We start from the raw sequence: 49,609 nt of genomic DNA, 5'->3' as shown, positions 1-49,609 counted from the left end.
GGCCCCGCACCTTTTCTTCAAAAGGTGCGGGGCCGCCGTCGTACTTGGCGCGAACGGACACTTAAGCCCCCGGGGCTTAAATGTCCGTTCGCGCTTCTCCGCCTAGGAGGCCAGCCAGATGTCAGGACCGAAGACCTCGTAGTGGATCCGTGTTGCCGGGATGCCGGCCTCGATGGCTTCGTTGCGGATCTTCTTCATGAAGGGAAGCGGCCCGCAGAGGTACAGGGAGGCGTCGGCGGGGAGGTCCACCTCGCGCAGGGACATGAAGCCGGCCTTCGTGCCCGCCTGCGGCTCCTCGAGCCAGACTTCAAGGTCCGCCCCGTTCAGGCGCTCCACGTCGGCGGTCATCTGCCCGCGCAACGCCCAGCTTTCCATGCTGCTTTCGGCGTGCAGAACCAGGACCTGGCGTTCGGACCCGGCCTCGGCGAGGGAACGCAGGATCGATGCGGTGGGCGTGCAGCCGATGCCGGCAGACGCGAGGACCACGGGACCGTTGGCATCCTTGAGGGTGATTTCGCCGTACGGGTTGGAGATTTCCAGGACATCGCCCACGGACACGCTGCGGTGCAGGACCGGGGAAACCTCGCCGCCGTCGTCGAGTTTGGCGGTGAAGGTGCGGCTTGTCCCGGCCTCGTCGGACAGGGAGTACTGCCGGACCTGGCGGATGCCGTCGGGCAGCTGGACCTTCACGCTGATGTACTGGCCCGGCAGCGCAGGCGTGACGGGGGTGTCATCCGCCGGGGCCAGGATGAATGTCATGGCGCCGGTTCCTGCCGGGGTCTTCTCGACGACGGTCCAGGGCATCCACATTTTGGTGTTGGACTGTGTTGCGTACAGGTCCTTTTCCAGCTTGATCAGGGCGTCTGCCATGAGCCAGTAAACCTCGGTCCAGGCTTCGGCGATTTCCGGCGTGATCACATCGGCCAGGTCCTCGGCGATGGCGGCGAACAGGTGCTCGTAGACCACCTGGTACTCCGGCTCGGTAATGCCCAGGGAGGCGTGCTTGTGGGCGATCCGGGAGAGGACGGCTTCCGGCAGTGTGCCCGGGTTGTTCACCAGATGTGTGGCGAAGGCGGCGATGCTGCCGGCCAGGGCCTGCTGTTGGTTGCCGGAGCGCTGGTTGGAGCGGCTGAACAGCCCGTCCAGGAGTTCCGGGTGCGCAGCGAAGAGCCGGGCATAGAACTTGGGGGTGATCTCGCCGATTCGTGAACCGACCAGGGGAAGGGTGGCTTCGATGACAGGACGGGCTTTGTCCGAGAGCATTGACACTCCTGAGCTAGTGGTCCGGGGTCTTTGGCCGGACCGGAACTGCAGATACTGGTATGTTGAATACGAGTTTCTGGTGACTCATTTCTACACCCTGTAGAAGGAATTTTTCAAAATGGAGAAGCCGGCGGCTGACGGGGCATCGAGGCGCCCGGTGGCCGGGCCGGATAGGCGCCCCCCTCGACGCCGGGTGCGGGTCAGCCGGGACGGGGGAGCCCGGTTCTCTGTCAGGCGCCGGGGCGCAGCCCGATCGCCCCGAAAACGGGCGTCATCTGGCGGGAGGTTGGCAATTCGGCCACCACGATGTCGTCGAGCTCGCGGTAAAAAGCCTCGCGCGCCCGGGCCAGGGCGCCACGGAGCCGGCATTCATTGATGAGGGGGCAGCTGCCGGCCGGGCCGATGCACTCGGCGGCGTCCTCGCGGGTGTCTAGCTCCCGCAGAACCTGGCCCACCGTGACGCGGCGGCCGGCGGCACTGAGCCGCGAGCCACCGTTGCGGCCACGCTCAACGTCAATCAGACCCATCATGCGCAGCTTCGCCACGGCCTTGCTGACGTGGTTGTAGGGCGTTCCGACGGCGTCCGCGATGTTCTGGGTGGTAAGCAGGCCGCCCTCGGGTGCGGCAGCGAGCACCATGAGGGCGCGCAGGCTGACGTCCGCGAAGGCGTTGATTTTCATGCTTATAGCCTAATGGCCTGCGCAAATCGCCGGTCCGTCCGGTGCGCGGCAGGATCTGCCCGCCACCGGACGGGCCGGGTCAAAGTGCTTTTTGGCTCCGGTCTAGTCAGTCCAGATGACGGGCTCGTTGGAGTCGGCGGCAAGGTCGCCGAACTCCCACTCACTGCCCCCGTTGCTGGGGGAGTATGGCAGGACGGCGGCGAAATCCGCCCCGTCCCGGTGCTCGGTGGCCACGTGGATGGCGTCCGAGTCCTCCTCGACCAGGGTGATGTCGCAGACGATGGCGGCGGCCCGGAACTCGTCCCGGTGCTGGCGCAACAGTTCCGTGATGTCGGAGATCATCCCGTCTGCGTCGAATTCGCTGTCCGGGCCGGTATCCGGATCTGCCGGCGAGACAGCCACGAGGCGGACGTCGCCGTCGTTCTCCACCACGAGGGCGAACGGCAGGAACCCGCCGCTGCGCTCAAGCTGTTCCTGGGCTGCCGCCATTCCGGTGCCTAGAAGGTTTTCCAGATCCGTGGCCGTGGACTCCGGAACGGATGCGCGCCACGAGGAGTGGGCAGGGGTCGAGTCGGGTGATGCCACGGGGCTGTCCTAGCTGCGGACCAGGGCCAGCACGCGGTCGCGGACGCGCTCCATCGTGGCCCGGTCCGTGGCTTCGGCGTTCAGCCGCAGGTACGGTTCGGTGTTGGAGGGGCGAAGGTTGAACCAGAAACTGCCGTCGGCGGCGGTGAAGGTGCTGCCATCCAGATGGTCCACCGCCACGTCCTCGGTCGCGAAATCGGCCCGGACGCGCTCCACGGCGGCGGCCTTGTCCTCGATTTCCGAGTTAATTTCGCCCGAAGAAATGTACGGTTCGTATTCCCGGCCGAGCTCCGACAGCGGGCCGTCCTGTTCGCCGAGGGCGGCCAGCACGTGCATGGCAGCCAACATCCCGGTGTCCGCGTTCCAGAAGTCACGGAAGTAGAAGTGGGCGGAGTGCTCCCCGCCGAAGATTGCGCCTTCCTCTGCCATAACGGCCTTGATGAAGGAGTGACCCACCCGGGTGCGCACGGCCCGGCCGCCGTCTTCGGCGACGAGTTCCGGCACTGCGCGGGAGGTCAGGAGGTTGTGGATGATGGTCGGCTTTGCCTCGCCCTGGGCCTTCGCGCGGGCGATTTCGCGGCGGGCCACCATGCCCGTGATGGCCGACGGCGACACCGCCTCGCCCTTTTCGTCGATGACGAAGCAGCGGTCGGCGTCGCCGTCGAAGGCCAGGCCGATGTCCGCGCCGTGTTCGACGACGGCGGCCTGCAGGTCGCGCAGGTTTTCCGGCTCCAGGGGGTTGGCCGGGTGGTTCGGGAAGGAGCCGTCCAGTTCGAAGTAGAGCGGAACGATGTCGAAGGGCAGTTTCGGCAGCAGCGTGTCACCCAGGACGGCCGGGGTGGTCAGCCCGGCCATGCCGTTGCCGGCGTCCACCACGACCTTGAGGGGGCGTGAGCCGGAGAGGTCAACGAGCGTGCGCAGGTACTCGGCGTAGTCCTTCAGCACGTCCCGGACGCCGATCTGGCCCTGCGTTTCGGCAGCGGGGATCGAGCCCGTGTTCAGGTACTGCTCGGCGAGGGCCTGGATCTCCTTGAGGCCGGTCTCGGAGGAAATGGGCACGGCGCCGGCCTTGGCCATCTTGATGCCGTTGTACTCGGCGGGGTTGTGGCTCGCGGTGAACGTGGCGCCTGCGGCGTTCAGGGCTCCGCACGCGTAGTACAGCTCGTCTGTGGAGATCAGGTCCAGGAGTTGGACGTTGGCTCCCCGGGTGGCGGCGCCCCTGGCGAACGCCTTGCTGAATTCGGGGGAGGACGGGCGCATGTCACCGCCGACCAGGACTGTCTGTCCCTCAAGGCCAAGCACGTCAACGAACGCTGCGCCTACGGCTTCGACGATTTCAGCGGTGATGGATTCGCCCACGATGCCACGGACGTCATACGCCTTGAACGAGGCCGAAAGGTCAAAAGTACGGGTCTGGTCGCTAGTCACGGCACTTATCTTACGGGCAGGCGCGCGGAGGCCTGTGAAGGGGAAGTCACAGAAGCGCGCGCCGGCTGTTGTCCACATGTCGGGGTCCCGGGGTTTGGTGTGTCAGAGGCGGCTGGGATACTGAATCAATGGCAAATAACCAGCACGCTCCTGTCCTTGCTTCTGCCCCCGGCTCCTCCGGTTCCGGCGCCGGAAGGGAGCAGGGAGTGGCCACCGGGACCCGGGACCAGGCCCTGTCCGTGCTGCGCGAGCTGGTGGGCCGGCCTGATGCCGACTTCCACGACGGCCAGTTCGAGGCCATCGAGGCCCTGGTCGACGGCGGCCGCCGCACGCTCGTGGTGCAGCGGACCGGCTGGGGAAAATCCGCCGTTTACTTCGTGGCGTCCCTGCTGCTCCGGCGGCGCGGGGCAGGGCCCACGCTCATCGTTTCGCCGCTGCTGGCCCTGATGCGGGACCAGGTGGCGGCGGCAGCCCGGGCAGGTGTACGGGCCGTGGCCATCAACTCGGCCAACCAGCTGGAGTGGGACACGGTGCGGGAGCAGCTGGCCGCCGACCAGGTGGATGTCCTGCTGGTTTCCCCCGAGCGGCTCACCAATCCTTCGTTCCGCGAAAACCAGCTGCCGGAACTCATCCGGCGCACGGGGCTGCTGGTTATCGACGAGGCCCACTGCATCTCCGACTGGGGCCACGATTTCCGGCCAGACTACCGTCGCATTGCGGACCTCATCACGCAGCTGCCGGACACCGTGCCCGTCTTGGCCACCACGGCCACGGCCAACTCCCGGGTGGTCCACGACATCGAGGAACAGCTCGGCGAGGGCGTGCTGACCATCCGCGGCGCGCTGGGCCGGGAGTCGCTGCGGCTCGGGGTCCTGGCGCTGCCCGACTCGCGTCAGCGTCTGGGCTGGCTTCTCACCCACCTCGCGGATCTGCAGGGCAGCGGAATCATCTACACCCTGACGGTCTCCGCCGCCGAGGACACCGCAAGGCTGCTTGCGGAGGCAGGCCACGAGGTATTGGCGTATACCGGCCGTACCGACCCCGCTGACCGCGAGAGGGCGGAGCAGCTCCTCAAGGACAACCAGGTCAAGGCGCTGGTGGCCACCTCCGCGCTGGGGATGGGCTTCGACAAGCCGGACCTCGGTTTCGTGGTGCACCTCGGCGCCCCGTCGTCACCGGTTGCTTACTACCAGCAGGTGGGCAGGGCCGGCCGTGGCGCCGCCAACGCTGACGTCCTGCTCCTGCCCGGGTCCGAGGACCGCGAGATCTGGCAGTACTTTGCCACCGCCTCCATGCCCTCCGAGGAGAAGGCCGCGGCTGTGCTGACCGCGCTGGCGGAGGCCGGCTCGGCGGTATCCACCGTGGCTCTGGAGGCCCGGGTGGACCTTCGCCGGACACCCCTGGAACTCCTGCTGAAGGTGCTCTCCGTGGACGGCGCGGTGGAACGGGTAGGCGGCGGCTGGCGCTCCACCGGAATGCCCTGGACGTACGACGCCGAACGGTACCGCCGCATCGCGGAGGCCCGGGTGGACGAGCAGGACTCCATGGTCATCTACCAGGACACAGCCGGGTGCCGGATGGAGTACATCACGTCCGTCCTGGATGATGAGACCGCAGCCGCCTGCGGCCGTTGCGACAACTGCGCCGGCAGATGGTTCCCCGCGGAGGTCGCGCCGACGGCCACGGAAGCTGCCGGGCAGACTCTCAGCCGCGCGGGCATCGTGCTGGAGTCCAGGCTTCAGTGGCCCAGCGGAATGGACCGCCTCGGCGTGCCCGTGAAGGGCAAGATCAAACCCGACGAGAACACGGCGGACGGCCGGGTCCTTGCCAGGCTGACGGACCTCGGCTGGGGCGGGGCGCTGCGCGAACTTTTCGCGGCCGGTGCTCCGGACCGCGCTGTCGATCCCGCCATGCTGCAGGCCTGTGTCCAGGTGCTGCGTGAATGGGGCACCGGTGATTCCCGGATTCCCGGATGGAGCGGCGTGGGCCGGCCGGCAGCGATAGTCAGCCTGCCCTCGCGCAGCAGGCCCGAACTCGTGGACTCGCTGGCCCGGGGCATCTCCCAGATCGGCCGCATCCCGTACATCGGCCAGCTGCAGCTTGAACACGGCGGGCCCAGCGGCGGCCGCGGCGGCAACAGCGCCTACCGGCTGGCCGGGGTGTGGGACCGGCTTGTGGTGGGGGAGTCATTGGCGGCAGAACTCGCCGGGCTGGGCGGCGGCAGCGTGATGCTCATCGACGACCTCGTGGACAGCCGGTGGACGGTTACCGTCGCGGGACGCGCCCTCAGGCGGGCCGGTGCGGGCGCGGTGCTTCCGCTGGCGCTGGCCCAGGCCGGCTGACCGCTGCCCCCGCATGCCGGTGCAGCGTAAGGCTGTCGAGGGTGCTGAGGAGCATCAGCACCGCAATCGACAGGAAGGCGCCGCGGTAGGCGGCCACACCGCTGCCGTCCGGTCCGGCTGACAGGATGCCGCCGAATCCGGAGGAGAGCAGGGAATCCGACTCGAAGAGTCGCAGCAGCAGGGCGCCCACCGCGATTCCGGCGCCGGTGGCCAGCTGAACGATAGTGGCCGACACGGCGTTGGCGGACGTCAGCTGCGCGGGCTGGATGTCGGCGTACTGGACCGACGCGTACGCGGAGAAGCCAATGGACCGGAACGCCCCGCTGCACACGAGCAGCGCGAAAACCAGCGGTTCCGGCGTGGCCGGGGTCAGCATCGCGCAGAGGGCGAAGGTGGCAGCCGACGTCAGCGACGCGAACACCAGCACGGGCTTGAAACCGAAGCGCCTGATCAGCGGGGTCGTGGCGGGTTTGATGCCGATGTTGCCGATGAACACGCCGGCCACCATGATGCCCGCATGCAGGGGGCTCCAGCCGAAGCCGTTCTGGAACATCAGCGGCAACAGGAACGGCACGGCACTGATGGTCAGCCGGTAGATGAAGCCGCCCGAGTTGGTGGCCCGGAAGGTGCGGGTGCCGAACACGCTCAGATCAAACAACGGGTGGGCCGCGCGACGCATCCAGAAGACCGCAGCGCCCAGCGCGAGAACCCCGGCCAGAATGCTCGGCCAGGTCCACAGTCCGCCAGGGTGGCCGCTGGCCAGTTCAAGGCCCGCCACCAGCGCTCCCACGCCGGCCGTGGTGAGGGCAAGTCCGAGCCAGTCCAGCCGGCGGTTGCGGTCGCCGGGAACGGCCGGGACCAGGCGCAGGGCCGCGAGGAAGGCTGCGGCGCCGAGCGGCAGGTTGATCAGGAAGATCCAGTGCCAGGACAGGTATGTGGTCAGGGCGCCGCCCACGAGAGGCGCCAGGACCGGAGCCAGCAGCCCGGGCCAGACGAGATAGGCCGTGGCACGCAGCAGCTCGGACTTTGGCGTCCCGCGAAGCACCAGCAGCGTACCGACCGGCACCATCATCGCCCCGCCCAGGCCCTGCAGGACGCGGCTGACGCTCAGCACCGTGAGGTCCTGGCTGGCGGCGCACAGCAGCGACGCCACGGTAAAGACGGCGATGGCCAGGCAAAAAATCCGCCGGGCCCCGAGCCGCTCCGCCAGCCAGCCGCTCAGGGGGATGCCCATGGCCACCGTCATCAGGTAGGCGGTCATGGTGATGTTCACGCTGGCCGACGGCACCCCGAAATCCGCGGCGATGCTCGGGATGGCGGTTGTCAGGACCGTCCCGTCGAGGAACTCCATGAAAAACGTGGCCGCCACCAGCAGGGCCAGCCGGGGGCTCCACGCCTCGTTGGCAGAAGGCTGGTTCATGCAATCATCCTGCCACCGGAAAGCGCTTTATCGCCTTGAGCGTCCGGCACGCGGACGGCAGCGGCCGGCGAGGCGCCGGAGCGCGGGAACGCAAAAGGCCCCGGTCGGGGACCGGGGCCAAACGCGGAGACGGGGGGATTTGAACCCCCGGTCGAGTTTAACCCCGACCCTTCATTAGCAGTGAAGTCCATTCGGCCGCTCTGGCACGTCTCCAATTGCTATTCCTAGCCCACCAAGGATACGCAGAACCGGCCATCCAGTGCAAAACGGCGTCAGGCCGTGCCTTCCGCCAGTGCCTTCCACAGGAAGTGCTGGCTGCGGCCCTGGAGCGCGGCGGCCTGCCGGTTGTCCGAGGCGCCGGCGTGCCCGCCCTCCAGCGCTTCATGGAACCAGACGTTAGGGATGCCCATGGCCAGCATGCGCGCTGCCATCTTCCGGGCCTGGACAGGACCCACGCGGTCATCGGACGTTGCGGTCCAGATGAAGGTCTCCGGATACTCCACGCCGTCCCTCAGCTGATGGTAGGGAGAGAAGGTCTTAATGAATTCCCAGTGCTCGGGCAGATCAGGGTCGCCGTACTCGGCAATCCACGAGTGTCCTGCCGACAGCTTCGTGTACCGGCGCATGTCCAGCAGCGGAACCCCGCAGGACACGGCACCGAACAGTTCGGGGTACCGCGTGAGCATGTTGCCCACGAGCAGGCCACCGTTGGAACCGCCGACGCAGCCGAGCCGCTCCCTGCTGGTGACACCCCGCGAGATCAGGTCCCTGGCCACCGCCGCAAAGTCCTCGTAGGCGCGGTGCCGGTTTTCCTGCAGCGCTGCCCGGTGCCAGGACGGGCCGTATTCCCCGCCACCACGGATATTGGCCACGACGTAAACGCCGCCCCGGCTGTGTCCCTCCGCAAGGCCGTCGCCTGGAACCGCGGCAGTGCGCCGCTCCAGCCATGCCCGGCCGATGGTGCCGCTGTACGCCGGCGTGCGCGAAACCTCGAAGCCGCCGTAGCCGGAGAGCTGCGTGGGGTTCTGCCCGTCGAGGACCAGGCCCCGCGCGGCCACCTGGAAGTACGGCACCTTCGTGCCGTCTGCGGAGACGGCGAAGTGCTGCTGCACTTCGTAGTCCGCTTCATTGAAGAACGACGGCGACGCCTTGACCTCCGCATGGCTGCTCACCACGCCCGGCGCGGCAGTTCCGTCAGAAGCGACGCCGTCGGCGGTTCCCCGGGTCAGCGTCCCGCGCGTCAGCGTGCTCGGCGTCGTGAAGCCGGTGGCAACCAGCCAGAAGTCGTCCCCGGCCCCGCTTTCCGCCTCGTCCTCGTCGTCCACGGCGAAGGCATTTACATCGTGCAGCGGCGGGCAGGCGTCCAGCAGCGAGGACTGCCATGCAGCGGAAGGATCCAGGACCCGGATTTCCGAGGACACGTCCTTCAGCAGGTTCAGCAGCAGGAAGTTCCGCGTCCAGCTCCAGGACTGCAGGGAGGTATGCGCGTCCGGGGCGAAGAGAACCGTCAGTTCGCGCTCGCCGGCGAGGTAAGCCTGGAAATCGGCGGCGAGCAGCGAGCCGGCCGCGTAGGTGGGGCCGTTCACCGTCCAGTCGCGCTGCGGCCTGAACAGCAGCCATTCCCTGTGGACGCCGGTGTTCACGTCGGTGGGCACATCCACCGGCACCCAGCCACCGTCCTGGAGCACGGACGTGCGGCGGTTAAAGAAGTCGATCCAGTCCACCGCGAACGTCCGCTCAAAGCCGGGCGTGGAGTCGTGGGCCACGATCGCCATCATGTGGTCCTCGGGAATCTCGAAGATCCGCGGCGCATCTTTCAGGGACTGGCCACGACGCAGCCGCACGGCGGTGCGCGCGTACGACGACGCAGTGCGGGGGAGATCCTCTGCCGTACTGGCGACCAGCAGCGTGTCCGCATCGAGCCACGAGACGTTCCCCTTCGCCGTCGGGAGATCAAAACCGCCGGCGGCGGGATCAACGAAGGCGCGGGTCTCGACGTCGAACTCCCGGTAGCGGTTGGCATCGCCGCCGTCGGGGGAGAGCGCCACCAGCGCGCGCCGGTACGGCTGCCCGGGTTCGGGCCGGAGCAGGTTCGCTCCGTGGAAGACCCACTCCACGCCGTCGGCGGCCGCCAGGGCGTCCACGTCGAGCAGCACGTCCCACTCCGGGGCGTCGCTGCAGTAGCTGTCCCAGCTGGTCCGGCGCCACAGGCCCTTCGGGTTCTGCCGGTCCTTCCAGAAGTTGTAGTACCACTCGCCGTGCTTGCTCACCATGGCGATTTTGTCCGTCGAGTCCAGCACCTCGAGGATCCCGCCCTCGAGCCGGGCATAGTCGGCGTCCTCCAGCAGGTCCTCCGTGCGGGCATTCTGCTCGCGCACCCAGGCCAGCTGCTCCTCGCCGTAGATGTCCTCCAGCCAGATGTTCTCGTCGGTGGGCGCGGGCGCGGTCTCGGTGGGAGCGGCGCCGGACGCGGGGGCAGAATCAGCTGCAGTGGTGGTCATGCGCCCATCCAAACAACATCCCCGCTCAGCTAGCAAGTCACATGCCGATACTCTGGAAGGCGTGGTTATTTCGCAGAGCATCCGGACGGCGCTGATTGGCGCCGGTCCGCGGGGTACCAGCGTGCTGGAGCGGCTGCTCGCCAACTGGTCGGCGGCCCGTCCCGCCGGAGCCCGCCTGCACATCGATGTCATCGATCCGTTTCCCGCCGGTCCGGGGCACGTCTGGCAGCCCGGACAGTCGCGCCTCTACCTGATGAACACGCAGGCGTTCTATCCCACGCTGGTTCCTGAGGACACGGGGCTGGCCGCGCCGGTGGCGGGCACCACCTTCGACCGCTGGCGCACAGCCCAGCAGCACAGCCCCCTGCCGGAGCTTTCCGACGACGAGCGGGCAGAGCTCGCCGTGCTGGGATCCGGTGACTTCCCCAGCCGGGCCATCTACGGCCTTTACCTGCGGTCCACCCTGGAGGAGCTGCTCGCCGCGCTGCCCGACGGCGTCACAGTCGAGATGCACCAGGCGACGGCCACCGCTGCGCGCCGGCAGCCGGACGGCACGTTCGCCGTCGAACTGAATGGGGACGGACTGAACAGGGATGGACTGAACGACCACGAACGGAAGGAGGGCGGTCAGAACGACGGCGTGACCCTCACCGTCGATTCCGTCGTCCTTGCGCTCGGCCACCTCGCGTCCCGCCTCAGCCCGGAACAGCGCGAACTGCAGGCTGCCGCCGCCCAATTCGGCCTGCGTTACTTCCCGCCCGCCGTCCCTGCCGACGTCGACTGGAGCGCGATTCCTGCCCGGGAGCCAGTACTGGTCCGCGGGATGGGCCTGAACTTCTTCGACGTGATGGGCCAGCTCACGGAGGGCAGGGGAGGGAAGTTCGTGGAGTCCGGGGACGGGCTCGAGTACCTGCCTTCGGGCCAGGAACCCATCATCTTCGCCGCGTCCCGCCGCGGAACGCCGTACCGGTCCAAGGCCACCCTCTCCGGCTACTACCCGTCGTCGGTCACGCTCCGCTACTTCACCGGGAAGGCACTGCAGCGGTTTACGGCGGCCGGAATTGTTCCGGCGTTCGATCACGACCTCTGGCCGCTCCTGCACCGGGACGCGCTCTGGGCCTATTACACAACCCTGCTGCGCTCGCAGCCCGATGCCGTTCAGGACCATGCCTCGTTCCGCAAAGAGCTGGACGAGGCGCTGCACCCGCATGCCCACAGCACCGGCCGGTGGGAAGAGGACTTCAACGCCGTCGTGGGCCGCCATGTCCAACCGGGCAGCAGGCTGGACCTGCGGGGCCTTGCCGCCCCGCTGTCCGGGCGGACGTTCGCTTCGCGGGCCGAACTGGATGCCGCCGTCGTCGACTACCTCGACGACGATGCGCGCCGCTCCGCGCTCGGCGAGGACGACCCCGTCAAGATGGCCATCGGGGCGCTGCACCACGGCCGAGCCGTGCTGAAAACGGTGGTGGCCGACGGCGGGATCACCGATGAGTCCTGGGTCGCCGGCCTGCGGGGCTGGTTTGAGTCGCTGGTGGAGGGCCTCGCCAGCGGCCCTCCGGCGCTGCGGTCCGAGCAGCTGGCGGCACTGGCACGCGCCGGAATTGTCAGCTTTGTGGGTCCGGATCCCAAGTTCGGCGTGGCCCGCGGGAAGCGCGCCTTCACCGCCGCCTCGCCGTGGGTGCAGGGCGGTGCCGCGGAAGCGCACACGCTGGTGGAGGCGCTGGCGCCAGCCAACCGGGTGGCCCTCAACGAGTCCCCGCTGCTGGAGCAGCTTCTCGCCGACGGGCTCGTGCGGCCACGGACCATGATGACGGTGGAAGGCACGCCGGTGCAGTCCTCCGGCCTCGACGTCCGCCCGCACCCGTACCGGCCGGTTGCGGCCAACGGCCAGGTCACCGACGGGATGTACGTGCTGGGGCTTCAGCTTTCGGCTGCCCAGTGGGGAACGGCCATCGCCGCCGAAGCGGCCCAGCAGTCCGGTCCGGTGTACCCCAGCGGGCAGCGCACCCTCCGCGACGCCGACGAGATCGCCCGCGCCATCCTCGGCCTTCCCCCAAACGTTTCTTCAGGTCCCGCTGCCTGAACCGCGACAACGCGGCTATAGGGCGCCCTGTCCGCCGGTCTCGACGCCCGCCTCGCCCTGGCCAGTGTCGGCGATGAGTTTGAACCGGGCCCCGGTGGGGTCCGTCAGCGTCGCCAGCCGGCCGAAGGGGGTGTCATCCGGCCCGTCGACGAGGGTCGCCCCCAGGCTGACAGCTTTGTCGATGGCGGCGTCAGCGTCCTCGACGGCGAAGTAGATGACCCAGTTGGAGGGGACTTCGCCGGGAAGGTCGGCTGTGGCGTCGTAGATGCCGGCCTTCGCGTCCCGGCCTGAGCCCAGGGTGGTGTAGCGGAACTCCGGGGTGTCGCTCATGACGTCGGTGTTCCAGCCGAACACGTCCTGGTAGAACTTCACCGCAGCGGCGTAGTCCTTCGTGTGGAGCTCATGCCAGGCCGACGCGCCCGGCTCGGCAACAAGGTCGAAGCCGCGCATTTCACGGGGCTGCCACGCGCCGATGGTGGCCCCTGAGACGTCGCCGAAGAAGGCCATGTGGCCCTGTTCCGGGACATCCATGGGCTCCATGTAGACCTGGCCGCCGTTGGCCGTGACCGCCGCGGCCGTTGCGGCGACGTCGTCGGTGCGCAGGTACACGGACCATGTGTCCGGCATGGTGGCCTGGTCCTCCTGCTTCTGCATGATGCCGGCCACGCTCTTGCCGTTCTTGGTGGCGGTGATGTAGCCGCCGTACTTTTCCTGGTCTCCGGTCTGGAAATCCCAGCCGAACAGTTCGCCATAGAACTGCTTCGCCTGGTTGGTGTCGGTGGTCATGAGATCAATCCAGCAGGGTGCGCCGGCCGTGATTTCAGGGGTGGGCATAGTCTGCTCCTGGTGTGCTGTGCGGGATGTCTCCGCAGGTCATGGAGTTACTACGGACAGGACAGACACTATGCCGGGGGTGCGACAGTTTCAATGGGCGGCCGGGGGCTTCAACGGGCAGCTGCCGGCGCCGTGGGTTCGCTCAGCGCTGGTCCGAATATGACGTGCCGGGTTCCTGGTCGTCGTCGGCCTCGACCCACTCGATGAAGTCCTTCAGTGACATGCACCAGTAGTAGTCCGAGTACCGCAGGCTTTGCTTCTCAGCCTTGCTCATGACCTCGACCCCCACATGCAACCGTGGATGCGGACTCTCCCTCCCGCGGTCGCGGGAAAGAGCGGTGCTGATACAAGTGAACGCCTTCGGCCACGGCCGCGCATGAGTGGGGCGTACTCGAATTCTGCAGGGCAGGTACTCGGATTACCTGATTTTCGGGCGACCATCCGCACTCCTACTTGCCCGTACGCGTGGCCACTGCCTGCGCACGCAAAAGGCCGGCCGAACCAACCCTTTCGATTGGCCCGGCCGGCCTTCAAAATGGCCGTCATCGCGGTGCTTTTCGCACGCCGCCGGCCCTGCGCGGAAGGTAAGAGATTCGAACTCTTGGTACGGGGTTACCGCACACTGGTTTTCAAGACCAGCTCCTTCGGCCGCTCGGACAACCTTCCCTAACTAGTAGTGTTTCATAGGCAGTTGGCTGCAACAAAAATCGCCGCGTGGCAGTTGTCGCCGGTGCACAGTATTTTTGGGGCAGGAATCAGCTAGAAATCGGGAGTTCGCCATGAAAGCCGTCTTTATCTCGGAGCCCGGCGGGCCGGAAGTGCTGGACATCCGCGAGGTGCCGGCTCCCGAGCCGGGCCAGGGCGAGGTCCTCATCGATGTTGTGGCGGCGGGCCTGAACCGCGCCGACGTCCAGCAGCGGAGGGGCTACTACCCGCCGCCGCCGGGCGCCTCGGAGATTCCCGGGTTGGAGGTTTCCGGCAGGATCGCGGGGTTCGGCCCCGGCGTGACCAAGCCGTTTTCCATCGGGGACAAGGTCGTGGCGCTGCTGTCCGGCGGCGGCTATGCGCAGCAGGTCGCGGTGCCCTCGGAACAGGTGCTGAGGATTCCCGACGGCGTCGATCTGGTTACCGCTGCCGCCCTGCCTGAGGTGGCGGCCACCGTCTATTCAAACCTGGTCATGACCGCGCAGCTGCAGCCGGGGGAGACGGTCCTGATCCACGGCGCCACGGGAGGCATCGGCACCATGGCCATCCAGCTGGCCAAGGCGCTGGGCGCTACCGTGGCAGCCACCGCCGGGACGGAGGAAAAAGTCAGCACCGCCAAGGCGTTTCTGGGTGCGGACATCGCCATCAATTATGCGGAGGAAGACTTCGCCGAGAGCCTCCGCGCGCAGAACGGCGGCAAGGGTGCCGACGTCATCCTGGATGTGGTGGGCGCGAAGTACCTGCAGAAGAACGTCGACGCACTGGCGGATTACGGCCGGCTCGTCGTCATCGGCCTCCAGGGCGGCGCCAAGGGGGAGCTGGACCTCGGCCAGCTGCTGCGTAAGCGTGCAGCCGTCGTGGCCACGGCGCTCCGGCCCCGGCCGGCCGCGGAGAAGGGCGTCATCATGACGGCGGTCCGGGACTCCGTGTGGCCCCTCGTCTCTGAGGGCCGGATCCACCCGCTGGTGGCCAAGACCTTTCCGCTGGACCAGGCCAGGGCGGCCCACAAGTATTTCGACTCCGGCGAACACGTGGGCAAGGTCCTGCTGGTGATGTAGCGCCGAGCGGGAGCGGTAGATACTCAGTATTGCGATTCGCCCGAGGACGGACTAGGCTCGGACCATACGCGGTATGCACGCGTCTTGGGGGCGTGTGCATACCGCCGACTTCCAGCCAAGGAGCCAGATGTCCATCCGCCATAGCCTCCTCGCCCTCCTGCAGGACCAGCCGCGTTACGGCTACCAGCTCAGGGTCGAATTCGAAGACCGCACGGGATCCACCTGGCCGCTGAACATCGGGCAGGTCTACACCACCCTCGACCGGCTGGAACGTGATGGCCTCGTCAGCAACGACGGCGGCGACGGCGAAGGCCACGTCGTGTACAGCATCACGGAGGCCGGCAGGGCGGAGGTCCAGGGCTGGTTTGCGACGCCGGTGGAACGCAGCAATCCACCGCGGAACGAGCTCGCCATCAAGCTGGCGCTCGCCGTCACCCTGCCAGGGGTGGACGTGGCAGCAATCATCCAAGCCCAGCGCGCCGCTTCCATGCGCGCCTTGCAGGACTACACGAAGTCCCGGCGGGACACCGCGGCCAACCAGCGGGCCGCGGACACGGCCTGGCTGCTGGTGCTGGATTCGCTGATCTTCCAGACCGAGGCGGAGATCCGCTGGCTGGACCTGTGCGAGGCCAGGATGGTGCAGCTTGCGCAGGCCTCCGGGACGCGCGGCCCGGCACGCAGGCCATCCACCGGGGCCACTGCGGAAGACGCTGCCCCGCTCACAGCGGAGAACCGCCGGTGAGCGTGCAGGGACCGCAGCAGGTCCTTGAGCTCGCCAAGGTCAGCAGGACATTCGGGCAGGGAGCGACGGCCGTTGCCGCCCTGCGGGACGTGGACCTCACCGTCAACGCCGGGGAATTCGTTGCGGTGATGGGGCCGTCCGGCTCCGGGAAATCATCGCTGTTGGCGCTGGCCGGCGGACTGGACCGGCCGACGTCGGGCGGTGTCTTTGTGGAGTCAACGCCCCTGGCGGGGCTGGGACTGAACGCGCTGGCACGGCTCCGCCGCCGTGCCGTGGGCTACGTCTTCCAGGACTTCAACCTGGTTCCGACGCTATCTGCCGTGGAAAATGTCGCACTGCCGCTCGAACTCGACGGCCTGCCGGCCAGGAAAGCACACCGGCAGGCGCTGGATGCCCTTCGGCAGGTGGGGATCCCCGATCTCGCGGACCGGTTCATGGATGAAATGTCCGGCGGGCAGCAGCAGCGCGTGGCCATCGCCCGCGCCATTGTGGGAAGCCGCCGGCTGATCCTCGCCGACGAACCCACCGGCGCGCTGGATTCCACCACCGGCCACGGCGTGATGGAGGTGCTCCGCTCCCGCGCCGACGCCGGCGCCGCCGTCATGCTGGTCACGCACGAGGCCCGCCATGCCGCGTGGGCGGACCGCGTGGTGTTCATCCGCGACGGCCGGATCGTGGATGAGGCAGTGGCGATGCACGATCCGGCAGTTCTCCTGACACCGGCCGGCTGAGATGGCCCTGGATGTTGCGCCCGTGCCTTATGACCGGTGGCACAGTTTCCGTCTTGCCCTTCGGATGGCGCGCCGGGACATCAGCCGGCACCGCGGCCGCTCCCTGCTGATCATCCTGCTGATCCTGCTGCCCGTTGCCGGCATGACCGGTGCCGCGGCACTGGCGCAAAGCATGCAGGAAACGCCGGCCGAACGCGTGCAGTACCAGCTGGGCAGCACGCAGGCGCGGCTCCGCAGCATGCCTGCCTCGAATGCCGAGACGGTGCAGGACCCGGTGCTTGAAACGGCAATCATCACGCGGAACTTCACCGTCGATCCGGACTTCACACCAGGGAACCCGCGGGACGCCATCCCGGCAGGTTACGAGGTCCTCACCGAAACGCAGCTCACACTCACGGTCAGGGCCCGCGCCTCGGGTGGCGGCGCGTCCGACGTCCCGGTGATGGCCAAGGCCGTCGACTCCCTGAACCCCGCCTTCACCGGCAAATACACACTCCTGCAGGGCAGGCCGCCCGCCGCCGGTGATGAAATCCTCGTCTCGCCCGGAGCGCTGGAACGCTTCGGTATCCGCCTGGGCGACAGGCTGACGACGGCGGACGGCACCTTCGCCGTCGTCGGCACCCTTCGGGATGCCACCTACTCGGACGGCAATCCGATCCTGTTCCTGAAGCCGGGGCAGGCTGCCATGGGCAGCCCGCCCGCCCAGCGGAGTCCGCTCGGCGAAACGATGTATTACCTCGTGGGAACAAAACCCGTTACCTGGGACCAGATCCGTGACCTGAACAGGGACGGCATCGCTGTGCTCTCCCGCACTGTGGCACTCGACCCGCCGGTCCCCTCGGGCACTGGCTCCGGCTCAGGGGCCATGGACGCCGCCGGCTACGTTACCGGCGTGCTGATCGGGGCACTTGCCCTGCTCGAAGTGGGCCTGCTGGCCGGGGCAGCGTTTGCTGTGGGAGCGAAGCGCCAGGTCCGGGAGCTCGCCCTGCTTGCCGCCAGCGGCGCTGAAGCACCCACGGTGCGGGCGGTGGTGACCGCCGCCGGGCTATGGCTTGGGACTCTCGCGGTGGTTGCCGGTGCCGTGCTGGGGGCCGGCGGGGCTGCGGCGGTGGTGGGCATAGCAAGGCACCTGGGCTCGGTCCGTTTCCCCGGCTTCCACCTGGACATCCTGCCCACTGCCGCTGCCATGGCCATGGGCCTGCTGGCATGTTTCCTGGCCGCCGTGGTCCCTGCCCGGCAGGTTGCGCGGCAGGCGGTGCTCGGTGCCTTGAAGTCCGGCCGCGCACCCGCCGTTTCGGGGCCCTGGCCGGCGAGGGTGGGAGTCCTTCTCCTGGTTGCGGCCATCATCAGCCTGGCGGCCGGGCGAACGCTGGGGCTGACCGGTGACCTGGACGCCGTCGCTGCCCGCACCCCGCTGGTCGCGGCGTTGCTCACCGGCGGTGCGGTCCTGGCGGTTGCGGCTCTGGTGCTGCTCACCGCGACGTTCGTGAAGGTCCTGACTGCACGCACCGCCTGGCTGCCGCTGCCGCTGCGGATGGCCGCCCGTGACTCTGCCAGGAACCGGAGCCGCACGGTTCCCGCCGTGGCGGCAGTCCTCGCCGCCGCCACGCTGGCCAGTGCGGCGATGGTGCTCTCCGCGAGCCAGATGGAGGAGGCAACGCGCGCGCATATGTGGGCTGCGCAGGAAAACCAGGTCTCGCTGCCGCTGGAGACCTCTCCCGTCCAATCACCGGGGGCCTCTGTCCCGCCCATTGACCCGGCTGCCGTAGCCGCGGCGCTGCAGCGGGAGGTCAGCACCGTGCAGTGGACGCAGATCCTAAGGGGTCCGGTGCTGAGCAAGTGCGACATGCGGGCGGCCGCCGGCGGATCCCCTCCCGCCGATATTGGCGCAGTGGACTGCCGGCAATACAGGCTCGCCGTACCGGCCGGCCAGGAATGCCCTGCCACCCCGCAGGGCCGCGTCCTGGATGGGCAGGACTGGCGGTGCAACGGATCGATGTTCCCCGCCGGCGCCGCCGGCCAGCTTCCGCCGGTGGTCGTTGGCGGCGTCGACGAGCTGCGGGCTCTGCTGGGCCGGGAGCCCAGCCCCGCCGCGGTGGCCGCACTGAACAGCGGCGGAATGGTGGTCAGCAACCCGGTCTTCGTTAAGGATGGGGAAACCACGTTGCAGTCCTATGACGTGCGCCAACCCGTTCCCGGCTCCGGTTCCGGCGTTGCCTACAAGCCCCTGACCAATACCGGGCTGCCCGCGGTTGTGGACGCGCCGGACGTGCCGGTGCCGTTCTACGGCGTCATCCCTCCGGGTACCGCGTCCAGGCTGGGTATCCACTTCGACAACTCAGTACTGCTCGCCCAGCTGTCCGCATACCCGGAAGCCGCTGAACAGGACAGGGCATCGGCGGCACTCGCGCAGGTTTACCGGATCCAGGCGATGGGCTTCTACGTTGAGCCGGGAGCAGACCGGACCGGGTCCGAACTGCTGTGGCTGATCGTTGGCACCAGCGCACTCATCACGCTCAGCGCCGCCGGCATCACCACGGGCCTGGCGCTCGCCGATGCCCGGGCGGACCACATGACGCTGGCCGGCGTCGGGGCGCCGCCGCGGCTGCGGAAGGCACTGGCCGGTGCGCAGTCCCTCATGACCGCGTCCCTTGGCACCTCGCTGGGAGTGGCCGCAGGGGTGGTGCCCTCGGTCCTCCTCATCGGGGCCACCCGGATGTTTGCGGAGCCGGTCGTTCCGTGGTTGCCGCTGCTGGCCCTGCTCGTTGCGGTGCCACTGACCGGCAGCGCACTGGCCTGGGCCTTTGCCCGTGCCCGCCTGCCGGTGTCCCGGCGAACTCTCGGTTCCTGACAGCTGTGCCTGCGGGCCGGCACGGGACGGGTGCGGGATGGTCCGGCAGGCCGTCCGTTCACCGAGGTACTGGAAGCCGTTCACCGCGGTAACGGGACCGCTCGCCGATTCCTTGGGGAGCACCCCGCAAATGGCCGCGATCAGAGCCTTACCCGTTGGTAGGGTGCCCGTGGCACATTCCGTGCCACTTGGGAATCTCAAGGAGGAGACATGGGCACCATGCCTGAGGACGGGACCCGAACGGCGGACGGGGACCTGAATCCCGACGTCGATGAATCGCTGCCGCCGACGTCCGTTGATGACGCGGTCCGCGACGCCGAGGAGCGCAGATGGACCCCTGCGAAGATCGCCATCTGGGTGGCCATCGCGCTCCTGGGCGGCGTGGCCTGGGTCATGCTGGCGATCGTCAGGGGCGAAACGGTCAACGCCATCTGGTTCGTGTTTGCCTCGGTGTGCACCTACCTGATCGGCTACCGCTTTTACTCGAAGGTCATTGAGCGGTACCTGCTCAAGCCTGATGACCGCCGCGCGACGCCGGCCGAATATAAAGCCGACGGCAAGGACTACGTCCGCACGGACCGGAACGTCCTCTTCGGACACCACTTCGCGGCCATCGCCGGAGCCGGCCCGCTCGTGGGGCCCGTTATCGCCGCCCAGATGGGTTATCTCCCCGGCACCATCTGGATCATCATCGGCGTCGTCCTTGCCGGCGCCGTCCAGGACTACCTGGTCATGTTCTTCTCCATGCGCCGCGGCGGCCGTTCCCTCGGCCAGATGGCACGCGAAGAGCTCGGTGTCATCGGCGGCACCGCCGCCCTCGTGGCCACCCTGCTGATCATGGTGATCATCGTGGCGATCCTTGCGCTCGTCGTCGTCAATGCGCTGGGGGAGAGCCCCTGGGGTGTCTTCTCAGTAGGCATGACCATCCCGATCGCGCTGTTCATGGGCGTGTACCTGCGGTACCTGCGTCCAGGCAAGGTCATGGAGGTTTCCATCATCGGCTTCGTTCTGCTGATGGCGGCGATCATCGGCGGCGGCGCCGTGGCCGGCACCGAGTGGGGTGCGGCGTTCTTCCACCTGGACAAGGTCACCATCGCGTGGGGCCTGATTGTCTACGGCTTCATCGCTGCCATCCTGCCTGTGTGGCTTCTGCTTGCACCGCGCGACTACCTGTCGACGTTCATGAAGATCGGCGTGATTGTGATGCTCGCCGTAGCCATCATCGTCGTGCGCCCCGAAATCACCGTTCCAGCCTTCAGCGAGTTCGCCGGCCGCGAGAACGGGCCGGTTTTCTCCGGTGCGCTGTTCCCGTTCCTGTTCGTCACCATTGCCTGCGGCGCGCTGTCCGGCTTCCACGCCCTGATTTCCTCCGGCACCACGCCGAAGCTCATCGAGAAGGAGCGACAGACCCGCTTCATCGGGTACGGCGGCATGCTGATGGAGTCCTTCGTCGCCATCATGGCGCTCGTGGCGGCCATTTCGATCGACCGCGGGATCTACTTCGCCATGAACGCCCCCGTGGCGCTGACCGGAGGAACGGTGGAGACGGCGGCCCAGTGGGTCAACGGGCTCGGCCTGGCCGGCGTCAACATCACTCCCGACGTCCTGGCCCGGACCGCCGCGAATGTGGGCGAGGAAAGCATCGTCTCGCGCTCCGGCGGTGCACCGACGCTGGCCGTGGGCCTCGCCCACATCATGCAGCAGTTCATCGGCGGCACCGGCATGATGGCCTTCTGGTACCACTTCGCCATCATGTTCGAGGCGCTGTTCATCCTCACGGCGGTCGACGCCGGTACCCGGGTCGCGCGGTTCATGCTGCAGGATTCGGTCGGGAACTTTGCCCCGAAGTTCAAGGAAGCGTCCTGGCGGCCCGGCGCGTGGCTCTGCACGGCCATCATGGTGGGGGCCTGGGGCGCGGTGCTGCTGATGGGCGTCACCGATCCGTTGGGCGGCATCAACACCCTGTTCCCGCTGTTCGGCATCGCCAACCAGCTGCTGGCCGCGATCGCGCTGGCGGTGTGCATGGCCATCGCTGCGAAGCGCGGCTCCTTCAGGTTCCTGTGGATTGTTGCTGTGCCGCTGGCTTTTACCGCCGTCGTCACCATCACGGCGAGCATCCACAAGATCTTCTCCTCCGTCCCGACGGTGGGGTACTTCGCCAACAACGCGGCCTTCAGCAAGGCGCTGGCCGACGGGAAGACCTCCTTCGGCACGGCCAAGACCACCGCGGCCATGGAGGCGGTGGTCCGCAACACCATGATCCAGGGCTGGCTGTCCGTCATCTTCGTGGTCCTGAGCATTATTGTGATCGTCACAGCGGTGGCGGCCACGGTGAAGGCCTTCCGGAACACCACGGCCGGCGTTCCCAACGTCAACAACGAGGACCGGCCGCATCCTTCGCAGGTGTACGCGCCCGCCGGGCTGGTTCCCACCCCGGCCGAACGCGAGCTCATGGCGGAATGGAACACGCTGCCCGCGGACCTGCGTGCCGAGCGGGCGGGCCATCACTGATGAGCGCCGGAACGGGATTGGGCGGCTTGCTGCCCCCCGTGTTGCAGGCGCTGCGCGGCTTCGCGCGGTACCTGCAGGGAGTCATGGGCGCCGACGCGTACCGGAAGTATCTGGAGCACCATGCGGCGGCCGGCCACGGCAGGCCGCCCATGGACGAGCGCGCGTTCTGGCGGGACCGGACCGACCGGCAGGACACCAACCCGCAGGGCAGGTGCTGCTGACCGTGGCTTCATTGCCGGCCGAATTGGCCGTCCGCAGGATCGGGCCGGCGGATGCCGGCGCGCTCATCGCGCTGGCGGCTACGGACAACCTCTTTGACGAGGACCCGCGGATCGCGCCGTCGGGGGAACTAAACCCTGACGGCGCCCGGGAGTTCCTCGCCGACCCCTCGGTTCTCTTCTGGTTGGCCGAGTCCGGGGGACAGACCGTGGGATTCCTCCACTGCTGCATCCAGCGGCGCCGGACGCCCGGTCCCTGGGCCGAGCTGCTGCTGATGGAGATGGGAACCCGGGCCGGCTGGCGGCGCCGTGGTATCGGCCGTGCGCTTATTGCCGAAATGGAAGCATGGATGAGGGGCAATGCAGTGACCGAAGTGTGGGTTCCGGCCAACACGTACGCCGTCGGCTTCTACCGCAAATGCGGTTTCGCTATGGACGAAGGCGAAATCCTGGTCAAGGAGCTTCATTGACTGGACTCCGTATTCCGGCACCGTGAGAGTATGAACGCATGAGCGATCCCGAAGACACTCAAACCACCCGGACGGCGGCTCCGCAGGCCGCCGTCCAGCCCGGCCAGCCGGGCGTTCAGGACACGGCGCAGCAGGCGGCGGAGGCTTCAGTGCCCTCATCCGTGCCGCAGGACGAGGAACCCGTGGAGGGCACCACGCTGGATGCGGGTGCTCCCGGAAGCCCCGCCGAGTCCGAAAAATCGAAAAGGGCCAGCCTGCAGGACCTCGTGGATGAGCCGGCCAAAGTGATGCGGATCGGCACCATGATCCGGCAACTGCTGGAAGAGGTGAAGTCGGCGCCCCTGGATGACGCCGCGCGGGGCCGCCTGGCGGAGATCCACGAGCGCTCCATCCGGGAGCTTGAGGACGGCCTGGCGCCAGAACTGGTGGAGGAGCTGGAACGGATCAGCCTGCCCTTCCCGGAAGACGGCACGCCGTCGGACGCCGAACTGCGGATCGCGCAGGCCCAGCTGGTGGGCTGGCTGGAAGGCCTGTTTCATGGCATCCAGACGGCCATTGCCGCCCAGCACGCAGCCCGGGAACACACGCTCGCCCAGATGCAGCTCCGGCAGCTTCCGCCAGGCACCGTCATTGCGCCCGGCGTCGTCATCGGTGAGAACGGCGAGCCGCAGCGTGCCACGGCACCCAATCCGGGCACCGACCCGCTGCATCCGGGCCGCAAGGAAGACTCCGACCACGGCCCCGGCCAGTATTTGTAGGCCCCTTTGGGATTTTTCACGGCCGCCCGGCAAGGGCGGAAAGACGACGCCGAACTTGGCAAGGGCTTATGGCGCCGTGCCCATGACCGATTCCACCGCGGACTGGACCGGTACCACCAGGTGCTTGAGGGTGTGGAGGACGACCAGCTCTACGGAGAGCTGGTCGAGATAGCCAACCAGCTGGCCGGACTCTCCGGACGGGTCCGGGAGATCTGCGTTGAGGCGCAGCGGCGCTCGCCCAGCGACGGCCTGGACATTCCGCACAATCTGGCCGGTGTCCACCGCTCGCTGTCCAAGGCGGGCAATTCGCTGGCCGCCACCGCAGAGGCGGCTGCGATGCTCAGGCTCGCCGTGGGACCCGTCCCCGTTGGCGCGGCTTCCGTCTGGCGCCGGGCGGAGACTGTTTTTGAGCAGGTGGCCGACGCCGAACGGCGCCTCTCGGAGGCCTGACGGGCCGGGATTCCTGCCCCGCCGAAATATTCCCCGTGACGCGCCTTTACGCGGCTAGCTTAGCTTCGTCATATTCCGTGCGGACCACGTCCGATTGTTGGCAGGATGGGCAAATGACTTCTTCACCAACACTGACATTCAATGACGGCAACACCATTCCCCAGCTGGGCTACGGGGTTTGGCAGGTTGAAGACGACGTAGCCGAGAAGGTTGTCTTCCAGGCTTTCCAGGCCGGGTTCCGGCACATCGACACCGCCAAGATCTACGGCAACGAATCCGGCGTGGGCCGCGCGATCGCCAGCTCCGGGCTTTCGCCTGAGGAAATTTTCATCACCACCAAGCTGTGGAACGCCGACCAGGGCTACGAGTCCACGCTTGCCGCGTTCGAGGAGTCACTGGAGCGCCTGGGCCTTGAAACGCTGGACCTGTACCTCATCCACTGGCTCCAGCCCAAGCAGGACAAGTACGTGGACACCTGGAAGGCGCTGATTGAACTTCAGAAGCGCGGCAAGGTCAAGTCCATCGGCGTCTCAAACTTCACCATCGAAGGCCTGCAACGGATCATCGACGAGACCGGCGTGGTTCCGGCCATCAACCAGGTGGAACTGCACCCGTACTTCAGCCAGACGGAACTGCGGGAATTCAATGCCTCGCAGGGCATCCTGACCCAGGCCTGGTCTCCGCTGGGCCAGGGCGGTGAGCTCCTCGAGGATCCGGTTATTGCCGGCATTGCCCAGAAGCACGACGCCACTCCGGCGCAGGTGGTCATCGCATGGCACCTTGCGATCGGAAACGTTGTCATCCCCAAGTCCGTCACCGAGTCCAGGATCCGTGAGAACTTTGACGCCCTGAACGTCACCCTGGACGCCGAGGACGTTGCGGCCATCAACGGGCTGGACCGCACCGCAGAAGGTACCGGCAGGATCGGCCCGGACCCGGCAGTCTCTGACTTCGCCTAAGTTCCCGGGCTGCCACCGGGGAGGCCCCGCCAACGTTCGCTGACCCGGACGGGGCGGGGCCTTTCCGCGTTGACCAGGTCCGGCCGTTCGGGGCTGGCTGTTCAGCCCCGGGCCCGGCCTAAGCCGCCAGTTGTTCCCGCTGGACGGCGACGGCGTCGACGACGGCCCAGCTGTCCTCGCCGGTGATGTTGCGGCTGGCGAAACGCTCTGCCGCCGCCAGGGTGTCGAAGACCTCGGTGCGGATCCGGCCGCAGTCGGCGTCGAAGTAAGTTACGTGGAACTCTGAATTATTTTCCATGCCTCCATCGTGCAACCGGGGTCTGACATTTTCGGAAGTTCACTCCGGCGTGTTGCGGAGCCGGAGCACACGTTCCTTGGCCAGTACCGCCGACCGCTTTGTTTTCTCCGCCGCCCGGGCGTACTGCTTCGCCTCGGCGGCAGCCGTCTCACGTTCCTTCCGCGCGGCATCGAGTGAGAGCTCCAAGGCCCGGAGCCGCTGCCGTGCCTCGCTGACTTCCGTCGTGAGCTGGTCGAAGGCTGCCGCGGCTTCCTCCTGGGCCTGGGCGCGGCGCGCGGCCTCGTCGGCGGCATCAGCGGCCGCATTCTCGGCCTCCGCCAGCGCCGCCTCGGCCTTCTCCAGCAGGGACGGTGTGACGGGCCGGGGCGCGGTGCGGACGGCCCGGAGCCGCGGTTTTTCGGTCTCGACGGCGTCGGCAGCGCGCTCCGTTCCGGCCGGCGCCTTCCGGGGCTGGACCCTTGTGCGCTGGCCGGCCGGAGCCGTCTCGGCGGATGGTTCCCGGCGGCCCTTCGGTGCACCGCCGGCAGGGCGCTGCATTCCGCTGGGCCGCTGCGGCGGGAGGGGCCGTGGCGGCAGCTTGCCAAGGGCAGACGGAACCGCCACCGCCTCACTGACATCAAGCTGGTCCACGCCGTCGGCTGACAGCCCGCGCAGCAACAGACCGCTTTCGACGGCGGCGGCAGCAGCCAGGTCCGCAGTTGCGGCCCGCAGTGTCTCCTCCACTTCGGTGGCAACTGCACTGCTGATCTTCCGGCCCTGCTTCTCAGCGGCGAGCCGTGCTTCACCGACAGCGGTGCCCAGGAGCTTCCGCCGTTCCTTGGCGAGTTCCCTCAGTGCTGCGGCATCCAGCGAAGCCTGCGCCTCCTGCATGGTCTGTCCGAGGGTCCTGAGCTGTTGAACGGCGCCGGGGCTGTGATGCGCCAGCATGTTGACGGTCCAGGCGGCCACAGAAGGCTTCGGCAGGGTCCGGATCGCCTGGGCAAGGGACTTGTTGGATGCGGAGGCATCCTTGGCTGCGGCGGTACGCGCGGCGACGAAGTCGTCGAAGGGAAGCGCGTACAGTGCCTGGGCGGCGCGCTCCAGTTCCTCCTCCATGACAGCCATCATATGGTTCGGCGGGCACGTTTCAGCATGCCCCAACACGGGGCCGGGTTTCGGCGGGACGCATTCCGCCGGGCGGGGTTCCGCCCTAGTGGGGGGCAGCTAGTCTGCCGCCATGGCCGCTCTGCCACTTGTCCAGAAGGTGGTGATACATCCTGAGGACGGCTCTGTAGAGGCCAACGGCCAGTGCGTTGATGAGTAGAACGACCGCTTGCACGGCGCCGGCACCGAGCAGAAGCAGGCCAAGAATTGCGAGCGCCGGCAGGAACATAAGAAAAACGGCTATGGCAACGGCAATGTAACCTAGGCCGTAGCTGACGATTGTCGCCTGGTCCACTGGAATCCATTCACAACAAGCTCAATGACTCCGGATGCTGCGTTCCCCTCTGCAGCTAGGGTGATGTGGTCCCCGGCTGCTTCTGCATCCGGGGACCACTTAGCGGGAATAGGATCCGCACGCTGATGATGCTGCATCTGCACATTATGCGCCGTGGCGTTCTCTGAAAGCTCTCCGCCCAACAAGCAGCTTTGCGTTTACCGGTATCCCGTCCCGGTCCATGAGGCGTTGATTTGCTGCCGGGGACCCCCTCCTGACCTAAATTCCGTTACTGGCTGATACCGATTTTTATAGCATCGCGCCACAGGGCTGGCAAGAGAATTTTCGAGGGCACGGGCCACGGGTGCTTGCCAGCTACTAAGCATGCTGATTAACTCATCTCTATAGCTGGTGCCACACCCGCGGTACCTGTCTGGTGGAAAGGAAAGTGCGTCATGGGAATTCTTGGATTTCTCCTGCTCGGTCTGATTGCGGGGGCCATTGCAAAAGCCATTCTTCCCGGGAGGCAGGGCGGCGGTTGGATTGTCACCCTCGTCTTGGGTGTCGTCGGGGCTATCCTCGGCGGCTGGATCGGTTCGCTGATCTTCGGTGGTGGCTTGGGTGACTTCTTCGACCTGAGGACCTGGCTGTTGTCCATTCTCGGAGCCGTCATTGTGTTGCTGATTTACGGCGCCGTCACGCGCAGAAGCCGGGTCTGACCCGATTTCATAGCGCAGGACCTGCGAGTGGGGCCGGCCCAGACAAGGGCCGGCCCCACTGGTTCACTCGGGGGAAAGGGCTCGCGGCCGGTTGGGAGGTGCTCATGACGTACGCTTCGGAGGAATGGACGATGCGCCGTCAGGTCATGGATGTCATCATCGACGTCCTTTCCGCGGTTGCCACTGGGCCCGACGTCCGCGTCAGCCTGTTGCGCCACCTTGAGGAAAACCCTGGCAATCCGGAAAGGGCACTGCTGGCCCACCTGTCGGACCGGAGCATCGCCGACGACGTCGCGTAGCGGCTTCAAGCCGAAACCAGGGGAGGTTACCGCCGCGGCCGCAGAGCGCCGCGCAGCGCAAACCCGACGGCGCATACCAGCGGCAGCAGGCAGGCGGTCAGTGACAGGGGATTGGGGCGGAAAGTCAGCCGCCCGCCGTCGTCGTCCGTATACACACCCAGGGGGAACACGAGTCCCCCTCCTCCTCCGCCGGAGCCGGCAGCTTCCGGATCACCGCCTTCCGTGCCCCCGCCAAACCCGAAGGTGACCAGCGCAACCGGGATGATCTCTTTCCCGCCGAGCCGGACCGGATCCCCGTAGGCCCTGGAAACTCCCACGTTCCTGAAGCTTTCAGTGAGGGACTTCATCGCGTCTGCCATGAGTGCAGCCGATCCTCAGGACCAGAAATCCGCGGCCTTGGCGGTGTCTTCAGGGAATTCGTATACCTCGCTGACTTTGCCGTCCTTCAGTGTGAAGACGAGGACGGTGCGCTGGTCGATCGCCGCACCGCTGCGTTGCGCGTGCACCCGCTGGAAGCCAACGGTGTGATTTTCCCCGCCGATCAGGTCATCCAGATCGACTTTGATTGTGCCGTCAGACCGTGTGAACAGTTCGCCGAAGTAGGCGAGGATGGCGCCGAGGCCCTGCTTGTCACCGGACAGCCCGCCGGTGCCTCCCAGATGCCAGACGGCGTCCTCCGTGAACAGGCCGCGGAGAGTGTCCATGTCGCCTGCACCGAACGCTTCGTAACCCCGCCGCACCAAGTCAACATCTTCCCGGGTTCCCATTTCGCCACCTCACCGTCGTCGTTGTCGGATCCCAGCGAGGAAAGGTTAAGCCCGCGCAAGTACCGTGTCGATGGTCATTTGATCGCCGGTGTCCAGTCTCGCGGCGTCAGTGGCCCGGGGAATGTGAAATTCCCGCACTTATCCATTCATGCAGTGAAAATCGCAGTAAATTTTCTCCATCGAACGGCTGTTCCGTCAGTTTGGCCCCTACGATGGGCTCGTCTCATAACTCAGAACCCGTGGGGGGAAATCCATGAGCTATCAGCAATATCCGCAGCAGCAGGCCTACCAGGCGGGGGCCGGCGAACCGCCGCTGTGGGCACCGTACTACGGGGCGCCCTTTCCTGTAGCAGTCCGCCGGTTTTTCAAGAAGTACGCCACGTTCTCGGGCCGTGCGAGCCGGAGTGAGTACTGGTGGTGGGTGCTCGTCGCGGTCGTGGTCGGCATCATCATCAACATCATCACGGCAGTTGGGGGTTCGGCTGGGGCAACCGTGGCCGCCAACGGTACTGCAGTCCCCGGTCCGGGTGCAGCGGTTGGCTATGTCCTGCTAGCCATCTGGGGACTCGCCACGATCGTGCCTTCCCTGGCGTTGACTGTGCGGCGTCTCCACGATGTGAACCTGAGCGGTTGGTTTGTGCTGCTGGGTCTCGTACCGTTCCTTGGGGGCATAGCACTGCTGGTCCTGACCGTTCTGCCGTCCAAGCCCGAAGGGCAGCGGTTCGACGCGCCGACGGCGTGAGTCCAGGGAACTCCCGTTAGGAGCCCGCCGACGACGGATTATCCGGCCGTCCCGGCGGGCTCCTTTTTGTCCTCTGTGCGGGCAGCAGGCTGGCCAAACGGCATTGACACCGGCTCGTAAAACACCTAGGTTATCGATTGTCGTTATTAACGAGTGTCGATAACTGGGGGATTGATGAGAGTTTTCAAGAGTGCCGCTGAGGCGTCAGACCGGAAGAAAATCGTGTCCAGAACCGATGCGCTTTTCCTGATGGTTGCCTCGGGGGCGGCTGCAGTCGCGACGACGGTCCTGACGGTGTGGGGCATCGTTGCCTCCTCTACGGGGCAGGTTACGCTCACGCTTCCTGTGGCAACGCCGCGCCAGACGGCGTCCGGATTGTCGCTGGGGGCTACCGGGGAATACACGGCCCTGGATGCGACCATCCCGGTCCTTCCTTCCGGCCCCGCCGCGCTGCTGGGCTGGGCGGAGGCCCTGAACCAGACAGGTATCCTGGCCGTTCTGGCGCTGATCTTCCTGCTGGCTTACCGGCTTCGGAGCGAGATTCTCTTCACCCCGGGTTCTGCATGGCTTGTTGGTGCCGGCGGAACCGTCCTCGCTGTGGCCGGGACGGTGGGGCAGATACTCGATTCCCTTGCGCGGAGCTGGGTGGCAGACCTGATCGGAGCGAACGGGCACGTGCCGGGGGAGTCCTCCATCTTCTCCCTGGACTTCAACGTCGGTCCGCTGGTGCTGGGCATCGCCTTAGTTCTTGTAGCCGGGGTCTTTCAGTTTGGGCGGCGGCTGCAGAAGGACACCGAGGGCCTGGTCTGATGCCGGCGGACGAAACCACAGGAATCCATTGCCGGCTCGACGAGCTGCTGGCAGACCGCGGGATGACCCTGACCGAACTGAGCAAGCGCGTCGGTGTCAGCCTGGTGAACCTGTCGGTGCTGAAAAACGACAGGGCCAAAGCAATCAGGTTCTCCACCCTGACAGCCATCTGTGACGCCTTGGACTGCCAGGTCGGAGACCTTCTGGTCACCTCGGGCGGCACCGCTGGCTTTCCCTGATCCCGGTTACCCGCGGGGTCTGGACACCGGAAGCCACCGGACCTACCGTTCAGGTGGTGGTTGCTGTGGAAGACGACGGCGACCGCCGAGGGCCCGTAATCGGCCCACCCGTAATGACAGGAGGAAGCAGATGGAAACTGTTGAAGAGACCGTTGATGTCGCAGTTCCGGTCCATACGGCCTATAACCAGTGGACACAGTTCGAGTCATTTCCGCAGTTCATGTCCGGCGTGGAATCCGTCACCCAGCTGAGCAACACCATGAATCACTGGGTTACGAAGGTCGGCGGCGTGAAGCGGGAATTTGATACGGAGATTGTGGACCAGGAGCCGGATGACCGGATCGCCTGGCGCAGCACCGACGGCAAGTCCCATGCCGGCATCATCAGGTTCACGCCGCTGGACGCCACTCACACCAAGGTGAAGGTCCACTTCGAATGGGCGCCGGAAACCGTTACTGAGAAAGCGGGAGCGGCCCTGAAAATCGACAAAATGCAGGTGAAGTCAGACATGCGGAAGTTCAAGGACTTCATCGAATCACGCGGCACCGAAACCGGTGGCTGGCGCGGCGAAGTCGAGGACACTGGCCCCACCGGGCAGTTCTAGACAGGCTCCGGCCATGGACCTGTTGCATGAACAGGTCCATGGCTCGTGCCCTTACGCATATGGTTTCCCAGCGCAGGGGTCCCCTGTGGTGGGGCCCCGTGCGCGCGCACGCAGGTGGCTCGCCAACGCTGCGGTGGCTGCCTTGGCGGCGGGTAATGTGCTGACTGCCTGCACCGCGCCGGAGCCACCAAAGTTCGGGCCTGAGCCACAGGAGTCTGCGCCGGTGCCACAGCAGTCTGGCGAGCCACTGCCGATAACCGTGGAGGTAAACCAGTCGCGTGACCAGTACGGAAAACAGGTCATCCAGCTCCTGCTCACGAACGTGTCCGGCAGGCCCCTGACGGTGGCTGCTGCGCAGCTCGCCTCGCCACTGTTCCGCGGTTGGATCCTGTGGGAGCCAGCCGGCGCCGGCCTCGAATTGCCTCCCGGCCAGCCCAAGAGTCTTCCAGCCAGGCTTCCGGCCCCGGCCTGCGTCCAGGGGCAGTCCACCCCACCGCCATCAGGCATCCAGCAATCAGCCCCGCCGTCCTCAGGCATGCAGCAGCCGGTCGCCACCGTGAGATATTCGGAGGCCGGGCAGGCCGGCGTGCGGGAGGTGGCACCCGTCGCCGTCGACCCCTTCGGGGTCCTGGAGCGGAACAACACCGAGCTGTGCCTTGCCGCAGAGGCTGCCGCCGTGGCGGACATCGTCCTGGACCGCAGGCTTGACGTTGATCCGGACTCCCGCACAGCCGTCGTCAGTCTGGTCATCACCCCAAAGGAAACGCCGGGCGCCCGCCAGGGCGCAGGATCGCTGACCATCGCGGCCATCCGCGGGACCACCCTGATTGCCGAACCGGCGGAGCAGTCTTGGCCGCGTAACATCCGCATCGTGCGGGGAGCCCCACCCACTGAACTGCGTTTGAAGATCCGCCCTGCCCGCTGCGATCCGCACGCCATTGCCGAGGACAAAGTGGGCACCCTGCTGCCCCTGCAGGTGAGTGCGGGAGGACGTGAGGGGCAGCTGAAAATCGCGGCCGGGACGGAACTGCGCGGGCTGATTTACGCCTTTGTGGCGTCAGCCTGCGCCCAGCATTGAAGGCACTATTGGTCCCGGCGCTGGCGGCCCGCGAGGGCCTCCTGCAGTTCCGGCAGGTGCAGGTCGATGTCCCGGGCCACGCCCGCAGCGGCAGCCAGGTCAGCGGCCACCAGGGCGTTCTCCAGCTGGCTGCACAGGTGGCTCATCTGCAGGGCGCCAGCCATTGACGACGCCGTTCGCAGGCTGAGGGCGGCATCCATGGCCACTTCCCGGTGCCCGACACCGACACTCCGGATGATGCGGTCGACGCGCTGTGTGAGGAGCGCTGTGTAGTTATCCGCGAAGGCCTCAGCTGCTGCCGCCGAACATTCTTCCGCCAGGTTCCGAAGGTGCTGCCCGTCCAGGGTCGGCTTGCGTGCCTCAGCCCGAGGCCCGTGTTTTTGCGCCATCCGCCGCTGCCTTACGGATGGGCCCCCTCCGCCGCGGTTCTGGGGCCAGACGACGGAGGGGACGAGTGTGGGTTATGTGTTGGCACGGGAGGGGTGGGTGCCGGTGGAGGCCACGAAGGCGTAGGCCCTGCCCGTGGCGGAGTTCAGGTTGCGGCCCATGATGGCGAACATCCGTTTCTTGAAGGCGCCCGGCGTGCGGACTTTGCATGACCGGTCATCCGTGCCGGCACTGAACACTCTGCCTTCGTTGCCTCAAGGAACTATCGAGTGCCGATCAATACTTGCTCAAGAAAATTCTGTTCCGCTGCCGGCGGTGCAAGAACGGCTCGAGACGTCGGCACTGATGAGCAGTGCGCCCGGATCCGTTCCCGGGGGACGGCCTCCGGTACACCGTGGACGTCTGCGCCGAAGGACGCCTAAAGATGTGGCCCTGGCCTATCGGCCTGCGGGCGAAACCAGCAAAAAACCCCGTACCGCCGCCGAACGAGCGACAATACGGGGTTCTTCCCGAGCTTCCTATCAGAATCGAACTGATGACCTTTTCATTACGAGTGAAACGCTCTACCGACTGAGCTAAGGAAGCACCGCACCAATCAGCCGGGAAACCGGCCGGTTCATGCAAGAGACAACTGTAATAGAGTCCCCGCGTCCGGGTCAAAATGAGCGCCCCGCAGGTTGAGATTGACGTTGGCGGGACGTTCATTCCGCCGTCGGATCCGGTTCAGGCCCGCAACAGCAACGGCCGCCATGCTGGACCCGACAGTGGCGCAGCATGCCTGCGCGCCAGCGGCAAAGGAGCTCGACCATGACATCAGACAGTGCAATCTCAACCCGCCGCGAACTGCGCACTGCCCCAGCGGCGGGCGTGGACTCGGCAGACCATGGCCAGCCCGTCCTGCTGGCGGTGCTGGCCATGGTGGGAACAACCGTGTACGACGGCGGCCTCATGGACCGCGCGATGTCCCGCACGCTGGTGGAACAGGGAGTCCCGGCCGGCTCGGCACGCTTTGAAGGCATGCTCCGCTACGCGAGGGAGCGTTCCGGCATTTCGCGGATGACGGTTTTCGCCGAACTGTTCGACGACCCCCAGGCAGCTGCCAGCGCCAACAAAAAGTTTGAGCTGAACTGCGACGAACTCATCGCCGACGGCGGAGTGCGGGCCGTCCCCGGTGCGGAGGACACCATCGGCTGGCTGCGGGACGCCGGGATCAAGATCTGCCTGGCCACCGGCTTCGGGCGTCACACGCAGAACATGGTGCTGGAATCGCTGGGCTGGATGGGCCTGGCCGACCTCAGCCTGTGCCCCGCGGACGCCGGCCGCGGCAGGCCCTTTCCGGACATGGTGCTGACGGCGGTCCTGGCCCTGGACATCGACGACGTCCGGAAGGTGGCCGTGGTGGGGGACTCCGCTGCGGACATCCATTCGGGCCTGCGCGCCGGCGCCTCGGTGGCTGCCGGGGTGCTGACGGGCTCGAACTCCGAGGCGGCACTTCGCAGCGCGGGTGCCACTGACGTGGTGCCCTCCATCAAGGACTTTCCGTCACTTCTGGAACGGCGGGCATCCCGGCTCTGAGGACACACCGCACCGCAGCGCGCCGAAGTGCAGGACGGCCGCCGCTGCGGCAGGGGTCAGCAGACAGTGTTGTCCGCCGGCTCCTTGCCATCAACCAGGTACTTGTCCACAGCGTCGCTGATGCAGCTGTTGGACCGGCCGTAGGCAGTGTGCCCCTCGCCCTTGAAGGTCATCAGGGATGCGTTGCCAAGCTGCTTCCGCAGTTCGGTGGCCCATTCCACTGGCGTTGCCGGGTCGCCGGTGGTGCCGACGACGACGATCGGTGCGGAGCCGCTGTACTTGACAGCAGACGGGGTGCGGCCGTTCTTGTACGGCCAGTCGGCGCAATTCGCACCTCCGTAGGCGAAGAAGTAGCCCAGCGTGGGGGAGGCCTCGAGGAGCCGCTGCGCTTCTGCGCGCATGGCCGCCGGATCGCTGTTCATGGGGTAGTCCAGGCAGTTGATGGCGCTGAATGCCAATGCCGTGTTGGACGTGTACTTGCCGTTGGGGGAGCGGTCCGCGCCCAGGTCGGCCAGGCGGAGCATGGGGCTGACATCGCCCTTCAGGGCGGCGTCCAAAGCCTGGGTCAGGGCCGGCCAGCTTTCGTTGCCGTACATCGGCACAATGAGGCCGCTGACGAAGAGGTTGCCGCCCACCAGCCGGCCGTCCTTGGCGGTGCGGGGGGTCTGGACCACGGAAGTGATAAGGTCTCGGATCTGCTGGAGGCCGTCGTCGACCGTGCCGCTCAGGGGACAGCCTTCCTCGCCCAGGCAGTGTTCCACGTAGGCGCGCAGCGCCTTTTCGAACGCCCGTGCCTGGCCCAAGGTGAGGTCCTCCGCGCTGAGCGAGGGGTCAATGGCGCCGTCGAGGACCATGCGCCCCACATTGTCAGGGAACAGGGAAGCGTACGTGGAACCGAGGAAGGTCCCGTACGAAAAGCCCACGTAGTTCAGCTTGGAGTCGTTGAGCACGGCACGCAGGACGTCCAGGTCCTTGGCCGCGCTGACGGTGTCGATGTGCCCGAGCACCGGCCCGGTCTGTTCTGCGCACTTGGCTGCGGTGGCCTTGTTGTCGGCGAGAAGCGTGGCCAGCCCTGCGTCAGTTTCCGGCGTGTAGATCTTCGCCCTGGCCTCGTCCCGCTCCTTGTCCGTGAGGCAGGTGACGGGCGCGGAACGCTTGACGCCGCGCGGATCGAAGCCCACGAGGTCGTAGTTGGCGCGCACAGTCTCGGAGAAGTGGCTGTTGCCGGCGTCCCTGACGAAGTCATAGCCGGACGCGCCAGGACCGCCGGGGTTGACCAGCAGGCTGCCCTTCTTGTCCCCGGTGGTGGCGATCTTGACCGCGGCCAGTTCGATGGTGTCGCCGTCAGGCTTCGCGTAGTCGACAGGCACCTTGACCTTGGCGCACTGCAGCTTGTCCTCGCAGGGCTCCCAAACGATCCTCTGGGAGTAATAGGCCTTCAGGCCTGCAGGGGCGGCTGCTGCTATGGAGGGGTCGGCCTGTCCCGTGGAACCGTTCTGGGCGGACTCGTCCTTCGACGGGCCCAGGGCACTGCACGATGCCAGCAGTACGGCCAGCGCCATGGCGCCGGCCGCCCGCATCCCGGCCGCGAGGGTCCGGGGTCGCGAGGACAGAGGCGGTGCAGACATCATGCGGTTTCTCCTTGTGGGCGGTGCCAGCTCGGTCAGGTAAATGGCGGGGGTGCGTGGCTACTGGATCAGGCTCGCGGCCATTGACTCTACGGCCAACAGCGGAGCGACGTTGGTGGTGGTGATTCGCTTGCGGGCGTTGTTGATGGCGTCCATCCGGGCGAGGGTCACTTCCGGCCCGGACCTTTGGGCAAACTCTTCCAGCTCGCTCCTCAGCTCAACGTTCACCAGTTCCACGGCGTTCCCCAGCTGAATGATCAGGACATCCCGGTAAAACGAAAGAAGGTCGGTCAGTGTCCGGTCGAGGGAATCGGTGACCGAGCGCTTGGCGCGCCGCTTTTGGTCGTCCTCCAGCTGCTTCACCTGGCTGCGCATGGCGGGCGGCAGCGTTCCCGTTTCTGGGGCGCCGAGCGTGGCCAGCAGGGCCGCCTTTTCGGCGGCGTCGCGTTCCTCGTTGGAACTCGTGGCCTCCTCGGTGGCGATCTTGACGAGTTTGTCGGCCATCATCACGGCGGCCGTGATACCGCGCAGGCCCAGCGGGAACCGGACCGTCTCCAGCCGCCGTTCCCGGGCCTCGGCGTTACGGGCCAGCCGCCGCGCAATGCCCACGTGGCTCTGAGCTGCCCGGGCGGCACGCTCGGCAAGGGCAGGGTCCACGCCGTCGCGCTTCACCAGCAGGGCCGCGACGTCGGCGGCCGGCGGCAGCCGCAGCGCCACCGCACGGCACCTCGACCGGATGGTCACCAGGACGTCCGCGGGGGATGGAGCACACAGCATCCAGATGGTGCGTGGCGTAGGCTCCTCGATGGCCTTGAGCAGCACGTTGGTGGTGCGCTCTGCCATGCGGTCGGCGTCCTCCACCACGATGATCCGCCAGCGCGCCGACGACGGCCGGTTGCCGGCCGTGGACACGAGTTCGCGCGCCTCTTCAATGGTGATGGTCACCTTTTCGGTGCGGACAAAGGAGACGTCCGCGTGGGTTTCGCCCACAATGGTTAGGCACGCGGGGCAGGTACCGCAGCCGCGCAGGGTGACGTCGTCCTGGTCGCAGTTCAGTGCGGCGGCGAAAGCTTTGGCCGCGTTTGAACGCCCCGAACCCGGAGGCCCGGTAAACAGCCAGGCGTGTGTGAGCCCTTCACCCATGGAGGCTTGCCGCAGCTGGGCGACGACGGCTGGCTGCCCCTGCAGGTCGTCCCAGACGGTCATGGCTGCCTACCGGCTGCCGTCAGGAGCTGCTCGACGCGCGCCAGGATCAGTCCCGCGATCTCCTCGACGGGAAGCCCCGCCTCCAGTACCAGGTAACGCTCCGGCCTGGCCTCGGCGAGGTCCAGGAACGCCTGCCGGATCCGGGCGTGAAACTCGTCGGCTTCGGATTCCAGCCGGTCCTCGGCAGTGTCCCCCGCGGTGCGGCGGCTGCGTCCCTCGGCCGGGTGGACATCCAGGAGCACTGTCAGGTCCGGCCGCAGCCCGGAGGTGGCCCATTCGTTAACGCTCCGGACGGCATCCGTGCCGAGGCCGCGGCCGGCGCCCTGGTAGGCCACCGAGGAGTCGATGTAGCGGTCCGTCAGAACCACCTCACCGCGGGCCAGGGCCGGCCTGATGACCTGGCTGGCGTGCGCAGCGCGGGAGGCGGCGAAGATCAGGGCCTCGGTGTGGGCGTCGATGTGGCCGTGGCCGTGATCCAGCACCAGGGAACGGAGCTTCTCGCCGATGGGCGTACCTCCGGGTTCCCGGGTCCGCAGCACGGTGAGGCCGCGCGATTCCAGCGAGCCGGCCAGCCGGGCCGCCTGCGTCGACTTGCCGGCACCGTCACCGCCCTCGAAGGCGATGAAAAGTCCGGAACTCTGCATATTCACTTATCCAGCCTACCGATTTCCACCGACGAAAATGCCCGGCACCTGCTTCTGCACCTCGCCTGAAGCAGCCGCTTTCCCAGCAGGCAGGCACCCAACGTACCCTTTGACCATGAGTCTTTCCGATCAGCACGCCGCCTCCCTGTCCGCCGAAACGGTGGTGGTGGCCGCCGGCCGTCCGCCCCGCGAACACGATGCGCCCGTCAACCCGCCCATCGTGCTCTCCTCCACGTACTTCGGCACCGGCGCGCTGGACGACGGCGACCGGGGATACGGCCGTTACTCCAACCCCACCTGGGACCCGTTCGAGGAGGCGCTCGGCCAGCTCGAGGGCGCCTCGCTGCCGGGCCTGCTGTACTCCTCCGGCCTGGCGGCGGTCAGCTCCGCCCTCTCCCTGATCCCCAACGGGGGCGTCCTGGTGATGCCGTCCCACAGCTATTCGGGATCGCTGGTCATGGCCGCCGAGCTGGCGGAAAAGGGCCTCCTCGAGCTCCGCACCGTGGACATCGCGGACACCGAAGCGGTGCGGGCCCAGATTGCGCCGCAGGGCGGCAAGGCGGCGGACATGCTGTGGCTGGAAAGCCCCACCAACCCCATGCTCGGCATCGCGGACATCCGTGCCCTGACGCAGGCTGCCCATGACGCCGACGCCGTCGTCGTCACGGACAACACCTTCTCCACGCCTTTGGTGCAGCAGCCGCTCAGCCTGGGTTCCGACGTCGTACTTCACTCGGTGACCAAGTACCTGGCCGGCCACTCCGACGTGGTGCTGGGCGCCCTGGTGACCAATGATGAAAAACTGCGAGAAACGCTCCTCCACCACCGCATCATCCACGGCGGCATCGCCGGGCCCTTCGAAGCATGGCTGGCGCTGCGCGGACTGCGGACCCTGGCCCTGCGGATTGAACGGTCGCAGGCCACGGCAGGGGTGCTCGCCGAGCGGCTCAGCGCGCACCCGGCCCTGGAGAGTGTGCGGTACCCGGGCCTCGTGTCCGACCCCGGCCACGATCTGGCCAAGTCACAGATGAGCGGCTTCGGTTCCATCCTCTGCGTCCAGGTTGCCGCTGCCGGCGGGCTCAGTGCTTCCGAAACCGCGGACAAACTGGTCCGGGCACTGGACCTGTGGCTGCCGGCCACGTCCCTCGGCGGGGTTGAGTCACTCATCGAGCGGCGGCGCCGGCATGCCGCGGAACCGGCCAGCGTCCCCGAGAACCTGGTCCGGCTGAGTGTCGGCATCGAAAACGTCGAGGACCTCTGGGCCGATTTGAAGCAGGCGCTGGACGCGCTGGACCGATAGGCTGGGCTGGTGGACGGACGACTACTGATTTTCTACGTTGAGAGCACGGTCTACTACATCCTGGGGCTGATAGCGCTGGCCCTCGAGGTGTGGGCCTTCTTTGACTGTGTCCGCCACCGGCCCAACGCCTTCGAGGCTGTAGGCAAGCGCACCAAGACATTCTGGCTGGCATTGACCGGCGGCAGCCTGGCCGTCGGCGCGCTGTCCGTGCTCGGCGGCGGAGCGGGCGGCCTCCTCGGCCCGCTTGGCCTGTTCGGCCTCGCAGCCGTGGTGGCAGCCTCCGTCTACCTGGCCGACGTCCGGCCGGCCGTGAAGGACGCCGGCCGCGGCGGCCGCCGGAACATGGGCCCCTACGGCCCCTGGTGACCTGCGTGTGGCCGGCACCTAAACTTCTGGTGCCACGGCTTCCCAGCCGACCGTAAGTTCGCCCAGCCGCCAACGCGAGGGGCCATCCTGCACCGGCCACCCGCCGTCGAGCACTGCCCGGCACATGGCACCCCACCGTTGCCGGTTCCCGAACGGTGCCAGCGGCGCCGCCTCAAGCCAGGCGCGGTCCATCGCCTGCAAGAGCGTGTGGATCCGTTCACCGGGAACATTGCGGTGGATGAGGGCTTTGGGCAGGCGTTCCGCGATCTCGGACGGCAGCACGAAACTCCCGAACCGCACTGACATGGTGAGGCTTAGCGGACGCTCGGTATCGAGGGCAATCCACGCTGAGCGCCGGCCAATCTCGTCGCACGTCCCGTCAATGAACAGACCGTCCGCAGCCAGTCGGCCCTGCACCAGTTCCCAGATGCCGCGGACGTCAGCTTCCTCGTACTGCCGCAGGACGTTGAACGCGCGCACGAATACCGGGTTGCCGGGCACCGGAAGTTCGAATCCTCCATTGTGGAAACTCAGGCCCGGGCGCTCCAGCGCCTTCGCCGCCCGTACCCGTTCCGGTTCAATCTCGATCCCGCACACGCGCACATCCGGCCGTACCGCCCGGAGCCGTTCAAAGAGTTCGACGGCGGTGGCCGGCGAGGCGCCGTAGCCCAGGTCCACCACGAGCGGGTCAGCCGCCCGTCGGAGCCGCCAGGCCTGCGGCCCCGCCAGCCACCGGTCCAGCCGGCGCATGCGGTTCGGGTTGGTGGTGCCGCGGGTCACGTTCCCCACCGGCTTGCCCCGGCTGCTCCGGTTGGTCACCACCCGTTCTGCTTTCTGCACCACGGTCCCAGCCTATCGGGCGCACCTTCCCGGCCCCGGATGCGGCCGACGCTTTGGGCGTCCCCTGCCGCGTGATGTAACTCTCGGCAGCCGCGGGCCGCGCTCGGCTAGGATGAAAATCATGACTTACAAGCTGATTCTGCTGCGCCACGGCCACAGCGAATGGAACGCCAAGAACCTGTTCACCGGTTGGGTGGACGTCGACCTGAACGACCAGGGCCGCGAGGAAGCAGCACGCGGTGGAGAACTGCTGGTTGAGAACAACATTCTCCCGGACATCCTCTACACCTCACTCCTGAAGCGGGCCATCAACACGGCCAACATCTCCCTGGACAAGGCCGACCGTGGCTGGATCCCCGTCAAGCGCGACTGGCGTCTGAACGAGCGCCACTACGGTGCACTGCAGGGCAAGGACAAGGCCCAGACCCTGGCCGAATTCGGCGAGGACCAGTTCATGCTGTGGCGCCGCTCCTACGACACCCCGCCGCCGCCCCTGGATGACAACAGCGAATTCTCCCAGTCCCGCGACCCGCGCTACGCGGACCTCGGCGACGACCTGCCCCGCACCGAGTGCCTCAAGGACGTCCTCATCCGCCTGCTTCCGTACTGGGAGTCGGACATCAAGGAAGACCTGAAGGCCGGCAAGACCGTGCTGGTCACCGCCCACGGCAACTCCCTGCGCGCCCTGGTCAAGCACCTGGACGGCATCAGCGACGACGCCATCGCCAGCCTGAACATCCCCACCGGCATCCCGCTGGTCTACGACCTGGACGAGAACTTCCAGCCGATCACCCCCGGCGGAACCTACCTCGACCCCGACGCAGCGGCCGAGGCGATTCTTGCCGTGGCGAACCAGGGCAAGAAGTAGCCCGCTGCCCGCCGCTGCTTGAGCTTTTCGCAACCAAAAAGGACGACGCCGGCCGGTCACCTCAGGTGACCAGCCGGCGTCGTCCGTTTAATCCCGTGGAGTCTTTGTCCACTTATTCGCCCCAAATACCCCTGAGGGGCCGATCAGTGGACAAAAACTCGAAGGTGGTTGCTTAGCCGTGCCGCTTGCTTAGCCGTGCTCGATGCTGTTCGGGTGCCACGCGCCGGTCACGAGGTAGGTGACCTTCTGCGCCACGGACACGCCGTGATCCGCGAAGCGCTCGAAATAGCGGCTGGCCAGTGCCACGTCCACGGTGGTGGCCGGCGATTCCTGCCAGTCGGGCCGTGCGATCGCCTTGAAGACGCTGAGGTGCAGATCGTTCACGGCGGAGTTGGCCTTGAGGATGTCGCGGGCAACCTCGAGGTCGCGGGTCTCCAGCAGCTGCGTGAGCTTGTTCGCGATCTCGATGTCCTGCTCGGCGAAGCTCTTGAACGTCCCGGTGAGCGATTCCGGGATCACCGTGGAGGGGAACCGCAGCCGGGCGAGCTGGGCGATGTGGCGGGCAAGATCGCCCATGCGCTCCAGGGATGCGCTCATCCGCAGCGAGCCGACGATCATCCGCAGGTCGCTGGCCACGGGGCCCTGCAGGGCAAGGATGTCGATGGCCCGCTCGTCGAGGCTGTTCTGCAGGAAGTCGATCCTGGCGTCGGCGGCGATGACGTCCTGTGCCAGGTCGACGTCGGCACTTTCAAACGATGTGGTTGCCTTGCCGATCGCTTCGCTGACCAGCTTTGAAATCTCGATGAGGTCCTCGCCCACATGGGCCAGCTCCTCCTGAAAAACCTTGCGCACGTAGGCGTCCTTTCCTTGGAAACTCCGCCCCGCCGCGGCGGTCAGAATTTCGTGTCACCGTTCCGGCAGTCCAACGGCACACTCTTCCAGTGTTCGGTGAACTGTTGCATATCTCAAGATGAACGTTAGCTGAATCCGCACTGCGTGGGCCGTTTATCGGATATTGGGGCTTCCCGGAAGCATAAGCTGGAGGCGTGGATCCAATGCTCTTAGGTGTCATCGCCGGCCTGCTGGGCCTGTCGTTCGGCGTCTTTGGCGTGCTCGCGTTCCGCGCCAGCGAGAAGCAGCGCGAGCTCGTGGACATCGAGTACGACGAACCGGCGCTGCCCCAGGGCTCCGCGGAAGTCCTCGCCGTCGTCGGGCAGGCGTTCGTGGTGGTGGACGCAATTGACGGCGTCGTCCGGGCCAGTCCGGCGGCGTACGCCTACGGCCTGGTCCGCGGCCACACCGTGGTGCACCGCGAACTGCTGGACATGACGGCGAACGTCCGCCGTGACGGCGTCATTCTGGAGCGGCAGCTCGAACTGCCCCGGGGTCCGCTTGGCCAGGGAACCATCATCGTGCAGGTCCGGGCAGCAATGCTGGGCGAGGAATACATTGTCCTGCTGGCCGATGACCGCACCGAGATCACCCGAACCGAGGAGATCCGCAACGACTTCGTGGCCAACGTGTCCCACGAACTGAAGACGCCGGTGGGCGCCATCTCGCTGCTGGCCGAAGCACTGGAGTCGTCGGCGGACGACGAGGATGCCGTCCGCCGCTTCGCGAAACGCATGCACAAGGAGTCGGCCCGCCTCGCTGCGCTGGTGCAGGACATCATTGAGCTGTCCCGGCTGCAGGGCGCCAACGTGGCGCAGCAGGGGCACCCCGTGGATATCAATGACGTTATCTCCGAGGCTGTGGACCGGTCGCAGCTGCCCGCCGAGAGCAAGAACATCCAGATCGTCATCGGCGGCCGCGCCGAGGCCAAGGTCTACGGCGACCAGGACCTGCTGGTGACGGCGCTGCGGAACCTCATCGACAACGCCATCCGGTACTCGCCGGAAAACACACGGGTGGGCATCGGCGTGCGGTCCAAGGAAGGCCTCGTTTCCGTTTCAGTCACTGACCAGGGCGAAGGCCTGTCACCCGAGGACCAGGAACGGGTGTTCGAGCGTTTCTACCGGGTGGACGCGGCCCGGTCCCGCCACACCGGCGGAACCGGTCTGGGCCTGAGCATCGTCAAGCACGTTGTTTCCAACCACGGCGGGGAAGTCACGCTCTGGTCCCAGCCGGGCCAGGGCTCCACGTTCACCCTCCGGCTGCCGGAGATGGAAGTGCAGGAAGAGGAGGCCGCGCCGGAACCGCGCCCCCGTTCCGGGGACGCCCGCGCCGCCAAGGAAGCCAAAGCGCTGGCGCCCGCTTCACCGCAGGGCCAGCCTGACCGGGCGCAACAGGCCAAGGAACCACACGACGCCGCCGGCGTCCACGAACGAGGAGCTAACGCTTGAGCAGGATTCTGATTGTTGAGGACGAGGAGTCGTTCAGCGATCCCCTTTCCTATCTTCTGGGCAAGGAAGGGTTCGAAGTGGAGGTCGTGGACAACGGCCTCGACGCCATCACGGAATTCGACCGCAACGGGGCAGACCTCGTGCTGCTCGACCTGCAGCTGCCGGGTCAGTCCGGCACGGAGGTCTGCCGGCAGCTTCGGCAGCGCTCCACAGTCCCGGTCATCATGCTGACCGCCAAGGACACCGAGATCGACAAGGTCGTCGGGCTTGAGCTGGGCGCAGACGACTACGTCACCAAGCCCTACTCCTCCCGTGAGCTGGTGGCCCGTGTCCGCGCGGTGCTGCGCCGCCAGGGCGAACCGGAGGAACTCATCTCATCCACCGTCCATGCCGGCCCGGTGCGGATGGACATCGAGCGGCACGTGGTCAGTGTCGACGGCGAGCAGGTGTCGCTGCCGCTGAAGGAGTTTGAACTGCTGGAGATGCTGTTGCGCAACTCCGGCCGCGTACTGACCCGCGGCCAGCTGATCGACCGGGTCTGGGGCTCCGACTATGTGGGCGACACCAAAACACTCGATGTCCACGTGAAGCGCCTGCGCAGCAAGATCGAGCCCGACCCGTCCCTGCCGCGGTACCTCGTCACCGTGCGCGGACTGGGCTACAAGTTCGAGCCGTAGAAGCTGGCCTCCGCCGGCCAGGCCCCGGCGAGGCGCTGGCCGCGAAAGCGCCGACAACACGAAGAAGGAGGGGTTCCCGGCCGGGAACCCCTCCTTCTTGTATTGCCGCTTTGTGGGCTGCGCTCTTAGTGGCCTTCGGTGTGCGTGGGCGTGGCGGACTCGCTCGGAGTAGCGGTCTGGCTCGGCGTGGCAGACTCGCTGGGGCTGCCGCCCGGCAGGTAGGCGGCGTATTCCTTCAGCGTGCCGTCCACCACGGGAATCTTCACGGTCTTGTTGACGTTGGTGCCGTCCTCGGTGACCTGGACGTCCACGAGGGATCCGGGCTTGCCGCCGGACGTGCTCAGGACGGCTGCGTCCGCGGACTCGTTCAGCAGGGTGTAGGCGTTCTGCTTGACCGAAACTTCAGTCTGTGCGCCTTCTGCTCCCTTGAGGGTGACCTTGACGTCCTTCGACGAGGAGTTGTAGACGGCACCGATGACGCGGCCCGGCTGGTTCTCGCCACCGGAAACGATCAGCATGTTGCGCAGCTGGACCGGTCCGACCTCGGCACGGGTTCCGTCGGACGCGGCGTACTGGTGAGAGGTCTGCTGGGCGTTAACGTAGCCGCAGCCCGTCAGGGCCAGCAGGCCGACGCTCAGGGCGGCTGCCGCCATTGCCATCTTGCCGCTCTGGCCCCGGTTCATCGCAGTGAAACGCACGTCACGCACTCCTCGAAAAGTCTTTGAAACAGTTTTCAGGCATAGCCTATCGGCAAATAGGGGCAAACAAGGATTCGGCCCCGCCACATGACTGGCCCCTCGGCCGCCACCTTAGGGGGTCGCAGGGGCCCGTTCGGAGGCCCGCAACTACCCGTGCGTAACGCTTGTGGGCGTGCATGCGATGCACTATTGTTCGCATTCGTCAAGGGGTCTGAGCGGCTGATTTGGGCCATTTTCCGCGTATTTACGGGGTTTCCGGGCGGTATCCACGCCAGTCATATGCCTTAATCGTGATAGACTGGTCTGCGGGAAAGGGGAAAGTCCACATGGTTTTTGAGGTCGGCGAGACAGTAGTTTACCCTCACCACGGTGCAGCAAAAATTGAAGAGATCAAGATGCGCACTGTCAAGGGCGAAGAGAAGATGTATCTCAAGCTCAAGGTGGCTCAGGGTGATCTGACCATTGAAGTTCCAGCAGAGAACGTTGACCTTGTTGGGGTTCGCGACGTAGTGGGCAAAGACGGTTTGGAGCATGTGTTTGACGTGCTCCGTGCCGAGTTCACTGAAGAGCCCACCAACTGGTCGCGTCGTTACAAGGCAAATCTGGAGAAGCTTGCTTCCGGTGACGTCATCAAGGTTGCAGAGGTCGTCCGCGACCTGTGGCGCCGGGATCACGACCGGGGCCTTTCCGCAGGCGAGAAGCGTATGCTGGCCAAGGCCCGGCAGATTCTGATTTCAGAATTGGCTCTGGCTGAAAAGACCGACGAAGAGAAGGCTGCGAGCGTTCTCGACGAGGTCCTGGCTTCCTAAGTACTAGGAGCTTCCTAACAAGAATTGAACCCCGGTGGCACCGTGCCGCCGGGGTTTCTTCTTGCCCAAAATCCGGCAGCCCGAAATCCCCTGCAGGCAGCACCTGCGGGGTGTTTGTGGCGCCGGGACCGCCCGCGGTTGCCGCTGCGTTGGGAGATGGAGGGGGAGCGGGGCAGGGACGTAGGCTAGAGCGCATGAACACTGCACCCAGCCGCCCTGTGACCGCCGTGATCCTCGTCGCCGCCGGTTCCGGGCAAAGGCTGGGGTATGGCATGCCGAAGGCCGCCGTGCCGCTGGGTGGTGAAACAATCCTCATGCATGCCTTGCGCGGGATCGTCGCGGCAGGCATCGCCAGCCAGGTGTGCATCGCGCTTCCGGCAGGGGAAGAGGAACTTCGCCGGCTCTGCGAGGACTTCCGGTTGGAGCTGGTGGACGGCGGCCCGCTCCTGACCATGGTCGACGGCGGGGCCTCCAGGGCGGATTCGGTCCGTTCCGCTCTGGCCGCCGTGGAGGACGGCACCGAAGCGGTTCTGGTCCATGACGCCGCCCGCGCGCTGACGCCGGAGCAGGTCTTCCACCGGGTGGCCCAGGCCCTGGCTGCCGGCGCCGATGCGGTGATTCCGGTGATTCCGGTGGTGGACACGGTCAAGACGGTCGCCGCCACCGAGGGACCGGGCACGGACATCGCACCCGAACTGGTCACGGGAACCGCCCCGAGGGAGGAGCTCCGGGCAGTCCAGACCCCGCAGGGCTTCAGGCTCTCCGTTCTGCGGCAGGCGCACGAGGCAGCCGCGGGCTTCGATGAGCGCCGGGCCGCCGCGGTTACCGACGACGCCATGCTGGTGGAGCTTCTTGGTGTGCCGGTGCATGCCGTCCGCGGGGCCAGCCAGTCACTGAAAATCACCACTCCGCTGGACCTCATCATCGCCGAGGGCCTGCTCGAAGGTCCCCTCGGCGCCCGTTGGGTGGAAGGCTGATCGACCACATGACGAAAGGCGCCATGACAGACAACGCTTCGCCGACCTCAGCACCCCTGCCACGGACAGGCATCGGCATCGACGTGCACGCCTTTGCCCCGGACAGCGACCCCCGGCCGCTCTGGCTGGGCGGGCTTTTTTGGGAAGGGGAGCGGGGTCTCGCCGGCCATTCCGACGGCGATCCCGTGGCGCACGCCGCAGCCGACGCCCTGTTTTCTGCCTGCGGAATCGGGGATCTGGGTACCCACTTCGGGACAGACCGGCCCGAGTTCGCCGGTGCCTCCGGAGTCACGCTGCTGGCCGAAGCAGCCCGGATCGTTCGGGCAGCAGGCTTCGAGATCGGCAACATCGCAGTGCAGTTCGTGGGCAACCGGCCCAAGTTCGGGCCGCGCAGGGATGAATCCCAGCGCGTCCTGACCGGTGCGGCCGGCGCCCCGGTCAGCGTCACCGCCACCACCAGCGACGGCCTCGGCTTCACCGGGCGCGGCGAAGGTATCTCCGCTGTGGCCACGGCCCTGGTCTACCCGGCGGTGTAGCTGCCGGCGCAACCGGCCAGCTGGGCAGCGTCCGCCCCCACAGCCGAATCGCCTAGGCTGGAAGAAGCACAAGTACCGCAATCCCAGGAGACCCGCCGTGAAAAAGCTGCTTCCCGCCGTCGTGATCGCAGGGATGCTGCTGGCCGGCTGTGCCGGCAGCCCCCGCATGAGCGTCGAGGAGAGCTGCAAGTTCCTGCAGGGCGACACGTTCAAGCCCACGGGCAACCAGCAGCAGCAGGCCGACCAGATCGCCAAGCACTACCAGGAGGTCGCCGACAAGGTGGCCCCGGACGTCGCCGACCCCATCCAGAAGATGGCCGACATCATGAAGCAGGTGGCCGGCACCTCGCTGGGAACCAAGAGCGCGGAGCAGACGGCGGAACTCGCCAGGCAGAACAACAGGATCGGCGAGGTCTGTAAGTAAGCGGGGACATTGGCATCGGCTAATCTGGAGCGGTGACCCTGCGCTTTTACGACACTGCATCCGCCGAAGTCCGTGACTTCGTTCCCCTGGTACCCGGCAAGGTAAGCCTGTATTACTGCGGTGCCACGGTGCAGGGCATGCCGCACGTGGGGCACATCCGCTCGGCCATCGCCTTCGACCAGCTCACCCGCTGGCTTGAGTACCGCGGCTTCCGCGTCACGGTGGTCCGCAACGTTACCGACATCGACGACAAGATCCTCGCCAAGTCCGAGGCCTCCTTCCACCCGGATTTCGAGCAGGAGCCGGGCTCCGTGCCTGAGGAGGAATGGTGGGCGCTGGCCTACCGGTATGAGCAGGAGTTCCTCAAGGCCTACGACACCCTCGGCGTCTCCCGGCCAACCTACGAACCGCGAGCAACGGGCCACATCCCGGAGATGCATGCGCTCATCCAGCTGCTGATCGACCGCGGCCACGCGTACCCTGCCCTCGACGGCTCGGGGGACGTCTACTTCGACGTGCGCTCCTGGAACAAGTACGGCGCACTGACGCGCCAGAAGATCGATGACATGCAGGGTGCCGCCGACGCCGACCCGCGCGGCAAAAAGGACCCCCGTGACTTCGCCCTCTGGAAGGGCCATAAAGAGGGGGAACCGAGGACGGCAAGCTGGGTGTCGCCGTGGGGCGCCGGCCGCCCGGGCTGGCACCTCGAATGCTCGGCGATGGTCACCAAATACCTCGGCACCGAATTCGACATCCACGGCGGTGGCCTCGACCTGCGCTTCCCGCACCACGAAAACGAGATGGCGCAATCCCAAGCGGCGGGCCACGGCTTCGCGAACTTCTGGATGCACAACGGCATGGTCACCTACCAGGGCGAAAAAATGTCGAAGTCGGTCGGCAACACCGTCAGCCCGGCGGAAATGCTGGAGCTCGCGCCGCCTCGCGTCGTCCGCTACTACCTCGGCCAGGCACAGTACCGCTCGGTGCTGGACTACCAGCCGACATCGCTGCAGGAGGCCACCGCCGCCGTCGAACGCATTGACGGCTTCGTGGCCCGCGCCGTCAGGGCGCTGTCCTCCGACGGCGCCCTCCTGGTGGGAACCCGCGGCACCGTGCCGGAGGCGTTCGCCGCTGCCATGGACGACGACCTCAACGTGCCGCAGGCCCTTGCGGTGCTGCACGACACTGTCCGCGCTGGAAACTCGGCACTCACCGATGGCGACCTCGCGGCTACGCGGCACGCGCTGTCCAGCGTGACCGACATGCTCAGGGTCCTGGGCATCAGCGCCGCCGCGCAGCCAGCCGTCGACGACCACGCCACCAGTGCCCTCGGCACGTTGGTTGAAGCGCAGCTCGCTGCCCGCGCCGAAGCCCGCTCAAGGAAGGACTGGGCTGCCTCGGACGCCATCCGGGACACCCTCGCGGCCGCCGGCGTCCTGGTGGAGGACAGCGCCGACGGCGCCACGTGGAGCCTGCAGCGCGGCTAGCCTTCGCGGCTCCTGGCCCGTCCGGTCACCGATTTAACGCCAGTCAGTAGACTGGAGTGCAGACGTACTCATTACAACCAAGGGTGGAACTCATGGCCAACAACGGTCGCCCGGGCGCAATCCGCAAGCTCAAGAAGGGCCCCACCACCGGAACCGGTGGCCACGGCCGCAAGGCACTCGAAGGCAAGGGGCCAACCCCCAAGGCCGAAGACCGCCCGTACCACAAGGCCTACAAGAACAAGCAGCTCTCCGAGCGCTCCGAGGCCAAGCGCTCCGGCGGCGGCGGCCGCAGCGCCGGTGCACGGTCGGGCCCGAAGGGCCGCGCCACCGAGGAAGTGGTCACCGGCCGCAACTCTGTCGTGGAGGCGCTCCGGGCCGGGATCCCGGCGAAGGCACTGCACGTGGCCATCCGCATCGAGATGGACGACCGCGTCAAGGAATCCCTCAAGCTGGCTGCCGAACGCGGCATCCCGCTGCTGGAAACCGGCAAGCCTGAGCTCGACCGGATGACCGAAGACGCCGTGCACCAGGGCCTCGTGCTGCAGATCCCGCCGTACGAGTACCAGGACGCCTACGATCTCGCTGAACAGACCGTGGAGCGCTGGAAGAAGGGGCACGTCGCGAACGCACCCCTCTTCGTCGCCCTCGATGGCATTACGGATCCCCGCAACCTCGGCGCGATCATCCGTTCGGTGTCCGCCTTCAGCGGCCACGGCGTCATCGTTCCCGAGCGCCGCTCCGTGGGCGTCACCGCCGCAGCCTGGAAGACCAGCGCTGGCGCGGCCGTCCGAGTGCCCGTGGCCCGCGCCTCGAACCTGAACAACGCCCTGAAGCAGTTCAAGTCCATGGGCATCTTCGTCCTGGGGCTCGACGGCGACGGCGACGTCTCGCTGCCGGATCTGACGCTCGCCACCGAGCCCGTCTGCATCGTGGTCGGCTCCGAAGGCAAGGGCCTCAGCCGCCTCGTCCGCGAAAACTGCGACCAGATCGTCTCCATCCCGATCGACTCCGCCATGGAATCTCTGAACGCATCCATGGCTGTCGGCATCTCGCTCTATGAGGTCTCGCGCCAGCGCTCCGCCAAGTAAGCCCCGGGGGGACGCTTCCTCACCTTCCGCAGCGAAACGGCCAACGCTTCCGCAGCCAGGTTCACTGGTGCGGAAGCGTTCCGTTTTAAGCGGCGGGGATGAACTGGTCCCCGATAGTTGGACCTGGTTAGTAAGGCCTAGGCTGCAAGGGCCTGGCTTCGGTATTGTATCGGGCTCAAGCCGTTGAGCTTCGTG

General features: G+C 66.8%; 52 protein-coding genes and 3 tRNA genes. 31 read left to right on the top strand and 24 right to left on the bottom strand.

From position 1 onward, the window contains the following. Positions 1–102: 102 nt before the first annotated feature. From AC5RWD_RS19970 to AC5RWD_RS19955, 4 genes are all read right to left on the bottom strand, one after another. Positions 103–1,263, bottom strand: a complete 1,161-nt coding sequence (locus tag AC5RWD_RS19970) for a globin domain-containing protein (protein ID WP_494021678.1) — start codon at positions 1,261–1,263, stop codon at positions 103–105. 230 nt (positions 1,264–1,493) lie between these two features. Further along, on the bottom strand, positions 1,494–1,943 hold the full coding sequence (locus AC5RWD_RS19965) for an RrF2 family transcriptional regulator (protein ID WP_494021677.1): 450 nt from the start codon (positions 1,941–1,943) through the stop codon (positions 1,494–1,496). A gap of 102 nt (positions 1,944–2,045) precedes the next feature. Then, positions 2,046–2,528, bottom strand: a complete 483-nt coding sequence (locus AC5RWD_RS19960) for a hypothetical protein (RefSeq protein WP_494021676.1) — start codon at positions 2,526–2,528, stop codon at positions 2,046–2,048. A 9-nt stretch (positions 2,529–2,537) separates the two neighbouring features. Beyond that, positions 2,538–3,956: a phosphomannomutase/phosphoglucomutase gene (locus tag AC5RWD_RS19955; RefSeq protein WP_494021675.1), complete on the bottom strand. Its 1,419-nt coding sequence runs from the start codon at positions 3,954–3,956 to the stop codon at positions 2,538–2,540. Positions 3,957–4,084: 128 nt separating this feature from the next. On the opposite strand from AC5RWD_RS19955, the gene AC5RWD_RS19950 reads away from it, so the two are divergent. Then, positions 4,085–6,298, top strand: a complete 2,214-nt coding sequence (locus AC5RWD_RS19950) for a RecQ family ATP-dependent DNA helicase (RefSeq protein WP_494021674.1) — start codon at positions 4,085–4,087, stop codon at positions 6,296–6,298. Here AC5RWD_RS19950 and AC5RWD_RS19945 read toward each other — a convergent pair. From AC5RWD_RS19945 to AC5RWD_RS19935, 3 genes are all read right to left on the bottom strand, one after another. Beyond that, positions 6,243–7,718, bottom strand: a complete 1,476-nt coding sequence (locus AC5RWD_RS19945; RefSeq protein ID WP_494021673.1) for an MFS transporter — start codon at positions 7,716–7,718, stop codon at positions 6,243–6,245. The genes AC5RWD_RS19950 and AC5RWD_RS19945 overlap by 56 nt on opposite strands. A gap of 124 nt (positions 7,719–7,842) precedes the next feature. Beyond that, positions 7,843–7,931, bottom strand: a tRNA-Ser gene (locus AC5RWD_RS19940). Positions 7,932–7,990: 59 nt separating this feature from the next. Next, a complete protein-coding gene (locus AC5RWD_RS19935) occupies positions 7,991–10,219 on the bottom strand; it encodes a prolyl oligopeptidase family serine peptidase (protein ID WP_494021672.1) in 2,229 nt (742 codons plus the stop codon). A 61-nt stretch (positions 10,220–10,280) separates the two neighbouring features. Between AC5RWD_RS19935 and AC5RWD_RS19930 the strand changes: the two genes are divergently transcribed. Then, complete coding sequence (locus AC5RWD_RS19930) at positions 10,281–12,302, top strand: FAD/NAD(P)-binding protein (RefSeq protein WP_494021671.1); 2,022 nt, start codon at positions 10,281–10,283, stop codon at positions 12,300–12,302. A gap of 15 nt (positions 12,303–12,317) precedes the next feature. Here the strand turns inward: AC5RWD_RS19930 and AC5RWD_RS19925 are convergent, their stop codons facing one another. The 3 genes from AC5RWD_RS19925 to AC5RWD_RS19915 form a co-directional block, all read right to left on the bottom strand. Beyond that, positions 12,318–13,136, bottom strand: coding sequence for a VOC family protein (locus AC5RWD_RS19925; protein ID WP_494021670.1), 819 nt, complete (start codon positions 13,134–13,136; stop codon positions 12,318–12,320). Between the two features lie 142 nt (positions 13,137–13,278). Then, on the bottom strand, positions 13,279–13,410 hold the full coding sequence (locus tag AC5RWD_RS19920) for a hypothetical protein (protein ID WP_494021669.1): 132 nt from the start codon (positions 13,408–13,410) through the stop codon (positions 13,279–13,281). Positions 13,411–13,714: 304 nt separating this feature from the next. Beyond that, positions 13,715–13,802 (bottom strand) — tRNA-Ser (locus tag AC5RWD_RS19915). Positions 13,803–13,915: 113 nt separating this feature from the next. On the opposite strand from AC5RWD_RS19915, the gene AC5RWD_RS19910 reads away from it, so the two are divergent. The 10 genes from AC5RWD_RS19910 (at position 13,916) to AC5RWD_RS19865 (ending at position 24,589) form a co-directional block, all read left to right on the top strand. Continuing rightward, complete coding sequence (locus AC5RWD_RS19910; RefSeq protein ID WP_494021668.1) at positions 13,916–14,899, top strand: NAD(P)H-quinone oxidoreductase; 984 nt, start codon at positions 13,916–13,918, stop codon at positions 14,897–14,899. Positions 14,900–15,026: 127 nt separating this feature from the next. Next, entirely contained in the window at positions 15,027–15,641 is a 615-nt protein-coding gene (locus tag AC5RWD_RS19905; RefSeq protein ID WP_494021667.1) for a PadR family transcriptional regulator, read from the top strand. Next, a complete protein-coding gene (locus AC5RWD_RS19900; RefSeq protein ID WP_494021666.1) occupies positions 15,638–16,372 on the top strand; it encodes an ABC transporter ATP-binding protein in 735 nt (244 codons plus the stop codon). Before AC5RWD_RS19905 ends, AC5RWD_RS19900 begins: the two co-directional genes overlap by 4 nt. 22 nt (positions 16,373–16,394) lie before the next feature. Beyond that, entirely contained in the window at positions 16,395–19,223 is a 2,829-nt protein-coding gene (locus AC5RWD_RS19895) for an FtsX-like permease family protein (protein ID WP_494021665.1), read from the top strand. A 210-nt stretch (positions 19,224–19,433) separates the two neighbouring features. After that, a complete protein-coding gene (locus tag AC5RWD_RS19890) occupies positions 19,434–21,734 on the top strand; it encodes a carbon starvation CstA family protein (RefSeq protein WP_494021664.1) in 2,301 nt (766 codons plus the stop codon). Beyond that, entirely contained in the window at positions 21,734–21,955 is a 222-nt protein-coding gene (locus tag AC5RWD_RS19885) for a YbdD/YjiX family protein (RefSeq protein WP_494021663.1), read from the top strand. The genes AC5RWD_RS19890 and AC5RWD_RS19885 overlap by 1 nt, the downstream gene beginning before the upstream one ends. A 2-nt stretch (positions 21,956–21,957) precedes the next feature. Further along, the gene (locus AC5RWD_RS19880) at positions 21,958–22,422 is read left to right on the top strand and encodes a GNAT family N-acetyltransferase (RefSeq protein WP_494021662.1); all 465 of its coding nucleotides are present in this window, start codon (positions 21,958–21,960) and stop codon (positions 22,420–22,422) included. A gap of 38 nt (positions 22,423–22,460) precedes the next feature. Further along, positions 22,461–23,180 (top strand): bacterial proteasome activator family protein, encoded by a 720-nt coding sequence (locus AC5RWD_RS19875; protein ID WP_494021661.1) that lies wholly within the window; start codon positions 22,461–22,463, stop codon positions 23,178–23,180. Between the two features lie 6 nt (positions 23,181–23,186). Continuing rightward, a complete protein-coding gene (locus AC5RWD_RS19870; protein WP_494021660.1) occupies positions 23,187–23,630 on the top strand; it encodes a hypothetical protein in 444 nt (147 codons plus the stop codon). Between the two features lie 113 nt (positions 23,631–23,743). Then, complete coding sequence (locus tag AC5RWD_RS19865) at positions 23,744–24,589, top strand: aldo/keto reductase (RefSeq protein ID WP_494021659.1); 846 nt, start codon at positions 23,744–23,746, stop codon at positions 24,587–24,589. A 118-nt stretch (positions 24,590–24,707) separates the two neighbouring features. On the opposite strand, the gene AC5RWD_RS19860 is transcribed toward AC5RWD_RS19865, so the two are convergent. The 3 genes from AC5RWD_RS19860 to AC5RWD_RS19850 form a co-directional block, all read right to left on the bottom strand. Beyond that, on the bottom strand, positions 24,708–24,887 hold the full coding sequence (locus AC5RWD_RS19860) for a hypothetical protein (RefSeq protein WP_494021658.1): 180 nt from the start codon (positions 24,885–24,887) through the stop codon (positions 24,708–24,710). Between the two features lie 39 nt (positions 24,888–24,926). Further along, positions 24,927–25,982, bottom strand: a complete 1,056-nt coding sequence (locus AC5RWD_RS19855; protein WP_494021657.1) for a hypothetical protein — start codon at positions 25,980–25,982, stop codon at positions 24,927–24,929. 94 nt (positions 25,983–26,076) lie between these two features. Further along, a complete protein-coding gene (locus AC5RWD_RS19850; RefSeq protein ID WP_494021656.1) occupies positions 26,077–26,325 on the bottom strand; it encodes a hypothetical protein in 249 nt (82 codons plus the stop codon). Between the two features lie 434 nt (positions 26,326–26,759). Between AC5RWD_RS19850 and AC5RWD_RS19845 the strand changes: the two genes are divergently transcribed. Together AC5RWD_RS19845 and AC5RWD_RS19840 are read left to right on the top strand one after the other, a co-directional pair. Continuing rightward, entirely contained in the window at positions 26,760–27,023 is a 264-nt protein-coding gene (locus AC5RWD_RS19845) for a GlsB/YeaQ/YmgE family stress response membrane protein (protein ID WP_003801204.1), read from the top strand. Between the two features lie 104 nt (positions 27,024–27,127). Continuing rightward, positions 27,128–27,322 carry a hypothetical protein gene (locus tag AC5RWD_RS19840; protein WP_494021655.1) on the top strand — a complete coding sequence of 65 codons (195 nt, stop codon included), beginning with the start codon at positions 27,128–27,130 and terminating at the stop codon, positions 27,320–27,322. Positions 27,323–27,348: 26 nt separating this feature from the next. Here AC5RWD_RS19840 and AC5RWD_RS19835 read toward each other — a convergent pair whose 3' ends face one another. Continuing rightward, positions 27,349–27,681: a hypothetical protein gene (locus AC5RWD_RS19835; protein ID WP_494021654.1), complete on the bottom strand. Its 333-nt coding sequence runs from the start codon at positions 27,679–27,681 to the stop codon at positions 27,349–27,351. 15 nt (positions 27,682–27,696) lie between these two features. Further along, complete coding sequence (locus AC5RWD_RS19830; RefSeq protein ID WP_494021653.1) at positions 27,697–28,089, bottom strand: nuclear transport factor 2 family protein; 393 nt, start codon at positions 28,087–28,089, stop codon at positions 27,697–27,699. Positions 28,090–28,342: 253 nt separating this feature from the next. On the opposite strand from AC5RWD_RS19830, the gene AC5RWD_RS19825 reads away from it, so the two are divergent. The 5 genes from AC5RWD_RS19825 to AC5RWD_RS19805 all read left to right on the top strand — a co-directional run bounded on the left by AC5RWD_RS19825 (position 28,343) and on the right by AC5RWD_RS19805 (position 31,562). Beyond that, entirely contained in the window at positions 28,343–28,831 is a 489-nt protein-coding gene (locus AC5RWD_RS19825; RefSeq protein ID WP_494021652.1) for a DUF805 domain-containing protein, read from the top strand. Between the two features lie 222 nt (positions 28,832–29,053). Beyond that, entirely contained in the window at positions 29,054–29,641 is a 588-nt protein-coding gene (locus AC5RWD_RS19820) for a hypothetical protein (protein ID WP_494021651.1), read from the top strand. Further along, positions 29,641–29,880 carry a helix-turn-helix domain-containing protein gene (locus tag AC5RWD_RS19815; RefSeq protein WP_494021650.1) on the top strand — a complete coding sequence of 80 codons (240 nt, stop codon included), beginning with the start codon at positions 29,641–29,643 and terminating at the stop codon, positions 29,878–29,880. Before AC5RWD_RS19820 ends, AC5RWD_RS19815 begins: the two co-directional genes overlap by 1 nt. Before the next feature lie 130 nt (positions 29,881–30,010). Further along, positions 30,011–30,484: an SRPBCC family protein gene (locus AC5RWD_RS19810; protein ID WP_494021649.1), complete on the top strand. Its 474-nt coding sequence runs from the start codon at positions 30,011–30,013 to the stop codon at positions 30,482–30,484. 223 nt (positions 30,485–30,707) lie between these two features. Beyond that, the gene (locus tag AC5RWD_RS19805) at positions 30,708–31,562 is read left to right on the top strand and encodes a hypothetical protein (protein ID WP_494021648.1); all 855 of its coding nucleotides are present in this window, start codon (positions 30,708–30,710) and stop codon (positions 31,560–31,562) included. Positions 31,563–31,567: 5 nt separating this feature from the next. On the opposite strand, the gene AC5RWD_RS19800 is transcribed toward AC5RWD_RS19805, so the two are convergent. From AC5RWD_RS19800 to AC5RWD_RS19790, 3 genes are all read right to left on the bottom strand, one after another. Next, on the bottom strand, positions 31,568–31,951 hold the full coding sequence (locus tag AC5RWD_RS19800) for a hypothetical protein (protein ID WP_494021647.1): 384 nt from the start codon (positions 31,949–31,951) through the stop codon (positions 31,568–31,570). Positions 31,952–32,023: 72 nt separating this feature from the next. Beyond that, positions 32,024–32,188 carry a hypothetical protein gene (locus tag AC5RWD_RS19795; protein WP_494021646.1) on the bottom strand — a complete coding sequence of 55 codons (165 nt, stop codon included), beginning with the start codon at positions 32,186–32,188 and terminating at the stop codon, positions 32,024–32,026. Positions 32,189–32,461: 273 nt separating this feature from the next. Next, positions 32,462–32,534: transfer RNA gene (locus AC5RWD_RS19790), tRNA-Thr, on the bottom strand. A gap of 222 nt (positions 32,535–32,756) precedes the next feature. Here AC5RWD_RS19790 and AC5RWD_RS19785 point away from each other — a divergent pair. Further along, positions 32,757–33,524, top strand: a complete 768-nt coding sequence (locus AC5RWD_RS19785; RefSeq protein ID WP_494021645.1) for an HAD family hydrolase — start codon at positions 32,757–32,759, stop codon at positions 33,522–33,524. A 56-nt stretch (positions 33,525–33,580) separates the two neighbouring features. On the opposite strand, the gene AC5RWD_RS19780 is transcribed toward AC5RWD_RS19785, so the two are convergent. The 3 genes from AC5RWD_RS19780 to tmk are packed head-to-tail and all read right to left on the bottom strand — an operon-like array spanning position 33,581 to position 37,002. After that, positions 33,581–35,152 carry an alpha/beta hydrolase gene (locus AC5RWD_RS19780; protein ID WP_494021644.1) on the bottom strand — a complete coding sequence of 524 codons (1,572 nt, stop codon included), beginning with the start codon at positions 35,150–35,152 and terminating at the stop codon, positions 33,581–33,583. Between the two features lie 60 nt (positions 35,153–35,212). Further along, a complete protein-coding gene (locus AC5RWD_RS19775; protein ID WP_494021643.1) occupies positions 35,213–36,358 on the bottom strand; it encodes a DNA polymerase III subunit delta' in 1,146 nt (381 codons plus the stop codon). Next, on the bottom strand, positions 36,355–37,002 hold the full coding sequence (gene tmk / locus AC5RWD_RS19770; RefSeq protein ID WP_494021680.1) for a dTMP kinase: 648 nt from the start codon (positions 37,000–37,002) through the stop codon (positions 36,355–36,357). Before tmk ends, AC5RWD_RS19775 begins: the two co-directional genes overlap by 4 nt. A 115-nt stretch (positions 37,003–37,117) precedes the next feature. On the opposite strand from tmk, the gene AC5RWD_RS19765 reads away from it, so the two are divergent. Together AC5RWD_RS19765 and AC5RWD_RS19760 are read left to right on the top strand one after the other, a co-directional pair. Continuing rightward, on the top strand, positions 37,118–38,302 hold the full coding sequence (locus AC5RWD_RS19765) for a trans-sulfuration enzyme family protein (RefSeq protein WP_494021642.1): 1,185 nt from the start codon (positions 37,118–37,120) through the stop codon (positions 38,300–38,302). 9 nt (positions 38,303–38,311) lie between these two features. Next, complete coding sequence (locus AC5RWD_RS19760; RefSeq protein ID WP_494021641.1) at positions 38,312–38,668, top strand: DUF2516 family protein; 357 nt, start codon at positions 38,312–38,314, stop codon at positions 38,666–38,668. 18 nt (positions 38,669–38,686) lie between these two features. Here the strand turns inward: AC5RWD_RS19760 and AC5RWD_RS19755 are convergent, their stop codons facing one another. After that, complete coding sequence (locus tag AC5RWD_RS19755) at positions 38,687–39,511, bottom strand: class I SAM-dependent methyltransferase (protein WP_494021640.1); 825 nt, start codon at positions 39,509–39,511, stop codon at positions 38,687–38,689. 118 nt (positions 39,512–39,629) lie between these two features. On the opposite strand from AC5RWD_RS19755, the gene AC5RWD_RS19750 reads away from it, so the two are divergent. Further along, positions 39,630–40,376 (top strand): phosphoglyceromutase, encoded by a 747-nt coding sequence (locus tag AC5RWD_RS19750; RefSeq protein WP_494021639.1) that lies wholly within the window; start codon positions 39,630–39,632, stop codon positions 40,374–40,376. Positions 40,377–40,565: 189 nt separating this feature from the next. Here AC5RWD_RS19750 and phoU read toward each other — a convergent pair whose 3' ends face one another. Next, positions 40,566–41,228: a phosphate signaling complex protein PhoU gene (phoU, locus tag AC5RWD_RS19745; RefSeq protein WP_307099830.1), complete on the bottom strand. Its 663-nt coding sequence runs from the start codon at positions 41,226–41,228 to the stop codon at positions 40,566–40,568. A 203-nt stretch (positions 41,229–41,431) separates the two neighbouring features. Between phoU and AC5RWD_RS19740 the strand changes: the two genes are divergently transcribed. Continuing rightward, on the top strand, positions 41,432–42,718 hold the full coding sequence (locus AC5RWD_RS19740) for a sensor histidine kinase (protein WP_494021679.1): 1,287 nt from the start codon (positions 41,432–41,434) through the stop codon (positions 42,716–42,718). Continuing rightward, positions 42,715–43,395, top strand: a complete 681-nt coding sequence (locus AC5RWD_RS19735) for a winged helix-turn-helix domain-containing protein (protein WP_003801167.1) — start codon at positions 42,715–42,717, stop codon at positions 43,393–43,395. The genes AC5RWD_RS19740 and AC5RWD_RS19735 overlap by 4 nt, the downstream gene beginning before the upstream one ends. A 125-nt stretch (positions 43,396–43,520) precedes the next feature. On the opposite strand, the gene AC5RWD_RS19730 is transcribed toward AC5RWD_RS19735, so the two are convergent. Then, entirely contained in the window at positions 43,521–44,093 is a 573-nt protein-coding gene (locus tag AC5RWD_RS19730; RefSeq protein ID WP_494021638.1) for a hypothetical protein, read from the bottom strand. 326 nt (positions 44,094–44,419) lie between these two features. Here AC5RWD_RS19730 and AC5RWD_RS19725 point away from each other — a divergent pair, with 326 nt between their 5' ends. The 6 genes from AC5RWD_RS19725 (at position 44,420) to rlmB (ending at position 49,414) form a co-directional block, all read left to right on the top strand. Next, the gene (locus AC5RWD_RS19725; RefSeq protein WP_003801164.1) at positions 44,420–44,902 is read left to right on the top strand and encodes a CarD family transcriptional regulator; all 483 of its coding nucleotides are present in this window, start codon (positions 44,420–44,422) and stop codon (positions 44,900–44,902) included. Positions 44,903–45,096: 194 nt separating this feature from the next. After that, positions 45,097–45,879, top strand: a complete 783-nt coding sequence (gene ispD / locus AC5RWD_RS19720) for a 2-C-methyl-D-erythritol 4-phosphate cytidylyltransferase (RefSeq protein ID WP_494021637.1) — start codon at positions 45,097–45,099, stop codon at positions 45,877–45,879. Between the two features lie 23 nt (positions 45,880–45,902). Further along, a complete protein-coding gene (ispF, locus tag AC5RWD_RS19715) occupies positions 45,903–46,415 on the top strand; it encodes a 2-C-methyl-D-erythritol 2,4-cyclodiphosphate synthase (protein WP_494021636.1) in 513 nt (170 codons plus the stop codon). A 97-nt stretch (positions 46,416–46,512) separates the two neighbouring features. Then, the gene (locus tag AC5RWD_RS19710; RefSeq protein ID WP_494021635.1) at positions 46,513–46,839 is read left to right on the top strand and encodes a hypothetical protein; all 327 of its coding nucleotides are present in this window, start codon (positions 46,513–46,515) and stop codon (positions 46,837–46,839) included. Positions 46,840–46,871: 32 nt separating this feature from the next. Continuing rightward, the gene (cysS, locus tag AC5RWD_RS19705; protein ID WP_494021634.1) at positions 46,872–48,326 is read left to right on the top strand and encodes a cysteine--tRNA ligase; all 1,455 of its coding nucleotides are present in this window, start codon (positions 46,872–46,874) and stop codon (positions 48,324–48,326) included. 92 nt (positions 48,327–48,418) lie between these two features. Continuing rightward, positions 48,419–49,414, top strand: coding sequence for a 23S rRNA (guanosine(2251)-2'-O)-methyltransferase RlmB (rlmB, locus tag AC5RWD_RS19700; protein WP_494021633.1), 996 nt, complete (start codon positions 48,419–48,421; stop codon positions 49,412–49,414). Positions 49,415–49,609 lie beyond the last annotated feature (195 nt).

The organism is Arthrobacter sp. CMU6, from assembly GCF_059090205.1.
This window is presented reverse-complemented; position numbering and strand designations above follow the sequence as displayed.

Excerpts from the sequence above, each read along its gene's own strand:
- AC5RWD_RS19970 (WP_494021678.1), bottom strand. The coding sequence starts at position 1,263 with ATGCTCTCGGACAAAGCCCGTCCTGTCATCGAAGCCACCCTTCCCCTG.
- AC5RWD_RS19965 (WP_494021677.1), bottom strand. The coding sequence starts at position 1,943 with ATGAAAATCAACGCCTTCGCGGACGTCAGCCTGCGCGCCCTCATGGTG.
- AC5RWD_RS19950 (WP_494021674.1), top strand. The coding sequence starts at position 4,085 with ATGGCAAATAACCAGCACGCTCCTGTCCTTGCTTCTGCCCCCGGCTCC.
- AC5RWD_RS19945 (WP_494021673.1), bottom strand. The coding sequence starts at position 7,718 with ATGAACCAGCCTTCTGCCAACGAGGCGTGGAGCCCCCGGCTGGCCCTG.
- AC5RWD_RS19935 (WP_494021672.1), bottom strand. The coding sequence starts at position 10,219 with ATGACCACCACTGCAGCTGATTCTGCCCCCGCGTCCGGCGCCGCTCCC.
- AC5RWD_RS19925 (WP_494021670.1), bottom strand. The coding sequence starts at position 13,136 with ATGCCCACCCCTGAAATCACGGCCGGCGCACCCTGCTGGATTGATCTC.
- AC5RWD_RS19920 (WP_494021669.1), bottom strand. The coding sequence starts at position 13,410 with ATGAGCAAGGCTGAGAAGCAAAGCCTGCGGTACTCGGACTACTACTGG.
- AC5RWD_RS19910 (WP_494021668.1), top strand. The coding sequence starts at position 13,916 with ATGAAAGCCGTCTTTATCTCGGAGCCCGGCGGGCCGGAAGTGCTGGAC.
- AC5RWD_RS19905 (WP_494021667.1), top strand. The coding sequence starts at position 15,027 with ATGTCCATCCGCCATAGCCTCCTCGCCCTCCTGCAGGACCAGCCGCGT.
- AC5RWD_RS19890 (WP_494021664.1), top strand. The coding sequence starts at position 19,434 with ATGGGCACCATGCCTGAGGACGGGACCCGAACGGCGGACGGGGACCTG.
- AC5RWD_RS19885 (WP_494021663.1), top strand. The coding sequence starts at position 21,734 with ATGAGCGCCGGAACGGGATTGGGCGGCTTGCTGCCCCCCGTGTTGCAG.
- AC5RWD_RS19875 (WP_494021661.1), top strand. The coding sequence starts at position 22,461 with ATGAGCGATCCCGAAGACACTCAAACCACCCGGACGGCGGCTCCGCAG.
- AC5RWD_RS19865 (WP_494021659.1), top strand. The coding sequence starts at position 23,744 with ATGACTTCTTCACCAACACTGACATTCAATGACGGCAACACCATTCCC.
- AC5RWD_RS19860 (WP_494021658.1), bottom strand. The coding sequence starts at position 24,887 with ATGGAAAATAATTCAGAGTTCCACGTAACTTACTTCGACGCCGACTGC.
- AC5RWD_RS19855 (WP_494021657.1), bottom strand. The coding sequence starts at position 25,982 with ATGGAGGAGGAACTGGAGCGCGCCGCCCAGGCACTGTACGCGCTTCCC.
- AC5RWD_RS19845 (WP_003801204.1), top strand. The coding sequence starts at position 26,760 with ATGGGAATTCTTGGATTTCTCCTGCTCGGTCTGATTGCGGGGGCCATT.
- AC5RWD_RS19840 (WP_494021655.1), top strand. The coding sequence starts at position 27,128 with ATGACGTACGCTTCGGAGGAATGGACGATGCGCCGTCAGGTCATGGAT.
- AC5RWD_RS19835 (WP_494021654.1), bottom strand. The coding sequence starts at position 27,681 with ATGGCAGACGCGATGAAGTCCCTCACTGAAAGCTTCAGGAACGTGGGA.
- AC5RWD_RS19830 (WP_494021653.1), bottom strand. The coding sequence starts at position 28,089 with ATGGGAACCCGGGAAGATGTTGACTTGGTGCGGCGGGGTTACGAAGCG.
- AC5RWD_RS19825 (WP_494021652.1), top strand. The coding sequence starts at position 28,343 with ATGAGCTATCAGCAATATCCGCAGCAGCAGGCCTACCAGGCGGGGGCC.
- AC5RWD_RS19815 (WP_494021650.1), top strand. The coding sequence starts at position 29,641 with ATGCCGGCGGACGAAACCACAGGAATCCATTGCCGGCTCGACGAGCTG.
- AC5RWD_RS19810 (WP_494021649.1), top strand. The coding sequence starts at position 30,011 with ATGGAAACTGTTGAAGAGACCGTTGATGTCGCAGTTCCGGTCCATACG.
- AC5RWD_RS19800 (WP_494021647.1), bottom strand. The coding sequence starts at position 31,951 with ATGGCGCAAAAACACGGGCCTCGGGCTGAGGCACGCAAGCCGACCCTG.
- AC5RWD_RS19785 (WP_494021645.1), top strand. The coding sequence starts at position 32,757 with ATGACATCAGACAGTGCAATCTCAACCCGCCGCGAACTGCGCACTGCC.
- AC5RWD_RS19780 (WP_494021644.1), bottom strand. The coding sequence starts at position 35,152 with ATGTCTGCACCGCCTCTGTCCTCGCGACCCCGGACCCTCGCGGCCGGG.
- AC5RWD_RS19775 (WP_494021643.1), bottom strand. The coding sequence starts at position 36,358 with ATGACCGTCTGGGACGACCTGCAGGGGCAGCCAGCCGTCGTCGCCCAG.
- tmk (WP_494021680.1), bottom strand. The coding sequence starts at position 37,002 with ATGCAGAGTTCCGGACTTTTCATCGCCTTCGAGGGCGGTGACGGTGCC.
- AC5RWD_RS19765 (WP_494021642.1), top strand. The coding sequence starts at position 37,118 with ATGAGTCTTTCCGATCAGCACGCCGCCTCCCTGTCCGCCGAAACGGTG.
- AC5RWD_RS19750 (WP_494021639.1), top strand. The coding sequence starts at position 39,630 with ATGACTTACAAGCTGATTCTGCTGCGCCACGGCCACAGCGAATGGAAC.
- AC5RWD_RS19740 (WP_494021679.1), top strand. The coding sequence starts at position 41,432 with ATGCTCTTAGGTGTCATCGCCGGCCTGCTGGGCCTGTCGTTCGGCGTC.
- AC5RWD_RS19725 (WP_003801164.1), top strand. The coding sequence starts at position 44,420 with ATGGTTTTTGAGGTCGGCGAGACAGTAGTTTACCCTCACCACGGTGCA.
- ispD (WP_494021637.1), top strand. The coding sequence starts at position 45,097 with ATGAACACTGCACCCAGCCGCCCTGTGACCGCCGTGATCCTCGTCGCC.
- ispF (WP_494021636.1), top strand. The coding sequence starts at position 45,903 with ATGACAGACAACGCTTCGCCGACCTCAGCACCCCTGCCACGGACAGGC.
- rlmB (WP_494021633.1), top strand. The coding sequence starts at position 48,419 with ATGGCCAACAACGGTCGCCCGGGCGCAATCCGCAAGCTCAAGAAGGGC.